Raw genomic sequence first — 55450 nt, 5'->3', positions numbered from 1 at the left:
AAAGCTGGGGGCATCGGCCGACGCGCGCTGGGGGTTCTTGCCCAGCTCCACCATCAGCCGCAGGGAAGCAAAAGCCAGCGAGGTGGCTCCCGTGTCCAGCTCGCCAAAATCGCCTGCCTCGTGCAAAAAACGGCGCGCAAAGCCGAAGGCCTGTTCGTAGAAAGCGATGGTTTTCGGAACGTCTTCGACGTAGAGAATGGTGTAGCCAAATTGCATGAAAACTGCCTTTGCAAAAAATGCGTTGAAATGGCTGGATGCCTCCAGCGAAAGCCACAGCTTAGGCATGCAGCCCGCCTTTGTCTTGAATAAACCCGACAGCAACGACCCCACCCGCCATGCTTGACCTGCTCATCACCCACGCCACCCTGCCCGACGGCCGCCAGAACATGTCGATTGCCGTGCAGGACGGCCGCATCGTCGAAGTGACTGAGGGCCTGCAAGCCCCCGCGCACGAGGCGGTGGATGCGGGCGGCCTGCTGGTCAGCCCGCCGTTTGTGGACGCTCATTTCCACATGGATTCGACCCTGAGCTACGGCCAGCCGCGCGTGAACGAAAGTGGCACTCTGCTCGAAGGCATTGCGCTGTGGGGCGAGCTCAAGCCCACGCTGACGCACGACGCCATCGTGCAGCGCGCGCTGCAGTATTGCGACATGGCCGTGGCCCGGGGCCTGTTGGCCATCCGCAGCCATGTGGACACGAGCCACCCGAGCCTGCTGCCGGTGGAGGCGCTGCTGGATGTAAAGCAGCGCGTGGCGCCCTACCTGGATTTGCAGCTGGTGGCTTTCCCGCAAGACGGCGTGCTGCGCGCGCCCGGAGGGCTGGCCAACCTGAAACGCGCGCTGGACCTGGGTGTGGACGTGGTGGGCGGCATTCCGCACTTCGAGCGCACCATGGCCCAGGGGGCCGAGAGCGTGAAGATCCTTTGCGAACTGGCGGCCGAACGGGGCAAACGCGTGGACATGCACTGCGACGAATCCGACGACCCGCATTCACGCCACGTGGAAACCCTGGCCTTTGAAACCCAGCGCCTGGGCCTGCACGGCCGCGTGACGGGTTCGCACCTCACCTCCATGCACAGCATGGACAACTACTACGTGAGCAAACTCATCCCGCTGATGGCCGAGGCCGACTTGGGCGTGGTGGCCAACCCGCTCATCAATATCACGCTGCAGGGGCGCCACGACACCTACCCCAAGCGCCGGGGCATGACCCGCGTGCCCGAGCTGATGGCCGCAGGCCTGACCGTGGCGTTTGGCCACGACTGCGTGCTGGACCCCTGGTACAGCGGCGGCAGCGCCGACATGCTGGAGGCCGCGCACATGGGCCTGCACGTGGGGCAGATGACCAGCCAGGCCGCGATGCGGCAGTGTTTTGATGCAGTGACGGTGAATCCCGCCAAGCTGCTGGGGCTGGAGGGCTACGGCATCGAGCCGGGCGCGTATGCCGACTTTGTGCTGCTGCACGCGCGCAATCCGGTGGAAGCCATCCGCCTGCGCGCCGCGCGCCTGGGCGTGTGGCGGCGCGGCAAGCGGCTGGCCAGCAGCCCGGCACCCGTGGCGCAACTGCACCTGCCGGGGCGGCCCGACAAAGTGCATTTCACGTCAAATTAGCCTCTCACGCTTATGTATCAAGCGCAAACAGCTACACATTCAATAGCATTTCAAGCGTTCACGCCATGCGCGCAATCGTCCTGCGAAACCGCGCCAGCGCCAGGCTGAACAGCACCGCCCCAATCCCCAGCAGCCACACCAGCGACGGCCACACCACCGCCCAGCCCGCGCCCCGGTAGAGGATGGCCTGGGCCAGCTCGGTGAAGTGCGTGGTGGGCGCCAGGGCCATGCCGTACTGCACCCACAGCGGCATGCTCTCGCGCGGGGTGACGCCGCCGGACAGCATCTGCAGCGGCATCATCACCAGCACCATCAGCAGCCCAAACTGCGGCATGCTGCGCGCCACCGTGGCCATGAAGATGCCCATGGAGGTGGTTGCAAACAGGTGCAGCGTGGCCCCCAGCAGGAACAGCGGCACCGAGCCCTCGATGGGCACACCAATCGCCCAGCGGATCACCGCCGTGAGCGAAATCCACGTAGCCACCAGCACCACCAGCGCCATGGCCCAGACCTTGGCCAGCATGATCTCGCCGGGGGTGACGGGCATCACCAGCAAATGCTCCACCGTGCCGTGCTCGCGCTCGCGGATCAGCGCGGCGCCTGTGAGGATGATGGAGAGCATGGTCACGATGTTGATTAGCTCCATCAGCGAGCCAAACCACGCGGGGTTGAGCGCCGGGTTGAAGCGCGAGCGCACCGTGAGCTCGATGGGCTGGGCGGCCACGGCGCGGTCGCGCTGCACGAACTCGGCCACCTCCAGCTGCACGATCTGCTGCACCGCCCCATTGGCCGCAAACGCCTGCCCCATGCGCGTGGCGTCGATGTTGAGCTGCACCTGCGGCACCCGGCCTGCCAGCACATCGCGCTGGAAATGCGCGGGGATGTGCAGCACCAGCGTGAAGCGGCCTGCGTCCAGGCCCGGGTCCACCTCGCGCATGCCGATCATGGCGGGGCGCGTGAACTGGGGCGCGTAGAACGCCGTGGCGATGCGCTGGGACAGCGCCGAATCGTCCTCGTCCACGATGGCAATGGGCACGTGGTACAGCGTCTCGGGCTGCGCCATGCCCGCCGAGTACACCGCCAGCGTGGTGGTGTAGACGATGAGGAATAACATGGCTGGATCGCGCCACAGGCTCCATAGCTCCTTGATGCCCAGGCGGAAAATATTGGACCAGCGGCCACGCAGCGCCATGTCAGGTCTCCTGCTTTTTGAGGAGCGCAATCGCAGCGCCAACGATAACCGGCACTGCCACCAGCATGGGCCAGAACTCGGCCTGCAAATCCTGCAGGCCCAGCGCCTTGTTGAACACGCCCCGGCTGATGGTGAACATGTGGCTGGCCGGGTAGGCCTCGCCCACCCAGCGCGCAAAGCCCGTCATGGACGACACCGGGTTGATGAGCCCCGCAAACTGCACGGCAGGAATGATGGTGCCCACCATGGCAAAGAACATCGCCGCAATCTGGCTGCGCGTGACGGTGGAGGCCAAAAGGCCCATGCCCGTGGAGCACAGGCTGAACACCACGGCGGCCAATGTCAACGTGGCAAAACTTCCCGTCATCGGCACGCCAAACACCGTCACCGCCGCCAGGCACATCAGGCCAAAATTAAACAGCGCCAGCAGCACATACGGCAGCTGTTTGCCCAGCATGAATTCAGTGCGCGTGGTGGGCGTGACATACAGGTTGATGATGGAGCCCAGCTCCTTCTCGCGCACCACGGCCAGGGCCGTGAGCATGGCGGGCAGCATCAGCAGCAGCAGCGGGATCACGGCGGGCACCATGGACGGCAGGCTGCGCACGTCGGGGTTGTAGCGGTAGCGCGGCTCCACCTCCAGCAGGCCCCGGGGCACCACGCCCGTGCGGCTGCGGCTTTGCTCCACCAGCCACTGCTGGTGCAGGCCCTGGGCGTAGCCGATGACGGTTTCGGCGCGCTGCGGCATGGCGCCGTCCACCCACGCGCCAATCTGCACCGGCTGGCCGCGTGCCACATCGCGCGCAAAGCCGGGCGGGATCTCCAGCGCCAGCGATATTTCGGCGGAGCGCATGCGTGCGTCCAGCTCAGCATAGGTGGTGATGGGCGGCTGTTCGGTGAAATAGCGCGAGCCCGCCAGGTTCAGCGTGTAGGCGCGGCTCAGCGCGGTCTGGTCACGGTCCAGCACGGCAAAGCGCAGGTTCTCCACGTCCATGCTGATGCCGTAGCCCATCACGAACATCAGGATCAGCGAGCCCAGCAACGCCATGGCGCCGCGCACCGGGTCGCGGCGCAGCTCCAGTGCCTCGCGCCACTGGGTGCTGTGGATGCGGGCCAGGCTTTGGCGCAGGCGGGTGGGCCAGGGGGGAGTGTTGGGCGCGGACACCGGCAATAGCGCAGCGGGGCCCGAAGCCGCCACGGGTACAGGGGCCTGGGCCGTGCCCGCAGCATCTTCCAGGTAGCCGATGAAGGCTTCTTCCAGCGTGGCGGCGCCGCGCTTTGCCACGATCTCCTGCGGCGCAGCGCTTTCCAGCACGCGCCCTGCGTGCATCAGCGAGATGCGGTCACAGCGCTCGGCCTCGTTCATGAAGTGGGTGGAGATGAAGATGGTGACCTTGTCGCGCCGCGCCAGCTCCACCATCAGGCGCCAGAAGTGGTCGCGCGCCATCGGGTCCACGCCCGAGGTGGGCTCGTCCAGGATCAGCAGCTCGGGCTGGTGCACCATGGCCACGGCCAGCGAAAGGCGCTGGCGCATGCCCAGGGGCAGCTTCATGGGCAGTGCGCTGCGGGCGGCCTGCAGGTCAAAGCGCTCCAGCATGGCCTCCACCCGCGCGGGCACCTCGGCCTCTGGCACGTGGAACAGCCGCGCGTGCAGCACTAGGTTCTGCTCGACCGACAGCTCGCTGTACAGCGAAAACGCCTGCGACATGTAGCCCACGCGCCGCCGCGTGGCTATGTCCTTGGGGTCCACCGGTTGGCCAAACAGCCAGGCCTGCCCGTCGCTGGCGGGCAGCAGGCCGGTAAGCATCTTCATGGTGGTGGACTTGCCGCAGCCATTGCTGCCCAAAAAGCCAAAAATCTCGCCGCGCTGGATGCGAAAGCTCACATGGTCCACCGCCACAAAGTCGCCAAACTGCATGGTCAGGTCGCGCGCCTCGATGGCCACGTTTGCTGCGTCGTCTGCCTGCGACCGGTCCAGCGGCGGAATCTGCACCGCCCGGTGGCCCCGGCGCTTGGCCTCGGGCAGCAGGGCCACAAAGGCCTGCTCCAGCGCATCATGCCCGGTGCGGGCCATCAGCTCGGCAGGCGTACCCGTGGCCAGGATGCGCCCTTCGTCCATGGCCACCAGCCATTCAAAACGCTGGGCCTCTTCCATGTAGGCCGTGGCCACGATCACGCTCATGCCCGGCCGCGCGGTGCGGATGCGGCCGATCAAATCCCAGAACTGCGCGCGCGCCAGCGGGTCCACGCCGGTGGTGGGCTCGTCCAGGATGAGCAGGTCGGGGTCGTGGATGAGTGCGCAGCACAGGGCCAGCTTTTGCTTCATGCCGCCCGAGAGCTTGCCCGCAGGCCGCGCCAGAAACGGATACAGCCCCGTGCTGTGCGTGAGTTCGTCAATGCGGCGGCGCCGCTCGGCCGCGTCGTGCCCGAACAGGCGGCCAAAGAACTGCAGGTTCTCTTCCACCGACAGCGTGGGGTACAGGTTCTTGCCCAGGCCCTGCGGCATGTAGGCAATGCGAGGGCACACCCGGCTGCGGTGGCGGTTCTTCGCCATGTCACCGCCCAGCACCTCCACGGTGCCCTGCTGCACCGCGCGTGCACCCGCCACCAGGGCCAGCAGGCTGGATTTGCCCACGCCGTCCGGTCCGATCAGGCCCACCATGCGGCCAGCGGCCAACTCCAAATCGATGTCTGCGAGCGCCACCGTGCGCCCGTAGCGCTGGCCCACGCCACGCAGGCGGGCCACGGGTGCCACGCTGCCGGGGAGGTTCACTGGTCGGCCTTGACCGCGAGGTTGGCGGGCCACTCCACTGCGGGGTCCACCCGCAGCCAGGCCACGCCAGGCAGACCGGTCTTGACCTGCTCCTGGTGGCGCAGCAGCAGCGCCTTGTCGATCTGCGCGCGCACGCGGAACATGAGCTTCTGGCGCTCGCTGGCGGTCTCCACCGTCTTGGGGGTGAACTGCGCGGTGCTGGCCACAAACGACACGGTGGCCGGGATCACAAAGCCCGGTGCGGCATCGAGCACGATGCGCACCTCGCTGCCCAGTGCTACCCGGCCCGCCACGGTCTCAGGCAAAAAGAAGGTCATGTACACGTCGCTCAGGTCCACCAGCTGCAGCACGCGCGCACCTGCGCCCACCACCTCGCCGGGCTGCACCACGCGGAACTGCACCCGGCCGTCGCGCGGGGCCTTGAGTTCGCTGTCGGCCAGCTCCACATCAATGCGCGCCAGCGTGGCCTCCAATGCGCGCACATTGGCCTCGGCACTGGTCACCTGCGTGCGCGACGCGCCAATGCCCGCCTGTGCGGCCTTGGCCTGGGCCTTGGCAGCCGTCACAGCGGCCTGCTGGCTGCGCACCTTGGCGCGGTCATCGTCGAGCAACTGGCTGGAGAAAAAGCCTTCGCGCGCTAGCTGCTCAGAGCGCGGCAGGCGGCGGCGGGCGGTGTCGAGGTCGCTCTCGCGCTGGGCCACCACGGCCAAGGCGGCCTGGTAGTCGCTCTCGCGCTGGGCCACCTGCACCTGGGCACTGCTGATGGCCAGTTGCGCCTGCTGCAGCCGGGCCACGGCCTCTTCGCGCTGGGCCTGCAGGCCGTCGATCTGCATGCGGGCCAGGGGCTGCCCCGCCTTCACAAAATCGCCCTCGGCCACCAAAACATCGAGCACACGCCCCGCCAGCTTGGTGGCCACAGCGATCTCGGTGGCCTCGATGCGGCCGTTGCCGCTCACAAAACCGGGGCCGGGCCCCTTGGCCTGCCAGGGTGCCCAGTGCAACAGCAGCCCTCCTCCCAGCAGCACCACGGCCAGGGCCGCTGCTGTCTTCCAATGCTTGCTCATGGTCCATCCTTGTGGGCACCTGGGCCCATCGGGGGATGGTAGCTTTGCACTCCATGCCACTCCAAGCCGCAGCACACCGTCTCTTGACCTGCATCAATCGCCACCCGAACATCCGGCCTGCACTGCCTGCACTGCCTGCACTGCCTGCGCTCGGCCGATCCTTGAACCGAAATCCATGACAGCCCCCACCACCCCATCCCTTTCAGACACCCTGGCCTGGCTGCTGGGCCGCCCTGTCAGCCCCGAAGACGGACTGCCGGCCGCCGAACTGGCCGCTGCAGGCCATCACCTGGGGTGCCCGGTGCCCCCTGCCCTGCACGCTTACTACGCCGCCGTGGGCAGGCGTGCCGAATTGATGGGCGGTTTTCAGCGGTTCGCAGCGCCGCAGGACTGGAAGTGCGTGGGCGACAGGCTGCTGTTTCTGGAAGAAAACCAGGGCGTGTGCTGGTGGGCCACCGATGCCCAGCAGCGGGTGTGGCAGACCACCGACCTGGACGCTCCCGAATGGCAGGAGGAGAGCGTGGGCCTGGAGGCGTTTCTGCACACCATCGCCTACTACCAGATGGCCCAAGGCGGCTACCCGTTCTGCGGCATGCACGCTTGCAATGGGTTCTCAACGCCTGAGGAGCTGGCCGCACTGCTTGGTGCCATGCAGGCGCAGGCCGTGGTGGATATGGCGGGGCTGCGCATCTTTACCGTGGGGCCGCAGGCGGTGGTGTGGTACTTGCATTCCGAGGGGGCGCTTGCAGAGCCGGGCCTGTTCCTGAGTGCCCTGGACGCTGATCGCTTTGACGCGCTGTGCGCTCAGTGGGACTTTGACGATCTGGGCTGATATCAGAAGATATGATTAAAAATGGCTCCCGCGCTTACTGAAAAAGCGCTAGCAGCTATATTATTTATAGCAAAAACCTCTATCAGGGTTGAATTCCGCAGCCCACGCAGCACGGCTGCATCAGCCTTCACTCAGCCGCGTACATCAAACGCCGACAGGTGATTGGCCAGGTGCATGGCGTGTGCCTGCTCGTACTGCGCCTTGCTCAACGCCCCGTAGGCGAAGTGCGGGTGGAACGGCCCTGCGTGGACGGCGAAGTCCTGCACAGCCTTGCGCAGCCGGGCCAGGGCCGCCGAAGCGTCGGGCGTGGACGCATCCAGCGCAGGCGCACCCGGGATCGGCTCCGCCAGGTTGTGGCTCATGCGGCCACGCAGGGCAAACACATTGAAAGCCGCCGCGCCCAGCGTGCTCTGGAACAGCGCCGACCTGGGGGCAGGAAAGCCTTGCAGCGAGAACTCGATGCTCTGCGCGCAGTGCTCCAGCGTTTGGGACCAGTTCCAGGCCGTGGCGGGCGCAAGCGCCTGGACCGCGGCGCCCGCAAGGCGCTCTACCTCTTGCATGGCGCCCGCCAGGGTGCCAAAGACCAGTTGCCGGTCATTGCCGGGCCGGTAAAGCAGGTAACCCGCCCCAGCGGCCGCGGCCCCTCCCAGGACGGCCAGCCCCGTGCCCGATTTCAGGAACGCCCTGCGCGGTGCAGCGGGTGCGGAGGGCGACGCATCGGACGCGGCGCCCGGGTTGCTGACGTTGGGATTCACTGCCATGGGGTTGTGGTCTGGTGTGGGTGGGCCGAGGGGTATTCGCCATTTTGCGGCAGGCGAATACTGCGGCAGCACCACGAAGGTCGGGCAGCCGACACAGGCAGCGTTTCGCGTTTCCCGGCTGCCGGGCGGGTGGGCAACGCCAGAAACCACGGCTGGTTGCACCCGCACGGGGCGCCGCCGCACCGCACCCGGTGCATGGCGGTTCAGGCAGCGGTCGCCACCGGGGCTGCCGGGGCACCGCCAGGCTGTTCCGACACCTCCACCCGATTGCGGCCACGTTCCTTGGCCAGGTACATGGCCTCGTCGGCCCTCTTCAGCGCAGCCCCGGCCGAGTCGGCATGGGCGCACAGCGTGACGCCCACGCTCACGGTCAGGGGGATAGGCCGCTGGCCAGTGACCGCAGGCTGGGTTTCGACCAGCGCGCGCAGGCGTTCGGCCACTGCCAGGGCGCCGCCAGCGCTCGCATTGGGCAGGAAGATGGCGAACTCCTCGCCCCCCAGGCGCCCCATCACATCTTCCTTGCGCAGGCAGCGGTGGGCCAGCATCACAAAATGGCGCAGCACATCGTCACCCGCCCCGTGGCCCCAGGTGTCGTTGATGTTCTTGAAGTGGTCGAGGTCCATCACCAGCACGGGCACATCCGTCTTGGTGCGCTGGGCAGCACTGATGGCCTTGTCCAGCAGCGTGAGAAACGCACGGCGGTTGAATACGTTGGTCAGCGGGTCCACCTCGGCCAGGTGCCGCAGCTCGCTGGTAATGAACTCGTTGGCCAGGATCAGCGCGCCAAAGCCCAGCAGCACCACCGCCACAATGGACTCCAGCACCACAAACTGCGAGACCCGCGACGCGAGCGAGGCATCCGGCAGGCCCCCGGGCGCCACCGCGCCCAGCTTGAACAAGACGGGCCGCAGCAACAAGAACAGCCCGTGCAGGCCCACGACCATTGCAAACAGGTAGCGCGCGGGCACGCGGCGCGCACCACCGTCGGCCAGGGTGTGTGCCGTGAGCAAGAAGCAGACGCCCGCGCCCAGGCCCGCAAAAACAAACCGCATGCCCAGGTGGGGCTGTACCACGGTGAAATACACCGACGAGGCCACTACCACCCCGATGCCCACAACGGCATAGATGTGCGAAAACGGCCGACGCCCCATGTACATGCGGCTCGCCATCAGGCATAGGTAGGCGGCCAGCGACACCGCGCTCTGCGAGATCACCACCGCCACCACCTGAGGAACCCAGTCCCGCACCAGCAGGCTGACGCTGAACACCGACCCCAGCAGGAATGACAGCACCCACAGGCGCAGGCCGGGGATGTTCTTGTTGAATGACCACACGGCATACAGCACCGTGGTGACCAGCGCGGTCAGAAGCGCTGCGAGGAGGATGAGTGTGGGGCTGTGCACTGGAAGGACGGGCTGACGGGCGGCTGGAATGTTAACCGGGCCGCCGCAAGGCACTGTCCTGCCCGGCGAGGCTGCTTGACCTGTGTAAAGCTGCCCCTTGGCGCAAATGCCGCAAATGGAACAGACCGGTGCAGCAATCCAGCGGCATCGACGCCAGACAAGGGCCAGAAACCCGCCCCCGGCAACGGGCGCGCAACGCTGCGATCACCATGCGCCGCGCCCCCGGTGGCAGCTACCCCACCACATTGCACTCCCGGCGCAGCAGCGCCAGGGCATCGTGCATCTGGTAGTCCATGTCGCTGAGCAAGGTCTTTTCCGCGTCCTGCACAAAGCTGTTCCACAGCGCGGTGTAGTCCTGCTGGTGCACGCCGGGCGCGTGGGTGCGGATGAATTCGGTGGCCAGTGCGGGCTGCAGACCGGACTTGCGCGCCTTGCGCACCAGGCTGGCGGCGGTCTTTTCGGTCAGCAGGGTTTTCTTGGGCACGCCCGCAGCCAGGCACAGGAACAGTGTGAGCAGCGAATGCTCGTCGTCATTGCCCTGCACCGTTTTCGTCCAGGTCTTGCTGGCGGGCAGCGGGGGTTCTCCACCCTCTTCCAGCGCATCCAGGCTGCGGTGGAAGTTGTCCACCTCCGCCAAGGGGTCGTCCAGCAAAAAGTAGCGCGCGCGGAAGGCGCCGCTGGGGCGCAGCAGAGTGCGCACGGGTGTGGCCGCGTCGAGCAGCTTGGGCAGGTCGGCCAGCACACCGGCGCAATGCGCCTGCACCACCTCGCGCAGTTCGGCAGGCAAGCCGGGGGGCAGGCGCAGTTGTGCGGGGGGCGCCAGCTTCTTCTTGCGCTGTGCCAGCAGCACTTTTTCAAATGTGGCGGCGTTGGGCCATTCGCCGAGGTCCATGGCCTTGGGCGCCAGGGCCACGATGAGCAGGCCGGCGCGGATGACGGCTTCTGCGTCGGCGCCCGCAGCCTCCAGCTCGTCGGGGTCCAGATCAAATTGCTCGGCCAGCCACTGTGCCGCATGGATGGCCTGGGCCATTTGCGTGCGGCGTGCCAGCTCGGCCCGGTAGTCGGCATGGCTGCGCAGCGACCACACGGCCAGCAGCGGGGTTTCGGCATCGGCATAGCCGGCCATGCCAAAGTTGCTGCTCTCGGGCATGGCAATCAGCCGCTTGAGCATGTCCGAGCCCCCTTTGGAGCGCGACAGCAGCGAATGGTCGCGCAGCGAGATGGCGGCCTCGTGCAGGTCGCCCCCGGTCGTGTCCAGCAGGTACAGGCTGATGAGGTTGACCATGCGGTCGCGCGCCTTCTCCAGCTCGGGGCGCAGAAACTCGCTGCCAAAGTAGCGCGCAATCTGCACCATGCCCTTGGGCGCGTCGGTGTTGATGGCCGCTAGTTTCTCGGCACCCAGCACGCCATGCTGAACACCATACGCCAGCGCCTTTTCAAAGAACGGGCGGGCGTCGTGGAGCTGAAGCGCGTTGGCGGCTGCAATCTCGTCAGTCGTTGAAGAAGGCGTGTTGGGCACAGTCATATCAGTATCTATCGCGCTTCGCAGTGCTCGTGGGCCATGAAACTGGCACGCTCCAGGCCAGAACCGCCGCGCAAGGGCTGCCCCGCCGCGCTGGCGGTGTCCCCCTTCCCGAATTGCGCAGCAATTGGAGAGAAGGCGGAAGGCGCGAAGCGCCACAGGGAGTTGTCATCTAAATCGCGGATTCTTCGTCAGAGGTGCGGGCTGCCGGCGTGGCCTTGCCGCGATCGGTTTCGCTGGTCTCGAACTTGCCATCGTCTTCCTCGGCGGGCTCATCACCCTCTTCCAGGCCCAGGTCAAAGGCGCGGGCCTTGGCGCGCAACACCAGCAGCGTTTCGATGAACAGGTCGCGGCACTCGTAGCGCAGCAGCCAGGCCATTTGCATCCAGTCACGGTCGGCGACCTCGTCCAGGTCGATGCGGGGCTGCACATAGCCAGAGGCCAGCAATTCGTCGTCGGTCAGCGTGACGCCGTAGTCTTCGACCGCGTCAAATGTGCCGGTGCGGGCAAAGGCTTCGATGCGGCTCCACTTTTCGGCAAAGTAGTTGGCCAGTGCCTCGGCGCCGCCTTCCAGGTTGCCGATGGCAGTGAGGAACTCCACCGGGTCGGCATCGTCACGAAAGATGACGGCGTTGACCATGTTGCGCAGGTGGGTGTGCGTGAGGTCCTTGTATTGCTTCTCCAGCACCATGGCCCGGGCAAATTGTTCCGGCGTGACCAGCAGGTTGACCACCGAAGCCTTGGAGTCGTCGTACTCGCGCATCACGGCCAGGATGTCCTTGGGCGCCAGCTGGTCCAGCACCACCATGAGCGCACCATCCCCATCGGTATCGGCCAGTTCGGCCAGCGCCGATTCAGCGCCCACGATGTCGCCCGCCGCGATGAGGCTGGTGGTTTTGGTGATGAGGGCGAGATGGGTGTTGTTGCTCATGCGAAATTCCTTTTCATTGGTCCGTTGCGCCAAGCGCGCCGCGCTGGCGGCGTCCCCCTGGGGGGAAGGCGCGAAGCGACACAGGGGGGCATCATCCCCTGGGCTAGTCCTTCCGGTCAAAGCCCACGTCCGACAGCCAGTTGGAACTGGCCTCTTCGCGGCTGCGGCTGTTCTTCGGATCAGCGGCGTCATCGGCGCTCAGCGCGTCGTAGTCGTCATCATGCTCTGCGGCGTCTTCACCGTCCTCCGCATCGCCGTCACCATCGCCATCGGCATGCGAGGCCGCCTGGGGCGCCAGACGGGCGTGCTGCTGCAGGTATTCCAGCCCGGCAGCCACGGCCATGAAGCGGGCGCCCTGCGGTTCGCGCAGCACGGTCTGCGCCAGGCTGGTAGCCCAGGGCTCCAGCGTGATGGCATGCGTGAGGCTGTGCCAGTCGGGCAATTCGTCCACCGGCAAACCCAGCAGGTGTTCCACCGCGGCAGGTTTGGAGAACCGAAAGCCGCGATGAAAGACCACCGCCACCATCTCGGGCGCCGGCTCCATCATCTGCACCAGAAAGGCAATCTCGTTGCGCTTTTCGGCCAACCGCTTGCGCAAGACGTCCTTGCCTTCGGAGTCGGACAGCAGGTCATCCAGCTCGGCCTGGTAGGCGGAGCGCAGGTCATAAAAGTAAGGGGAAAGTTTCACGGAGTGGGCGTCAAAATGCGCGTGGAATAGGCTTGCCAGATCTCTTGGGCGGTCTGCAGCGGGTCGTCCAGCAGGTTGCGGCGGCGGTTGTCGTCGTAGGCCTGCCGGGCGGTGTCGTCCGACAAAACCTCGTAGGCCTTTTGCACCGCCTGGAAGCGCTGCGCGGCGTCGGGGGCGTCGTTGCGGTCCGGGTGATAGAACGACGCCTTCTGCCGGAAGGCCTTCTTGATGTCGGCCAGCGATGCGTTGGCCGCCAGCCCAAGGGCGGCGTAGTGGTCTGCGTTCATGGAAGATTGGATGGAGCGGGGACGGGGCGGAACCGGCACTGCGCGCGGAACCAGCAAACCACCGCCATCAGCCGCCCAGGCTCACAAAAACGTTCTGCACGTCGTCGTTGGAATCGATGGCAGCCAGGAAGTTCTCCACCTCTTCGAGCTGTTCGGCCGTCAGGTTGGCGGGGTTCACGGGGTTCTTGGGCTTGTAGCCCAGCTTGACCGACAGCACATTGAAACCATGGGCGGGCAGCGCACGGCTCACCAGGTCAAGGTCGGTGGGGTCGGTCCAGAAGGTGGTGGTGCCTTCTTCGTCGCCCGCTTCAAAGTCTTGTGCACCTGCCTCGATGGCGGCCAGCTCGGGGTCTGCGCCGGGCGTGGCGGGTTCGGCCTCGATCATGCCGACGTGGTTGAAGTCCCAGGCCACCGAGCCGGACGTGCCCAGTTGCCCCTTGCGGAACAGCACGCGCATTTCAGGTGCCGTGCGGTTCACGTTGTCGGTCAGGCATTCGACCATCACCGCGACCTGGTGGGGTGCAAAGCCTTCGTAGATCACACGTTCGTAGTTGACGGCGTCAGCGCCCGTGCCGGAGCCCTTCTTGATGGCGCGCTCCAGCGTGTCCTTGGGCATCGAGGCCTTGCGGGCCTGCTCCACCACCAGGCGCAGGCGGGAGTTGCCGGCCGGGTCAGCGCCGCCGCGTGCGGCCACGGTGATTTCCTTGACCAGCTTGCCAAACAGCTTGCCCTTGGCATCCGCCACCTGTGCCTTGCCTTTTGCTTTCCACTGCGCGCCCATGGTGATGTCTTTCTTGGAGTTGTGGCGCGCCAGGGCGCCTGTCGATAGGTATATGGGGAGGCCCATCCAGGCACCGAAAGCCCCGAAAAAGGCCTTTGCACAGGTTTGAACCGAACCCTATAGGGTACCACTGACCGAGCCGTTGCCCTGCCGCCACGCTCAAGCCAGCGCCAGACCTGGGGGCGGGTAACCTCGCCACCATGCATGCACTCCGCTCCTCCATCCTTCAGGATCACTGATGCTCAACACCTTGTGGCTGGGCTTTTTCCTGACCGCTGCCGTGGCAGCCCTGGCGCAATGGCTGGTGGGCGGCAATGCGCAGATCTTTGCCGCCATGGTCGAGGCGCTGTTTGCCATGGCCAAGCTGTCGGTCGAGGTGATGGTGCTGTTGTTTGGCACGCTCACGCTGTGGCTGGGTTTCTTGCGCATTGCCGAGAAGGCGGGCATCGTGGACGCACTGGCGCGCTGGCTGGCGCCGCTGTTTCGGCGGCTGATGCCCGGGGTTCCCAGCGGCCACCCGGCCCTGGGCCTCATGACGCTGAACTTTGCGGCCAACGCCCTGGGACTGGACAACGCAGCCACCCCCATGGGCTTGAAGGCGATGAAAGCCCTGCAGGAGCTGAACCCAGAGCCCGACACCGCCACCAACGCGCAGATCCTGTTCCTGGTGCTTAACGCCTCCTCGCTCACGCTGCTGCCGGTGACGATCTTCATGTACCGCATGCAGCAGGGCGCACCCGACCCTACCCTGGTGTTCCTGCCGATCCTGCTGGCCACATCGGCTTCCACGCTGGTGGGGCTGCTCAGCGTGGCGGTGGTGCAGCGCTTGCCTTTGTGGAGCCCCGTGGTGCTGGCCTATCTGCTGCCTGTGGCCCTGGTGCTGGGCGGCTTCATGGCGCTGCTAACCACCTTGAGCGCCACCGCGCTGGCCCAGTTGTCGTCCTTGCTGGGCAACCTCACGCTGTTTGCGCTGATCGTGCTGTTTGTGGCCATCGGCGCGTGGCGCAAGGTGGCCGTGTACGAAGCGTTCATCGAAGGCGCGCGCGAAGGCTTCGATGTGGCCAAGGGCCTGCTGCCTTACCTGGTGGCCATGCTGTGTGCCGTGGGAGTGTTTCGCGCATCGGGGGCGCTGGGTTATGTGTTGGACGGCATCCGCTGGTGCGTGCAGATGCTGGGCGCGGACACCCGGTTCGTCGATGCGCTGCCCACCGCGCTGGTCAAGCCGTTTTCCGGCAGCGCCGCGCGCGCCATGCTCATCGAGACCATGCAGACCCAGGGGGTGGACAGTTTCGCCGCGCTGGCAGCGGCCACCATCCAGGGCAGCACCGAAACCACCTTCTACGTGCTGGCGGTGTACTTCGGCGCGGTGGGCATCCAGCGCACACGGCACACCGTCAGTTGCGCCCTGCTGGCCGAACTGGCCGGTGTGGTGGCGGCCATTGCAGTGTGTTACCAGTTCTTCGGATAGAACGCAGAGAGAATATTGTTAAAAAATGGCCCTATCGCCTTTCCAATAACAATTTACAGCTATTATTAATATAGCAATTTTATTTCCAGCCCGCAGGGATCATCCCAGCGCCGTATCCAGCAGCATCATGATCACAAAGCCCAGCATGAGGCCGCCTGTGGCCCAGGCCTCATGTCCTTTGCGGTGGGATTCTGGAATGATCTCGTGGCTGATCACGAACAACATGGCGCCCGCCGCAAAACCCAGTCCCCACGGCAACAGGCTCGCGCTGTAGCCAACCACGGCCGCACCCAGCACCGCGCCCACGGGCTCGACCAGGCCCGACGCCATGCCCAGCCCCACGGCCAAGGCCCGCCGGTAACCCGCCGCCAGCAGAGCCACCGCCACCACCAGGCCTTCCGGCACGTCCTGAATGGCAATGCCCGTGGCCAGGGCACTGGCGTGCAGGTTGTCACCGCCCGCATAAGCCACACCAATGGCGAGCCCTTCTGGCAGGTTGTGCAGGCCGATCGCAAACACAAAAAGCCATGTCCGCCGCAAGGTGCGCGCGGTATGTCCTCCTTCCACGCCTTTGATGAAATGCTCGTGCGGCAGCCAACGCTCCATCAGCAGCAGCACCAGCGCCCCGAGCAAAATGGAGGCGCCCACGGCGCCACCCGCAGCCCAGGGCCCCGCTCCGGCAGCCCGCGCGGCGGCGATGCCTGGAATGATCAGGGAGAACGCACACGCGGCCAGCATGACGCCCGCACCAAAGCCAAACAGCGCATCCTGCATGCGCTCAGGCAGCCGCTGCGACAGCAGCACCGGCAGCGTACCGAGGGCCGTGGCCAGCGCCGCCGCCACGCCACCCAGCAGTGCGGCAAAAACCAGGGGTTGTCCCGCTATCCACTGCCACACTTGCGCGGTGGCAACCACCAGCCCCGCAAGCACGATGGCCAGCCCCACCCACTGCCGACCCTGAAGATGGGGCATCCCTTGGCGCCGGGATACCAGCGCACGCGACCCAGGCACGTCGTCGGTAGAGCTGGAGGGAGGGAAAGGGTGCATGACGGGCTCCGGTAGAGCCTTTTGCGGTGGACGAAGGTAGCGTACTCAGGCAATCAAATGATAACAATTCTCATTTAAAACCACCACCCCGCTTTTGCCTGTGTCGCCCAGCCCACAGTCCGTTACCCCGGAGAAACCACTGGCCCCTTCCTGAGGCAACACAGCGCCCATTGGTGGTTTCCACCATGCGGGTTGCAGGTCTGGTACCTATGCTCGGCAACATCGGCATACCGGCGGCTTCACGATGGTGCCCCGGTCCTGCCTCCCCTTGTGGCTCCCACAAGTTCCCGGAAAGCGCCCTTCGCCCCATCCCATGACATTGCCCCCCGATCCGATGGCGCCACACGACCCGCAAGAGCGCAGGCACTCAGACGCCCTGCTCCAGCTGTGCAAACGCCTGGAACGCGCCTGGACCCTGTCCGATGTGCTCGACGCCGTGAAACCCATGGGGGAAAGCGTTTTTGACTACCGCCATGTCTGGCTGGCACTGATCGATGACGCCTCGGGGATGCTGGACTTCCTGACCCACACCAGCGGCGGCGAGGAGAGCGCCCTGAGCCGCCAGTTGCAGACCATGAAGATCCCCGTGAAGGGAGATGCGCTGCTCGAGGAAATCATGCAGGCCACGCACGTCGTGGTGGTGGAAGACGCCCGCACCGACCCACGCACCAACAAGGCTGTGGTAGCCGTGCTGCACAACCGCACCATCGTCAATGTGCCGCTGATCATGGCCAACCAGCGCCTGGGCGCACTGGGCATGGGCACCTATGGCGACGAGGAAGGCGTGCGCCCCCCCAAGCCCTGGCAGATTGCGCTGATGCAGGCCACCGCCGGGCATCTGGCCGTGGCACTGGACCGGGTACGCTTCATGACCGCGCAGCGCGAAGCCGAAGAGGCTCTGCTGCAGGAGAAGGAACGCCTGCAGGTCACCCTGCACTCGATCAGCGACGCCGTGGTCACCACCGACGCTGCAGGGCTGGTGCAGTACCTCAACCCCGCCGCCCAGGCGCTGACGGGGTGGTCGCTGACCGCAGCCTGCGGGCGCAGGCACCAGGAGGTCCTGGGCTTGGCCATCGAAGCCGGCGCTGACACTGCGCCCGACCTGGTGGGCCGCGCGCTCGCACAAGGTAGCACCCAGTTGCATGGCAAGCTGCGGTCCACGCCCCAGGCGGGTGCGCCCCTGCTGATGGACCTGTCGGCCTCGCCGCTGCTGCGCCCGGGCGGGCATGCCGATGGCGTGGTGCTGGTGTTTCGCGATGTGACCGAAGCCAGCCGGCTGAGCCGCGAAATGGAGTTCCAGGCCATGCACGACACGCTCACGAGCCTGGGCAACCGCCGTGCATTCGAACACCTGCTGGCCCAGGCCTTCGCCGCCACGCGCGACGCCAGGGCCCACCACTGCGTGTGCTACCTCGATCTCGACAACTTCAAGGTGATCAACGACACCTGCGGCCATGCCGCAGGCGACGAGCTGCTGCGGCAGGTGGCGCGCCTGTTCCTGGCCCACCTGCAGCCCCAGGACCTGCTGTGCCGATTGGGGGGCGACGAGTTCGGCATCCTGCTGTGGCAACAGGATCTGCAGCAGGCCCTGCAGTTGGCCGAGCGCATGCAGCAGGGCCTGGCCGCTTTCCGTTTTGGTTGGCGCGACCATGTGTTCAGCGTGAGTGTCAGCATTGGGGCGGTGATGCTCGACGCCGCCACCGAAAGCGTGGGCGCCTTGCTGCAGGCGGCAGACAGCGCGTGCTACGTGGCCAAGGATGGGGGGCCGCAACCGCATCCATGTCTATGCCGAGAACGACCCTGCTCTGGCGCAGCGCTATGGCGTCATGGAATGGGTCAGCCGCATAGAGCATGCGCTGCAGCACGACCGGTTTGAGCTGTTTGGCCAGCCCATCACCCGCCTGGGCCCGGCACATGGCAGCCAGCCCCATGGCCTGCATTGCGAGATCCTGCTGCGCATGCGCACCGCCGACGGCCAACTGGTCTCGCCGGGCGAATTCATGCCCGCAGTGGAGCGCTACCACCTGGCGGCCCGGGTGGACCGATGGGTCATCAAGAACGCCCTGGCCTGGATGGCAGAGCACCAGGATCGCGTGGAGCTGTGCTGCATCAACCTGTCAGGCCAGTCCGTGGGCGATGCCGCTTTTTTGAGCCAGGTGCTGCAGGCCATGGACCAGACCTCGGTACGCTGCGACCGCCTGTGTTTCGAGATCACCGAAACGGCCGCCATGGGCGACCTGGCGGCGGCCAACCGCTTCTTCCACGCACTGCGCGCCCGGGGCTGCCAGTTCGCCCTGGACGACTTTGGCAGCGGACTGTCGTCGTACGCCTACCTGCGCGAGCTGGCGGTGGACATGCTCAAGATCGACGGGCAGTTCGTGAAGCACATGGCAGATGACCCCGTGAGCTTTGCCATGGTGAAGTCCATTCACGAAATCGGTTGCCTGATGGGCAAAAAGACCGTCGCGGAGTTTGCCGAAAGCCAGGCCATCGTGAACCTGCTGACAGGACTGGGCGTGCACTTTGCCCAGGGATACGCCCTGGGCCGCCCCGCCCCGATTGACGAGCTGCTTCTGGAGACAATGACGCAGTAAGAACTCGCTCAAAGCCTCATGCAGCGCACCAGAACTTTGTGTCGGATGAAAAACTAGTCAAGTGACATCGGTCGCACCCAAACTGAAGCCATTCGGTATAGCTGGAAAACGTGCGCAGGAAGGCCAGCCCCGGCGAGTAGATCCGTACAAAATTTTCTGCGCGGTGCATCACGTGCTCCAGAGCGATTGCCCAAGTCAGGCGCGGGCCTTGCGCGTCTTGGGCTGCGGTGGTTGTGCCTCGATGAAGCTGAGCGCGGATCGCACGATCGCCTCCATTGCCGGGGATGAGGGGTCCTCGCGGTAGCTCACATGAATGGGCAGTGGCCGCAGGACGATGTCGCAGGCCAACGCGCGCAGATCCGGGAACGCCAGCATCCGCTCCACCGCCAGGCGCGGCAGGGTGGCCACACCAAAGCCACCCTGTACCAGCTGCACCATGGCGGAGATCGAGGAAATGGTGTGCACGCAGCGCGGCTCCACCTGCGCCTGGCGCAGCGTGTCCAGCAGGTACACATGGGGCTGGGAGCCACGCTGGAACGTCAGGATGTCGGTACCGGCAAAGTCCTCAGGTGCATAGCGGCGCTTGCGGTGGATCTTGCTGTTGCCGACGAACACCATCTCCATGGGCGTCAGTGCCTGGCTGCGGATACCGTCCGCCGATGCAGGCAGCGCCGCAAACACGGCATCCAGCGTGCCCCGGCGGATCTGGTCGAGCAACACAGGCGTGGACTCGACCGTAAGCTCCAGCTCCAGCAGCGGGTTGTCCTTGCGCAGTTGTTCCACCCAGGGAATGAGCCATGAGTGGAGCACCGACTCAATCGCACCCAGGCGGATCGACACTTCCAGCGGGCCGCCCGAGGCCATCTCGGTCTTGAGCTGGCGCTGCAGTTCCAGCATGCGTTTCGCATACGTGAGAAACCGGGTGCCCGCCACGGTGAGCTTGAAGTGTTTGTCGCGCCGGTCCAGCAGCAGCACACCGAGTTCTTCCTCCAGCGCCGCCACGCGGCTGGACATGGCCGACTGGGTCAGAAAGAGTTTTTCCGCCGCGCGCGTCACGCTCTTAAGGGAGGCAACCCAATAAAAGGCTTCGACAAAACGCAGGTTCATGGTGGTGGTTCTCCGGCCGTGCTGGCACGCTTCAAGCCCTCTGGCTGCGCACCGTGGTGGTGCAACCCACCGAAACCAGCGCAAAAGGCGGAGCCATTCTGCCGTTGATCTGCATGCCCTACAGCCTCAGAACCGCAGAAACAGAACGCGGCGGGTGTTCCTTGATGCCTGAGCGTTGGAATTGGCACCTGATGCAGATACTATTAAATTGATAGCTATTAACGCTTTACAGACAAGCGCCAACGGCCATTTTTAATCAAATTCATCCCACAAAAAGGGGGAGGTCCGCCTTCTTGAGCGTGCGCAGTACAAAACTGGAGCGGCTGTGCCGGATGCCCTTGATCTTGTAGAGCTTCTCACGCAGCAGGCGCTCGTAGTCGCGCGTGTCCTTCACGACGATGCGCAGCAGGTAGTCGTAGTCGCCCGACACCAGGTGCGCCTCGATCACCTCGGGGATGCTGGCCAGCGTTTCGCCGAACTTTTCGAGCGTGTTGTCGGAGTGGCTGTCGAGCGTGACCTGCACCAGCACCGTGTCGGCCAGGTCCAGCGACTGCGGGTTGATGCGCACGGTGTAACCCTGGATCACACCCGCCTCTTCCATCTTCTTGATGCGGCCCCAACAAGGTGACGCGCTCAAGCCCACGGCCTGCCCGATCTCTTGCAGGCTGGCGCGGGCGTTGCCCTGCAGCACAGCGAGAATTTTTCTATCCAGTCGATCCATCAGGTGGATTATTCACTGATTCCTACAAATTCAGAAAATTATTCTGACATTTGACTTTTTCAAAGAGAATTCAGCAAATTCATCTCATCCCTGCAGCGCATACTTCTTCCATCAAGGCGCTCTTACCGGAGTGCACAAACTGACAAGGCCCCGGCTGGTTACCGCCAGCACGGGGCCCTTGGCATTCAGGGGGCGAAAGCCAGGCTCACTGGCGGCACGCCTTTGCCCCCCCACTACCAGCCCTTCCGAAAATACGGTCGGCCTCACCACGGAACACATCTCCACGCAGTTAATAAGCACGCTTACCAGCACAAACCCGGATGCCTGTGCCATGTTGCAGCGCCATAATTTTGCGAGCACGCGGCCACTAGGTGCTGCGGCGTCCGCTGCATCCGGCGCGGACACCCACAATCACAGGAGACACCATGCAACTGCACCCCCTCGTCGCCACTCTGGGACTGGCCCTTGGCTTCTGCGCCTCCGCGACCGCACAGACCACCACGTTGAAGATTGGCTACGCCACGACACCGGAATCCCACTACGGCGTGGGCGCCAAGGTGTTCTGTGATGAAGTCGAAAAGGGCACTCAGGGGCGCTACAAGTGCCAGCATTTCCCCAATTCGGCCCTGGGCGGAGAACGCGAGCAGATCGAAGCCATCCAGCTGGGCACGCAGGACCTGGTGAACACGTCCACTGGCCCGGTCGGCAACTTCGTTCCTGAAGTCAAGATCGTCGACATTCCCTTCCTCTTTCGCGACTACGACCACGCCCGCAAGGTGATGGACGGACCGATCGGCCAGGACATCCTGACCAAGTTCCCCAGCAAGGGCATCATTGCGCTGGCCTGGACGGAAAACGGTTTTCGCCACATGACGAACAGCAAGCGCGACATCGTCAAGCCAGCGGATGCGGCCGGCCTGAAGATGCGCACGATGGAAAACAAGGTGCACATGGATGGTTACCGCACCTTCGGCATCCTGCCCACGCCCATGGCATTCCCTGAGCTGTTCGGCGCCCTGCAGCAAGGCACTGTGGACGGCCAGGAAAACCCGATTCCTGTGATCCTCTCCTCCAAGTTCTCACAGGTGCAGAAACATCTGTCGCTCACCGGCCACGTGTATTCGCCCGCGCTGCTGCTGCTTTCGCCCAAGGTCTGGAACAAGCTCAGCGATGCTGACAAGAAGGTCTTCACCGATGCGGCCAAGACGGCTGGTACCGCCCAGCGCAAGAAGGTGAACGATGACGAGAACAACGGCATCGCCATGCTTGAATCTCAAGGCATGAAGGTCACCAAGGTGGTCGATGGCAATGCGTTCCGTGAAGCGCTCAAGCCTGCCTATGTGGGTTACGCCAAAGAGTTTGGCGCGGACAACATCAAGAAGATCCAGGACGTGCGCTGATACGCCCCACGGTCCAGTCCCTCGCCCGCGCGCCCGGCAGCCCCTGCAGCGCCGGGCGTTTTTTCGTTGATTCAGCCCCCTGCCCATGAAAACCCTGGAACGCCTTCTCATTGCCACCAACCGGTGGGCACTGATCCTGCTCCTGGCCGCGATGTCGATCATCATCTTCACCAATGTGGTCATGCGCTACACCACACACAACTCGCTGGAATGGGCCGAGGAAGTGTCCCGGCACATGATGATCTGGCTCACCTTTTTGGGCGCGGGCCCGGTGCTGCGCTACGGCGGCCACATTGCCGTCGAGAACCTTCAGGATGCCCTGCCCCGCGCGGGCGCCATTGCCGTTCGTGCCTTTGTGGCGGCGCTGCTGTTCGCATTTTTCGGTTTCATGGTCTGGTATGGCTGGCTTTACATGCAGCGCACCATGTTCCAGATGACCGCCGTCACGCAGATCCCGTTTGCCTATATCTACAGCGCCATGTTGATCGGCGGGGTGCTGCTGATTGCGCATTTCCTGTTTGTGGTGCGCGGCTACGTGCTGCGGCGCGAGTTCGCTTCTGATGCGCACTTCGACGCGAATGCGAGCGCATCCCTATGAGCGCGTCGATCATTCTCATCGTCTCGGCCTGCCTGTTCCTTGCGATCGGTGTGCCCGTGGCGTTTGCGCTGGGCCTGGCCACAGCGGCCACGCTGATCCTGGCCGAGAGCTACCCGCTCATGGTGCTGCTCAAGGAGACCTTCACCGGCATTGACAGCTTTCCGCTGATGGCCGTCCCGTTCTTCATCCTCGCGGCCGAGCTGATGAGCGGCGGATCGCTGACCGAAGTGCTGCTCAAGTTTGCAGGCCAGTTTGTGGGGCATAAGCGGGGAGGCCTGGGCTACACCAACGTGGTGTCGCTCACTTTTTTCTCGGGCATCTCGGGCTCTGCGCTGGCCGATGCTGCCGGGCCAGGCTCCATGCTGATCCGCATGATGGACAAGGCAGGCTACGACCGCTCGTATGCAGCGGCCCTCACGGCGGCCACGGCCATCGTGGGGCCGATCATCCCGCCGTCAATCATCATGATCATCTATGCGCTGCAGGACGATTCGGTATCGGTGGGTGCGCTGTTCGTGGCGGGCCTGCTGCCGGGTCTGCTCATCGCGGTGGCAATGTGCGTGGTGAACTTCCATGTATCGAAGAAGCGCAACTACAAGGGCGACGGCAAGATGCCCCCGCTGGCCGATATCCTGCAGACCACCTGGAAGGCGCTGCCGGCCATCCTGCTGCCGGTGGTGATCCTGGGCGGCATGCGCGCAGGCTGGTTCACGCCCACCGAGGCGTCGGTGGTGGCGGTGTTCTATGCGCTGTTGTGTGGCAAGTTCGTCTACCGCACGCTGCAGTGGAAGGCGCTGCCCGACATCCTGGCGCGTTCGGCGTTGCTCTCGGCCTCGGTGCTGATCATCATCGGCCTGTCCGCATCTTTCGCCTGGGTGCTGACGATTGAAGGCGTTCCCCAGCAGATGGCCGAATGGCTGATCTCCATGCAGCTGTCGCCCTGGATGTTTCTCATCATCGTGAACATCTTCCTGCTGCTGTTCGGCATCTTTATCGAGCCGCTGCCTGGCGTGATGGTGCTCGCGCCCATCCTCGCACCGGTGGCCTTCAAGCTGGGCATCGACCCGGTGCACTTCGCAATGGTCGTGATCTACAACCTCACGCTGGGCATGATCACCCCGCCGGTGGGCGGCTTGCTGTTCGTCACTTGCAACGTGTCGCGCGTGCCCATGACACAACTGGTGCGCGAACTGGCGCCGTTTCTGTGGGCCCATGGCGTGGTGCTGGTGCTGCTGACCTTCGTGCCCCAGCTGTCCACCTGGCTGCCACACGTGCTCGGTTTCATCAAATAGAGGGTGCCGACGGTACCTGCGGATATACTTGCGCCCGTCAGGAGAGAGCCCTTTGCAACGTTTGCCAAAAGGGCCGCCGAAGGCGCAGGCAGCAGCCGAACGCTCAGGCAAAAGGACTGGCAACCGCCCGCAGTGATGCGGGCGTTCCCTTGCTGGAGAGAGATGGTCCACCGCATCGCGTGATGAGGCCATCCACCGAAGGAGCAAACCGCATGGCCAGCCAGGGCGCTGCGGTGAATCTCTCAGGTAAAGCGGACAGCAGGGCAAATCCCGTGATCACCTTTGTGATCGCGGCCCCTATTTGCCCGGAGTCCGCCATGTCGTCCCCTGCCACGTCCTCGCCCCTGCTCACCACGCCCCTGAACGCCCTGCACATCGAGCTGGGCGCCCGCATGGTGCCGTTTGCCGGCTATTCCATGCCCGTGCAATACCCTGCGGGCCTGATGGCTGAGCACCAGCACACGCGCAGCGCGGCAGGATTGTTCGATGTCTCGCACATGGGCCAGCTGAAACTGGTTGGCCCTGACGCCGCAGCGGCGTTTGAAACCCTGATGCCCGTGGATGTGATCGACCTGTCCGTGGGCAAGCAGCGCTACGGCCTGCTGCTCACCGACGAAGGCACCGTCATTGATGACCTGATGTTCTTCAACAAGGGCAACCACGAGCTCTTCGTCATCGTGAACGGCGCCTGCAAGGTGGGTGACATTGCCCACATCCAGGCGCGCATTGGCCAGCGCTGCAACGTGATCCCCATGCCGAACCATGCGCTGCTGGCGCTGCAGGGCCCGCAGGCTGTCACGGCCCTTGCGCGCCTGGCACCGGGCGTGGAGAAGCTGATTTTCATGACGGGCGGCGATTTCGCCATTGCAGGCTGCGACTGTTTTGTCACCCGCAGCGGCTACACGGGCGAAGACGGCTTCGAGATCTCGGTGCCCGCCGCACAAGCCGACACCCTGGCCCGCGCCCTGCTCGCGCAGCCCGAGGTCAAACCCATCGGACTGGGTGCGCGCAACTCGCTGCGGCTCGAAGCGGGCCTGTGCCTGTACGGCAACGACATCGACACCACCACCACGCCGCCCGAAGCGGCACTCAACTGGGCCATCCAGAAGGTGCGCCGCACGGGAGGCGCACGCGCAGGCGGATTTCCCGGCGCCGACAAGGTGCTGGCGCAGATCGACAACCCCGCCACCCTGCAGCGCAAACGTGTGGGCCTGGTGGCGCTGGAGCGTGTGCCCGTGCGCGAACACACCGAATTGCAAAGCACCGATGGCCAGAAGATCGGCGAAGTGACCAGCGGCCTGCTGGGCCCCACGGTGAACGAGCCCGTGGCCATGGGCTACGTCGCGCCCGCCTTCGCGGCCATGGGCACGCGCGTGAACGCCATCGTGCGTGGCAAGGCTGTGCCGATGGAAGTGCGTGCCATGCCCTTCGTGCCTGCCAACTATTTCCGTGGCTGATTTCGCCGGGCGCAGCGCACAGACCGCGCCTGCGCCCGCTACATTGCAGATTCCTTTCATTTTTCTAGTTGCTTGAGGAGCCTCCCCATGACCGTCAAATTCTCCAAAGACCACGAATGGATCAACGCCGCTGACGCCAATGCAGCTGTGGTCGGCATCACCGTCCACGCGCAAGACGCGCTGGGCGATGTGGTATTTGTGGACCTGCCCGAAGTGGGCAAGACCTTTGCCCAGGGCGACGTCGCCGGCGTGGTGGAGTCCGTGAAGGCCGCCGCCGACGTGTACATGCCCGTCTCTGGCGAAATCACCGAAGTGAACGAAGCCCTGCGTGCCGACCCTTCGCTGGCCAACTCCGACCCGCTCAATGCCGGCTGGTTCTTCAAGGTCAAGCTCAGTGATGCCAGCCAGCTCGATGCGCTGCTGGATGAAGCCACCTACGCCGACTTCGCCAAGAACGCCTGACCCTGATTCCCTCTTCGAGACTGCCCCACCATGTTGATGCAATCCGCCTTGCCGCTTGGCGAGCTTGAAAACGCCACCGAATTCCTGCCCCGCCACATCGGCATCGACGCGGCCGATGAAGCACACATGCTGTCGGTGATTGGCGAGGCCTCGCGCCGCGCACTCATCGAAAGCATCGTGCCGCGCTCCATCGCACGCAGCACCGCGATGGACCTGCCCCTGCCAATCACGGAAGCGGCGGCGCTGGCCGAGCTCAAGGCGATTGCATCGAAGAACCAGGTCTTGAAGAGCTTCATCGGCCAGGGCTACTACGGCACCCACACTCCGGGCGTCATCCTGCGCAACATCCTCGAGAACCCGGCCTGGTACACGGCCTACACGCCCTACCAGGCCGAGATCTCGCAAGGCCGCATGGAGGCGCTGGTCAACTTCCAGACCATGGTGTGCGACCTGACCGGCATGCCGATTGCCAATGCATCGATGCTGGACGAGGCCACCGCCGCCGCCGAGGCCATGACACTGGCCAAGCGCTCGGTCAAGAGCAAAAGCAATGTGTTTGTGGTGGCCGGGGACGCCCACCCGCAAACCATCGAAGTGATCCAGACCCGCGCCAAGCCCCTGGGCATCGACGTGGTGCTGGCCAATTCCGCCGCCGAATGGGATGCCGCGCTGAATGGCGAGTATTTCGCCGTGCTGGCCCAGTACCCCGCCACCAGCGGCCGCATTGACGACCTGCGCGCCGATGTGGAGAAGGCCCACGCCAAACAGGCCGCCTTCATTGCAGCGGCCGACCTGCTGGCCCTCATGCTGATCACCGCACCCGGCGAATGGGGCGCCGACATTGTGGTGGGCACCACGCAGCGATTTGGCATGCCCATGGGCGCCGGTGGCCCGCACGCCGCCTACATGGCCTGCCGCGACGAGTTCAAGCGCAGCCTGCCCGGCCGCCTGGTGGGTGTGAGCGTGGATGTGCATGGCAAGCCCGCCTACCGCCTGGCCCTGCAGACGCGCGAACAGCACATCCGCCGCGAAAAGGCCACGTCCAACATCTGCACTGCGCAGGTGCTGCCCGCCGTGATTGCCAGCATGTACGCCGTCTACCACGGACCCCAAGGCCTCAAGCGCATTGCACAGCGTGTGGCCAGCTACACCGCCATCCTGGCCAAGGGGCTCACCCAGCTGGGCGCGCCGGTGCGCCCCCAGGCTTGCTTCGACACGTTGTCGCTCAAAACCGATGGCGCTACCAAATCCATAGCTACTCGCGCAATACAGATGGGCGCCAACCTGCGAATTTACTTCGAAAACTACCTGTGCATCTCGTTGGACGAGACCACCACGCGCGCCGACATCGAGTTGCTGTGGAAGGTTTTCGCCAAAGATGGCCAGGCGCTGCCCACTTTTGACGCATTCGAAAAAGGCGTGGAGCCATTGATTCCCGCCGAGCTGCGCCGCACCAGCAGCTACCTTACGCACCCGGTGTTCAACACCCACCATTCCGAGACCGGCATGCTGCGCTACATCCGCCAGCTGTCCGACAAGGATCTGGCGCTGGACCGCAGCATGATTCCGCTGGGCAGTTGCACCATGAAGCTCAACGCCACGAGCGAGATGATCCCCATCACCTGGCCCGAATTTGCCAACGTGCACCCGTTTGCTCCCGCCGACCAGCTACAGGGCTACCAGGAACTGGACGAACAGCTGCGCGCCTGGCTGTGCCAGGCCACGGGCTACGCCGGCATCAGCCTGCAACCCAACGCCGGCAGCCAGGGTGAATACGCAGGCCTGCTGGCCATCAAGGCCTACCACGAGGCCCAGGGCCACGGCCACCGCAACATCTGCCTGATCCCCAGCAGCGCACACGGTACCAACCCGGCCAGCGCGCAAATGGTGGGCATGCAGGTGGTGGTGACCGCCTGCGACGCCAACGGCAATGTGGACATGGCCGACCTGCAAGCCAAATGCGAACAGCACAGCGCCAACCTGGCCGCCGTGATGATCACCTACCCCAGCACACACGGCGTGTTCGAGACCCAGGTCAAGGAGCTGTGCGCCCTGGTGCACCAGCATGGTGGCCGGGTGTACGTGGACGGTGCCAACATGAATGCCCTGGTGGGCGTGGCAGCCCCCGGGGAGTTCGGCGGCGACGTGAGCCACCTGAACCTGCACAAGACCTTCTGCATCCCCCACGGCGGTGGCGGTCCCGGCGTGGGCCCCGTGTGCGTGGTGGCCGATCTGGTGCCCTACCTGCCAGGCCATGCCACGGCCGGAGTGTCCGGCGGCGTGGGCGCCGTCTCGGCCGCGCCTCTGGGCAATGCCGCCGTGCTGCCCATCAGCTGGATGTACTGCCGCATGATGGGTGCCGAGGGCCTACAGGCCGCGACCGAAACCGCCATCCTGAGTGCCAACTACATCAGCGCGCGCCTCAAGGACCACTACCCCACGCTGTACGCCAGTGCCAACGGCCATGTGGCGCACGAGTGCATCCTGGACTTGCGCGGCCTCAAGGACACCAGCGGCGTGATGGCCGAGGATGTCGCAAAGCGTCTGATCGACTATGGCTTCCACGCGCCCACGCTGAGCTTCCCCGTGCCCAACACGCTGATGGTGGAACCCACCGAAAGCGAGACGCTGTTCGAGATCGACCGCTTCATCGACGCGATGATCGCCATCCGCGAGGAGATCCGTCAGATCGAGGCGGGCGCCTGGCCGCAGGACAACAACCCGCTCAAGAATGCGCCGCATACAGCCGAGAGCCTGCTGGGCAACGAATGGGCGCGCCCCTACGCCCGCGAAGCCGCAGCCTACCCCGTGGCAGCCCTGCGCAGCAACAAGTACTGGTCGCCCGTGGGCCGCGTGGACAACGTGTGGGGTGACCGCAATTTGAGCTGCAGCTGCATCCCGGTGAGCGACTACGCCTGACCCGCAACGGCTCGGCCTGCAAAGCCTGCATGGAGCCCCGGCTGCATGCAGGCTTTTTCACGGCAAGCCTGTTACCGGCGTGGCCTGGAACCGGACTAAGATCGCGCCTGTTTGAAATTCCATCCTCCAAGGAGAACCCTTTGCGCAACATCCTGTGCGTGCTGCTTGCCAGCCTTGTGATCGCCCCCGTCGCCATGGCACAACAAGCCAAGCCCGTGACCACGGCCAGCGGCCTGGTCTATGAATCGATCAAGGAAGGCACGGGCGATTCGCCCAAGGCCACCGACACCGTCAAGGTGCACTACAAAGGCATGTTTCTGGACGGCAAGGAATTCGACAGTTCCTACAAGCGCGGTGAACCCACCGCGTTCCCGCTCAACGGCGTGATCCCCTGCTGGACCGAAGGCGTGCAGCGCATGAAACCGGGCGGTAAGGCCAAGCTGACCTGCCCACCCTCCATCGCTTACGGCGCCCGGGGTGCGGGCGGCGTGATTCCACCCAATGCCACGCTGAACTTCGAGATCGAGCTGATTTCAGTCGGTCGCTGAAATGAAATCTCCCCCTGAGTCGCCTGCGGCGCCTTCCCCCCAGGGGGACGCAGCCCTCACTGCGGGGCGGCCCTTGCCCGGCTGCCCTGGCCTGAGGAGCGCCAGTTGCATCGTTCAGTGGGAGCGCAAGATGCGTCGTGGAGTCGCTCGTGCTGCTGAAGGTCGGTGATCTTGCGCGGCGTACCGGCCTCACGGTGCGCACGCTGCACCACTATGACGAGATCGGTCTGCTCAAGCCTTCGGGCCGGTCCGAGGCGGGCTATCGCCTGTACAGCCAAGCCGACGTGCAGCGGCTGCACGGCATCCAGACCATGCGCCAGATGGGCCTTGCGCTCAGCGATATCGGCGCACTGCTGGCGGGCGAAGGCATGGCCCCCGAGCGCATCATCGGGCAACAAATCCGCTCGCTGGACCAGCAGATCACGCAGGCCACGGAACTGCGCGGGCGCCTGACCATGCTGCGCGACGGCCTGATGGCCGGTGCCGATCCCGACATGGGCAACTGGCTGGAGGCTCTGGCGCTGATGACGACCTACGGCAAGTACTTCAGCTCGGCCGAACTCAAGCACATCTTTCAGAACTGGAACCTCATCGAGGCCGACTGGCTGGTCGTCAAGGACCTGGTGCGCAGCGCCATGGACCGCCAATTGGCACCCGACACGCCCGAGGTGCAGGCGCTGGCCTACCGCTGGATGGCGCTCATGCTGCACTGGATGAATGGCGACCTCGATCTGCTGGAGCGCTGGGGCCACATGTTCCGCACCGAGCCCACCACGCACGGGCGCAACCACGCCCCGCCGGGCGACATGATCGAGTTCATTGAAACGGCCATCAAGCTGCGCATGGCACTGCTCGAAAAGTACCTGACCCGCGACGACCTGCGGGCGCTGGGCCATGTGCCCTACACCCAATGGGCGGCGCTGGAAGAGGACGTCCAGCAGCTTCTGGGCCGCGCCGTGCCACCCCACCACCCCAACGCGCGGGCCGCTGCACTGCGTTGGAACGCGCTGTTCGACCAGTTGACCCGCGGCAACCCCCCTCTGCGCCAAAAACTGGTCGTGGCCTCTGCCAACGAACCTCTGCTGCAGGCAGGGTCCCCCCTGAGCGCGCCCGTGCGCGCCTATCTGCACGCGGCGCTCGCCCATGCTGCGCCAGTGACAAAACCGACATCCGCCAAAACAACGTTGTCGCCCACACATTGATGAAAAAGTGCTGAAAAGCGCTTGACCCTCACGCAACGTGAGGGCTCACAGTCGGTCCCTATGAATGGATCGACCCGCCCCCCAGAACCCGCCGCCCCGGGCCGACGGCTGCATGCCCTGGACAATTTGCGCGCCACCATGATGTGGCTGGGCATCGTGCTGCACGTCTCGGTCATCTACATGAGCCGGCCGTCCCCCCTGCCCTGGCACGACGAGCAGTCCACATCGGTGGCCGACTTGCTGGTCGCCGTGATCCACGCGTTCCGCATGCCCCTGTTTTTTATCCTGGCCGGATTTTTTGTGTCGGCGCTGGTGCAGCGCCGCGGACTGGCGGGCATGGTGCACAACCGGTTGCGCCGCCTGGGCCTGCCCTTCGTGGTGTTCTGGCCGCCTCTGTTTGTGGTCAGCGCCCTGCTGGGCCTGATGTTCCTGCACCGCATGGCCTATGGCACCTGGGGCGTAGACCGCAGCCTGCTGCCTCAGGGCCCAAACGTGCCCCAAGGCCCCGCCACCATGCATCTGTGGTTCCTGTGGATGCTGCTGTGGCTGGCTGTGTTCACGCCCATGGTGTGGGCGGCGGCAAATGCGCTGCCCAGCGGCGTGCAGAAAGCCCTGGGGCGCACCACGGCCTGGCTGGGCGGTTCGTCGCTTGGCGTGGTGGCGCTGACATTGCCGCTGGCCTGGATCGGCGCCCACTATGACCACGGCATCGTCACGCCCAGCGGGTCCTTTTTGCCGCCGCTGGCGGAATGGCTCCACAACGGGCTGTTCTACGGATTCGGGCTGTGCCTGCATGCACAGCGCAAGGACCTGATGGCGCGCTACGAAAGGCACTGGCCGGTACTGGCGGGCCTGGGGCTCGCGTGTTTCCTGATCACTGCATTCTTGTCGGAAGTGCTGGCCCAGCCTGAGGCTTCGGCCTTCGCGCTGGTACTGCTCACCGGTGCCTTCACCGAGATCCTGGCCGAGCCCGTTTCTGCCACCCGGCATCTGCAGTTCTGGATGGCACTGGCTTACAACGCCGCGTCCTGGTTGTGGAGCTTTGCGCTGATGGGGCTCTTTCTGCGCCACGTCGGCCAGCCTCGCGCCTGGTTGGCCTACCTGGCCGACAGCTCGTACTGGGTGTACCTCGTGCACCTGCCGCTGACGATTGGTTTTGGCGCTCTGCTGTACGGCGTGCCGATCCCCGTCCTGGCCAAGTTGGCTCTCAACGTGCTGGCCACCACGGCCCTGTGCCTGGCCAGCTACCACCTGTGCGTGCGATTCACCGCCGTGAGCCAGTGGCTCAACGGGCGCCGGCACACCCGCAAATCTTTTGGAGACCCTGTTCATGCGACCTGAAACGCCCCATCACCCTTCGCCCCGCCCCCCAACGAGCCCTCCCCAGGATCCGCGCGCCGCGCTGTTCAAGGACCACAACTTTCGCTGGATGACGGTCGGCGCCTTCCTGTCCATGCTGGGGGACCAGTTCACGCTGATTGCACTGCCCTGGCTGGTGCTGCAGATGACAGGCGACACCCTGGTGCTGGGCACCGTGCTGGCCCTCATCAGCATTCCCCGTGCGCTGTTCATCCTGGTAGGGGGAGCGCTGGTGGACCGCCACTCGCCGAAACAGGTACTGATGATCACCAAATACATCAACCTGGTGCTGCTGGCCGTGCTGGCTGGGCTGGTGCTTGCAGGCACCCTGACACTGTGGATGGTGTACGCGCTGTCGCTGGGCATTGGCCTGGCCACGGCCTTCAGCATCCCCGCAGGCACGGCCATGATGCCCCACGTGGTGGCACGCTCGCAATTGCAGGCCGCCAACGGCATCAGCCTAGGCCTGCGGCAGCTGACCATGTTCCTCGGGCCCCTGCTGGCGGGGTTGCTCATTGCACTGTTTGGTGCGGGCGACGCGGCCACAGGAGCCGCCGATGCACCGGCCCACGCCAATGCCACCGGCATTGGCATCGCTTTTGCGCTCGATGCCCTGAGCTTCGCCGTGTCGGCCTGGACGCTGTCGAAGGTGCAGACCCACGCAGCCAACCCAGCCCCTGCAGCAGCACCCCAGGCGGTGCTGGCATCGGTGGCGCAGGGCCTGGTTCACTTCTGGCGCGATGGCGAACTGCGCACCTGCTTTCTCTACTGGAGTGCCATTGCCCTGTTCATCATGGGCCCCATCCACATCGCCATCCCGGTGCTGGCCAGCAGCACGCCCCAGCTGGGCGCGGCCGCTTTCGGCATCATGGTGGGCGCCCATGGCGCGGGCACGCTGCTGGGCATGGTGGTGTCGGGCATGGTGCCGCGGCTGCGCATTGGCAGCCTGGGCATGACCATCCTGGCGTTCGACGCCATCATCGGCGCGCTGTTCATGCCCCTGGGGCTGATCACGGCTGTGTGGCAGGGCGCAGCACTGATGCTGGTCATCGGCCTGCTCGGCGGCTTCATGCAGGTAAGCGTGTTCACCTGGATCCAGCAACGTGTGCCGCCGGCCCTGATTGGCCGGGCAATGAGCCTGTTCATGTTCATCTTCATGGGCCTGGCTCCCATCTCTGCAGCGGTGACGGGCTGGGTGATGAAGAGCGTCACACTCCCTCAGTTGTTTGCAGCCAGTGGCGGCACGCTGGTAGTGCTGGCAGCGCTGGCCTTTGTGCTGACACCCATGCGCCGTGTGAACGACGCACCGAAAGCCGTGCGCTGAAACGCCAAAGCCCGGCCGCACGTTGAACGCGCGGCCGGGCTTCAGATACCGGCAAGACCCGCCGGGGCCTGCCTGCTATCAGGCACTACGGCGGCAGGCAGGCAAAGAAAGGTCTCAGACCTCGGTGATGAACTGCTCGCGAGGGCGGCGCACCTTCTTCAGATTGACCAGCCAGTCGCCTTCATCGGCACGGTAGCCCAGCGGCAGGATCGACACGCTGCGCAGGCCACGGGAGCGCAGGTCCAGGATTTCGTCCAGTGCGTTGGGGTCAAAACCTTCCATGGGGGTGGAGTCCACCTCTTCAAACGCAGCGGCGATCAGTGCGGCGCTCATGCCGATGTAGGCTTGGCGGGCGGCATGCTGGAAATTCACCTCGGCATCGCGCTGGGGGTAGCTCCCGAGCAGCATCTGGCGATAGTTTTCCCAGCCTTCGTTCTTGAAACCGCGTTGGTCATTGGTCAGGTCGAACATCATGTTGATGCGGTCGGCCGTGTAGTTGTCCCATGCGGCGAACACCAGCAGGTGCGAGCCGTCGGTGATCTGCGCCTGGTTCCAGGCGATGGGCTGGATCTTGGCGCGCACAGCGGGGTCCGTCACCACGATGATCTCGAACGGCTGCAGGCCGCTGGAGGTGGGGGCCAGGCGTGCGGCTTCGAGAATACGCTCTACCTTGTCCTGTGGAACCACCTTGGCGGGGTTCATCTTCTTGGCGGCGTACCGCCATTGCAGCTTGTTCAGCAGCGGTTGGGCAAGGGGGGTGTCGATGGGGTTCATGGCAAGAATTCCTGAAGATGGCTGAAAGGTTGATCGGCAAATGGGCAATGGTGGAACTGTAGAGAGCCGTTTCCCCATCGGTAAGCCCCGCCACAGAAAAGGATTGTTCGCAATCGATCAACAATCGCCCCTTGAATGGGGGCCGGGAGCCACCAGCACGCGGGTTCTGCTCCTTTGCCTTGCACAGGCAGGCACCCGCCAGGCCGCATGGGCAAAGACTGCAGGCGTACACTCGTGGCCATGCTTTCTGGCCCACAGCATTGCGCGGCGCGCGCATTTTCCCCGCGCCAAAACCCCTGGCCGCGCCTTTCCCATGAGTGAACCCGACCTGTCGTTTCTGGACCCTGAGGGGCGGCGGCCCGCCCCCGCAGAGCACCCATCCGGTAGTGCCACCCCGCATGCCCGTGCCCCTGGCACCCCGGCCGAAGGCCTCGTGGCCGAGTTACGCGCCTACCAGGCAGAGCTGGAGAGCCAGAACAAGGTCCTGCGCTACAGCCAGACCGTGGCCGAAAGCGCCTACGAACGCTTCGAAACTCTGTTTGCCAGCGTACCGCTGGCCCTCATGGTGGTGGACGAGCACGACATGGTGGTGCAGGCCAACTCGATGGCCCACCGATCTTTCCAGCCCACCGAACGCGACCGCCCGCTCACGGCACTGATGCCCTTTGTGCGCCCGCAGGACGCCCGGCGTGTGCGCGAGGCCTTCGCACTGGCGCAGGACCTGGGCCGCAGCGAGGTCAAGGAGGTCGTTTTTTCCATCAATGCAGACACACCCATCACGGGCGACCTGCACATTGCGCACATCGAGGCCCCGCAAAGCAATGGCCCCCCGCTGCCGCAGTTTCTGTGTGCCGTGATCGACCAGGGCCCGCTGCTGGCCGAGCGCCAGGCGTTGCAGCACAGCGCCATTACCCTGCAGCAGCGCAACGAGCAGATCCGCGCCAGCGAGAAGCGGCTGGAGGCCATCATCAACTCCGCGCTGGACGCCATCATTTGCGTGGACCAGCACCAGCGCATCACCGTGTTCAACCCCACAGCGGCAGCGCTGTTCCAGTGCAGCGCCAGCGACGCGCTCGGCAGCACGCTCGACCGTTTTTTGCCCGACGCGGCGCAGGGGCTGGCGTTTGCGCAGCTCACCACCCAGGCCCTGCTGGGCGAGATGACGGCGCTGACCGCCAGCGGCAAGGAACTGGCCGTGGAGGTGAGCGTGTCGTTCGAGCGCCATGCCGAGGGCGAAACCACCACCGTGTTCGCACGCGACCTGACCGGCCGCAAGAAGGCCGAGGCGCACCGAAGCGAACTGGAAGCCCAGCTGCGCGAGTCGCACAAGATGCAGGCTGTGGGCACCATGGCGGGCGGCATTGCGCACGACTTCAACAACATCCTGGGCGCCATCCTGGGCAACGTCGAACTGGCCAAGGCCGACTGTGCATCGGGCTCACCTGTGCTGGAAAGCCTGATGGAGATCGACAAGGCTGGACGGCGCGCGCGCGACCTGGTGCGCCAGATCCTCACCTTCAGCCGCAACGAACCACCGCAGCGCTCGGCCGTATCGCTGGCAGAGGTAGTGCACGACACCGAACGCCTGCTGCGCGTCACCCTGCCCCCGGCCATCGAGCTGCACATGCAGCTGCAGGCCGGCCTGCCTCCCGTGCTGGCCGACGCCACGCAGGTCGAGCAGGCCCTGCTCAACCTGTGCACCAATGCTGTCCATGCCATTGGCTCCGAGCGCGGCAGCATCCATGTGGAAGCCGCGGCCGTGCAGCCCGACCAGCGCCTGAGCGAACGGCTGGGCCTCGCACCCGTGGACTACGTCGCCCTGACGGTGCGCGACAGTGGTCCGGGCATGGACGCTGCCACGCTGGAACGCATCTTCGAGCCCTTCTTCACCACCAAGCCCGTGGGCCAGGGCACGGGCCTCGGCCTCGCGGTCGTGCACGGCGTGATGCGCACGCACGAAGGCGGTGTGGACGTGCAAAGTGCACCCGGCCAGGGCAGCCGGTTCACGTTGTACTTTCCGGTCGCCCACATCGCCACGCAGAGCATCCTGGATGCGCAGCCCCCCCAAGCCTTGCAGGCCGCACCGGCATCCGCCGCACCCTCGACGCCTGCCACCACCGATGCCCCCGGCAGCGCGCCGCGCAAGAAGCACCATGTGATGTACGTGGACGATGACCAGGCCCTGGTGTTTCTGGTGCAGCGCCTCCTGCGCCGCCGGGGCTATGAGGTCAGCGGCTACACCGATCCGCACGAGGCCACGGCCGCGCTGCGTGCTGCCCCACAGGCCTTTGACCTGCTGGTGACCGACTACAACATGCCCGGCTTCTGTGGAGTGGACCTGGTGCGCGAGGCCCGCCTGATCCGCCCCGACCTGCCCGTGGCCCTGGCCTCGGGCTATGTCACGGCCGAAATCGAGCAAGCCGCGCTGGCTGAAGGCGCACAGGCACTGATCCACAAACCCAACGACGTGGAAGAGCTTTGCGCCACCGTGCAACGCCTGGTGGGTGGCGACAACCATGCCCCGGGCTGAAGCCGATACGGTGGCGGCCCCAAGGGCGTCCGTGGATTCGAGGGTGCCCATGACCCCCACAGTGGCCGAAGGCACGGCAGGCACTGCAAGACACCCGGCCCCAATGGCACTGTATGAGGACGCCGATCTGCTGGTGCTCAACAAACTTTCGGGCCTGCTGTGCGTGCCGGGGCGCGGCCCCGACAAGCAGGACTGCCTGAGTGCCCGCGCCCAGTTGCACTGGCCAGGCGCACTCATCGTTCACCGGCTGGATCAGGCTACTTCGGGTCTCGTGCTGATGGCCCGGCATGCCGACGCACAACGTCGCCTGAGCCTGGCATTCGAGCAGCGGCAGGTCCACAAGCGTTACCTCGCCGTCGTGCAAGGCCTGGTGGCCGAACCACCCGGCATCTGGGCCGACATCCACCTGCCCATCGCCGCCGATTGGGAGCGACGCCCACTGCGGATCATCGATGCGCTGCAAGGGAAGCCCAGCCATACCCGCTGGCGCACCCTGGCGCACAACACTGCGGCCGGAACCACCCGTGTCGAGCTGGAACCCGTCACCGGCCGCACGCACCAACTTCGCGTGCACCTGGCCGCCCTGGGCCACCCGATCCTGGGAGACGCGCTGTATGCCGATGCAGCCACCCAGGCACAGGCCCCGCGCCTGCTGCTGCATGCCGGAGAACTGGCCCTGACCCACCCAGCTACCGGCCAGGCCATGCGGTGGGATCTGGCAGCTGATTTTTGAAGTGCTTTCTGCGGCCTAGCGTTAGATAGACGCCATTTGTTGCTATACATTCAATAGCAAACTCACACTCCGTGTGTTCACGCTTCCATTCCGCAAAGCGCCAAGGCCTTGTTCAGTGGCTTGGCAGCAGGGCCGTCACCGATTGGCTCAACTGCTCCTGCCAGGGCAAGGCGTCCACCACCGTGGACAGCAGCTCGAGGTTCTTCTGCCACCCCGTGTCGTTGCCCGTGGAGTACACCAGCATGACATTGCTGCGAGGCTGGCCCAGCCGCGCCCAGGCGAAAGGCCGCTGCGCGGTCCAGAGGCGGATATGCCAGTCCCAGCCGATGGACACCGCCGGGCGGGAAGCACTTACCCACTCGGTGTAGCCGCTGATGGTGGTTTCGCACCCGCACACTGCCCTTCGGGGCACCACCAGGTCCACATCCACCGCCGACATCAGGTGATGGATGGGCAGGGACAGCAATTCGTCAATCGACAGGCGCAGCAGGCCATCCGGCGAAACCCGCATGGTGTTCACACCCGCCCCCCACCGGTCGCCCCTGTTGCTTCCATCCCTGCACTGACGCAACCCGGCTTGGCGCAAGGGGTTGCAGCGCCAGCAGGCCGCGACATCAGCCCAGCAACCCCAGCATGGCGGCACGGACGGTGGCGGCCGTCTTGTTGGTGGTTTGCAGCTTGGTCACGGCATTCTTGACATGGAAGTTCACGGTGTTTTCCGACACATCCAGCAGCGAGGAGATGTCGGCAGAGGTCTTGCCGTCGGCGGTCCATTTGAGCACCTCGATTTCTCTGGCCGTCAGATGCGGCTGCATCAGTTCGGCCTGGCGGGTCGTAAAGATGCGCGACAGGATCACGTGCGCAATGTGCGCCAGCCAGCGCATCTTCATCTCACTGTGGGCAATCTCTTCGGGTGTCAGGGCCTCGGACGGACGCGCCAGCGTCAGCATGCCACGCACCCCGCCGCCGTCAATGCACGATTGCGCCCAACCAAAACGCAATCCGAACGATCGTGCGTCTTCCCAGAAATTCTGGGCCGATGCAAACACATCGTCCGACCAGACCAGCGGGGTCTGCTTGCGGCATCCGTGGAGCACCGTCGGATCGATCTGCACATAGCCCTGTTGCGCATACCGTTCCTGCCAGGCCAAGGGGTAGTTGTTTAACAAAATGGTCTTTGGGTTGGACAAGGGCATGGGTACCCGCAGGCCATAGGCGCAGTACTCAAACCCCAGAGCGTGCGCAGCGAGCTCGATTTTGCAAAAAACCTCTTGCTCTGACTGCGCGCGGTCCATCACCCCCAAAAGATCTTCTTGCCAGCTTGTCATAGGACTCCAACACCGAGCACCACCCCACAGAGACTGACCATCCGCACGCGAATTACGCGCCATCAACCGCCGTTACGTTTTTTTCACATTCTGGCGGCATTGAAGCCCTTTGGCGAGTTGATTTTGACCAGAAAGGCCGACGGAAACACCTACCAGAGTTGGTAGTTACAAATATCTTTCCGTGATTTTCTAATCGACGAAACTCACGAGGGCACCTCCAATGCGCATCACCTCCGGCTGCTCTGCTGAACTGCATCCACCACTGATGACCCGCATGGCCCGGTACCGGCACCGTGTTTTTGTGGAAAAACTGGGCTGGCAACTTCATTGCCGCGATGCCCTGGAGCTGGACCAGTTTGACCGGGACGACACCGTCTACGTCATCGCACAAAACGAAGACGGCGAGGTCATCGGCACCGCCCGGCTGCTGCCCACCACCCGCCCCTACCTGCTGGCCGAGGTGTTCCCGCAACTGCTCAACGGCGCCCCGGCACCGAACGCACCCGAGGTGTGGGAACTGTCCCGCTTTGCCTCGATGGACCTTTCGGGGCCTACGGGCTCCGCGCTTGACCAGTTCTCCTCGCCCCTCACCACCGGCCTGCTGCAGGCGGCCAGCCGCTGCGCCATGGCGCGCGGTGCCCAGCGCATGGTCACCGTCTCACCGCTGGGGGTGGAACGCCTGCTGCGCCGCACGGGTTTTGAATCCTACCGCCTGGGGCCACCGACCGTGGTCCAGGGCCATCCGCTTTTTGCGTGCGCCATCCGGTGCCAGTGAACGCGCTTGCCGCACGCCCCAACCGCCCCCTGGACTGACCATGCCGCTTCCCGCCTCACTCCAACCCTCGGCCAAGGACCCTGCCGCTGCAGCGAAAGGCCTGACGCCCCACGGCCTGCGGGTAGTGATCCCGCACATGGGCCGGGTCACAGCCCCCCTGCGCGAGCAGCTGCTGCAGCAGCGCCCCGTCACGTTATGGCTCACGGGCTTGAGCGGTGCGGGCAAGTCCACCCTGGCCTACGCGCTGGAAGAGCAGCTGCACACCCTCGGGTTCGCCAGTTTCGTGCTGGACGGAGACAACCTTCGGCACCGGCTCAACCGGGACCTGGGCTTTAGCGCGGCCGAACGCTCGGAAAACATCCGGCGCGTGGCCGAAGTCGCCGCCCTCATGAACGACGCCGGGCTGATGGTCTTCACCGCCCTTATCTCGCCCCAGTGCAGCGACCGTGCCATGGCCCGTGCGCTCATCGGGGAGCACCGTTTTCTGGAGGTGCATGTGAGCACCCCGCTGGACGTGTGCGAGGGCCGCGATCCCAAAGGCCTGTACACCATGGCGCGTGCGGGGCGCATTCCGCAGTTCACAGGGGTTTCCGCCCCCTACGAGGCGCCTGAATCGCCCGATTTCAGCATCGACACCGCCCACCTGAGCCTGGCCGACGCCTGCGCGCAGGTGCTCGCGCTCCTGCGCCAGCGCGGGTACATCCGCTAATGCCACCCGACCAGTTTCGCCCCTTTTTGCAAGACCTTTTCCATGTTCACTGATCGCTTCTCAGCCGCAGCCGCGCCCCCCGCCTCCGCACCCGCCGACCGTGGGTTGCAGGCCTACGACCTCTTCAATGGCGACGCCGACGGGCTGTGCGCGCTGCACCAATTGCGCCTGGTAGAGCCCCGCGACAACTTTCTCATCAGCGGCGTGAAGCGGGACATTGCCCTGTTCGACCAGCTGCCCTCCGGGCGGCCGCTGCAGGTGACCGCGCTGGACATCTCGTGGGACCGCAATGCGCAGGGTGTGTGCCGAGTGCTCAACGGAGGCGGCCAGGTGACTTATTTCGACCACCACAGCGCAAAAACCCTCTTTCGCCACCCGCGGCTCACGGCCCACATCGACACAAGCCTCGACGTGTGCACCAGCATCCTGGTGGACCGCCACCTGGGTGGTGTATTGCACCAGTGGGCCATCGTGGCGGCCTACGGCGACAACCTGGACGCCGTCGCCGATCGCATGGCGCGGGAACATGGCTGCACGGCAGGCACGCGCGGGGCGCTGGCGCAGCTGGGTTACCTGCTCAACTACAACGCCTACGGCGAAAGCCGCGAAGACCTGCACTTTTGCCCCGTGCAGCTGTACCGATCACTCCACCGCTTCGAGAGCCCGCTCGATTTCATGGCCAAGGCCTACGAATTCCGACGCCTGCAAGAGGGCCACGCCAGCGACCTGCAGGCCGTGCAGGACCTGGCCCCCTACACCACCAACGACAGGGCCAGCGTGTATGTGCTGCCCGACCGCGCCTGGGCCCGGCGCCTGTGCGGCACCCTGGCCAACCAGCTCGTGGCACGCAACAACGGGCGCTCTGTCGCCGTGCTCACCCCGCGTTCGGACGGCGACTTTCTGGTCAACCTGCGCATTGGCAGCGCCAGCGCCAGCCGTGCAGACATCTTCTGCAGCCGCTACCCGGCGGGTGGCGGGCGGCATGGCGCGGGTGGCATCGACCGCCTGCCCGACAAGGACATGGACCGCTTCATCAACGAGTTCTTTGCGCACCTGGAGGCAGACACACCATGAACCAGCCACCCCACACCCCGCGCCCGCTTCCGCTGCTGATGATTCCGCTGCGGCGCTGCGGCAGCCACGCGCTGCGCCTGCGTCTCAATGCCAGCCCTCAGTTTCATTCGCCCTATCCCCTGCACATCGTGGATTTCATGCCGATGGTGCCGCTGTATGGCGACCTGCGCGACGACAGCGCGTACCGGCAGATGGTCAAGGACGTGGTGGGCCTGCAAGCGGCCAGCATGGTGAAGTGGCCGGGGGTGCACTTCGACGCCGAAGAGATTTTCAGCGCCCTTCAGGGCAAACCCCGCAGCGTGCACCGCATCGTGTGGGAGCTGCTGCTGCGCAGCGCCGAGCTGCACGGGGCCAGCGTGGCCATGGACAAGTCGCTGGACAGCGTCCACTACGCCCACGAACTGATGGAGCTGTTCCCTGACATGCGCTTTCTGAACGTGGTACGCGACCCCCGGGCGCAGGTGGCGTCGATGAACCGCGCGATCATCCATGACTTCGATACCACGCTCAACGCCCAGGCCTGGGTCAAGGCCCACACTGCTGGCCGGGCACTGGCGCTGCGCTACCCGGACCGCGTGCTCACCATCCGCTACGAGGACTTCCTGAGCGACCAGGAGCACACGCTGCGGCGCATCTGCCAGTTCATCGGCATCGAGTTTTTGCCGCAGATGCTGGACATCGCCGCATCGCAGGAGGCACAAGACCTCTCCCGCAGGTCCGCCCTGTGGGAGTCCAACTGCTTTGCCCCCCTGCCGGCCCACAAGGACAAGTTCAAGACCCAGCTGCAGCCGCACGAAATCGAGACCATCGAGAGCCTGGCGTGGGAGTTCATGCAGTACTACGGCTACGAATGCATGACCGATGCCCAGGCCCCCCACCCCACGCCTGTGGTGGTGGCCCAGTGCCAGCAGCAGTCAGAGCGGCACCGCCGCGAGGCGTGGGAGCAGCTGCTGCGCAGCGCGCCACGCGACTACGCAGCCCGCCGCGTGCGGGCGGACTACCTGGCACGCGTGGGCCAGCGCCTGCAAAGCACCAGCTCTCTCGAAACCGGCGCGGCGGCCCTTTCCTGACACGCGCCTGCCTGCCCCACAAGACACCCGGACCGCCCCAGCCACCGGACGCCAGCACCCCTTTCACCCCCACTTCGCCACTGCATCCCCAAGGAGCCGCCATGCGCATCAAAGACCTGAAACTGGGCATTCGACTCGGAGTGGCATTTGGGATGCTGCTGCTGATCACCGTGGTCATCGCCACGCTCGGTGTCTTGAGCGTGACGGCGCTGCAGCGCAGCAATGAACACATCGCCACCTCGGAGCTCAAGCGCCAGGGCCTCATGCGCCAGTGGCAGACCGACATCCAGATGAACTGGCTGCGCACCGAGGCTTTGCTCAAGGCCAACGACGCGCCCTACACCAGCAAGCTCAAGAAGGACATGTCTGCAGTGGTCGAGGTGCAAAGCAAACGCATGCAGGAAGTGAGTGGCTACCTGTTGCCCGGCAAGGAAACACAGCTGTACGACCAGGCCATTGCCGCGCGCGACGCCTACCGCGTCAAGCGCACCGAACTCGTCAAGGCCAAGGAAGCCGGGCAAGACGTGGTCGCGCAGACCGACACCGTGCTGGCCCCCGTCTTCCAGAACTACGCGGCCGTGCTGCAAGAGCTGACCCATACGCTCGATGAAGGCGTGGCCACCACGTTGAAGGAAACCACCCGCAAGGCCGAGACCAGCACCGCCTGGGTGAGCGGCAGCACCGCGCTGGCCATCTTGGTGGGCCTGTTCCTGGCCTGGTGGACCACACGCTCCATCACCGCCCCGGTGCGGCAGGCGGTCCAGGCCACCACGGCCATCGCCGCGGGGGACCTGGCAACCCCCATTCCCCAGGGTGCCAAGGACGAGCCAGGCCAGCTGCTCACAGAGCTGGCCCACATGCGCGACAAGCTGGCCGAAATCGTGGCCAACGTACGGCAAAGCGCCGAAAGCGTCTCTACCGCCAGCGCAGAAATCTCGCAGGGCAACCACGACCTTTCAGCCCGCACCGAACGCCAGGCCAGCGCGCTGGAGCAGACCGCCGCCTCCATGGAGGAACTCGGCTCGACCGTGAAACAGAACTCCGACAGCGCCCAGCAGGCCAACAAACTCGCCCTGAGTGCCAACAATGTGGCCGTGGAGGGCGGCAAAGTGGTGGCCCAGGTGGTGGAGACCATGAAGGGCATCAACGACAGCTCCAAGAGAATCTCCGACATCATCAGCGTGATCGACGGCATCGCCTTCCAGACCAACATCCTGGCCCTGAATGCTGCCGTGGAAGCCGCGCGCGCGGGCGACCAGGGCCGGGGCTTTGCCGTGGTGGCCAGTGAAGTGCGGGGGCTTGCGGGCCGGTCCGCCGAGGCCGCCAAGGAGATCAAGGAACTCATCTCCGCCAGCGTCAACCGTGTCGAGCAAGGCACTGCACTGGTGGACAAGGCGGGGCAGACGATGACAGACGTCGTCCAGTCGATCCGGCGCGTCACGGACATCATGAGCGAGATCAGCGCCGCCAGCGCCGAGCAGAGCGATGGCGTAGGCCAAGTGGGTGAAGCCGTCATGCAGATGGACCAGGCCACCCAGCAGAACGCCGCCCTGGTCGAAGAAATGGCCGCTGCCGCCAGCAGCATGAAGAGTCAGGCCCTTGATCTCGTCAAAGTGGTCTCGGTGTTCCGTCTGGATACGGCAGGCAGCGGAGTCCCCCTGCACGCCGCCGGCCGGGCGCCCTCCCCACACTCCCCACAGGCCCTCAGCGCCATGGCGCCAGTTGCTCGGGTAGGCGGCCCCCGTGCCATAGCAGCAGCCTGATGGCCGCGTGGGCAACATTTTTTGGGTCTTTTAAGGTCCTAGCGCTTGAAGGGTCTCATAGTTTGCTACACAAAACATAGCAAACACACTACCATCCAGCCAAGATGTGCGGCCCCTTAAACCGGCTTCGGCCTCGACATGGCCCACTGCACGGCCAGGATGCTGCCCAGCACCACCAGCATGCCCACCAGCGCCACGCCCGTCATGGCCTGTCCCAGCAGCAACCAGCCCAGCAGCACGGCCGTGACGGGGCTCAGCAGCCCGAGCGATGACACCGCCACCGACGGCAGGCGCGCAATGCCACGAAACCACAGGGCATAGGCCAGCAAGGCCCCCGCCAGGCTCAGGTAGACATAACCGCCCACCTGGGTGGCCGAGAGCGCAGGCAGCGGCGGGTCCACCAGCCAGGCCACCGGTGCCAGCATGATGCCGCCCGCCAGCAGCTGCCAGCCGGTGAACGCCAGCACCGGCAGGTCTGACCGCCAGCGCCGCGACCAGAACGTGCCCGCCGCCATGCACACCGTGCCCACCAGCGCGGCGGCCACGCCCACCATGTCCCACCGCGCGCCCGGCGACAACAGCAGCGCGGCCATGCCCAGCACGCCCAAGGCCCCTGCCGCCAGCGCCAACCCAGGCGGGCGCCGATGGTCCATGCCCCAGACCAGGCCCATCACCACCAGCGGCCCGATGGCGCCCACCACGGCGGCCACCCCACCCGGCAAGCGGTAGGCCGCCACGAACAGCAGGGCCTGAAAGACCCCGATGTTGAGCGCCGACAGCACCATCAGCCGCCACCAGCCCTGCCAGTCGCCCCATGCGGGCCAGCGGCGGCACCACAGCACCAGCAACAGCCCCGCAGGCAGCGTGCGCAGCAACGCGGCGGTGAAGGGCCGGTCGGGCGGCAGCAGCTCGGTGGTGACGATGTAGGTAGAGCCCCAGATGACCGGGCCCACAGCCGTGGTCAGCGCATCGAGCCAGGGGGAAGAACGTGTAGCAGTCATGTAGCGGCCATGCAGAGATCGACTAAAAACCAAAAACCGATTATTTATCTTCAATTCAAGACAAAAACTCTAACATACAATCTCGAATTCAAGATAAATTTACCCTACAAACAATCCATGGCCACCCAACGCCAACCCGACGCCGTGGACGCCATCCTGGCCCAGTGGCACCGCGAGCGCCCCGACCTGGATGTGGGCCCCATGGGCCCCATCGGCCGCATCAAACGCTGTGCCGCGCTGCTGCAGCGGCGGCTCGACGAGACTTTTGCCGAGTTCAACCTGAGCTTCTGGGAGTTCGACATGCTGGCCACGCTGCGCCGCAGTGGCGCCCCCTACTGCCTGGCGCCCACCACGCTGTTTTCGACGCTCATGGTCACCTCCGGCACCATGACACACCGCATGGGCAAGCTCGAGGCCCAGGGCTGGATCACCCGCCTGCCCAACCCCGACGACGCGCGCAGCTCGCTGGTGCAGCTCACGGCCGAGGGACTGGCGCTGATCGACCGCGCGGTCGAGGCGCACGTGGCCAACGAACACCGCATCCTCGCCCCCCTCAAGGCCGCTGACCTGGCGGCGCTGGATGCGCGGCTGGCACTGCTGCTGGCGGCGCTGGAGTCGCCTGCGGATCAGTAGCGGCGCATGGACATGCGTACTGCGCAGTAACATGGCGGGATGCCACAAAATCACCTTTACATCCTCACCGGGGCCTCACGCGGCATGGGCCTGGCCATGGCCCAGCAGCTTTTGAAGAGCGGCAACACCCTGGTCTGCATTGCACGCAGTGCCAATGCCGACCTGACCACCGAGGCCAAGGCGGCAGGTGTCTCCATAGAGCAATGGCAACAAGACCTGTCGCAAGGGGAGCAGGCTGCACACAAGCTGCAGGCCTGGCTCAGCGCTGAGGGTCCGCAGGCATTTGCCAGCGCCACGCTGATCAACAACGCGGGCGTGATACCCCGCATAGCGCCTCTGTCGCACAGCGATGCCGCCGATCTGGCCCATGCCCTGCGCGTGGGCCTGGAAGCGCCCATGCAACTCACCGCCGCTTTTCTGGGCGCCACAGACGCCTGGACGGTGCCACGCAAGGTGCTCAACATCTCCTCCGGCCTGGGCCGCCGCGCCATGGCCTCGCAGGCCGCGTACTGCGCCGCCAAGGCGGGCATGGACCATTTCACGCGCTGCGTGGCGCTGGACGAAGCCCTCAAGCCGCACGGCGCCAAGGTGTGTTCGCTGGCGCCGGGCGTGATCGACACCGACATGCAGGTGCAACTGCGGGGCGCCGCACCCGAAGCGTTTCCGGACCAGCAGAACTTTGCCAACCTCAAGACGGGCGGGCAGCTCACGTCGCCCGCCGACGCCGCCACCCGCGTGCTGGCCTGGCTGGACCGTGCCGATTTCGGTGCGAACCCAGTTGCCGATGTGCGGGACGCGTGAACCAAAGCTCCTATTTTGATAGCTTCCAGCGCTTGATAGACAAGCGGCAGCGGCCCATTTGATTCGAAACCTCTCTGAAAGGACCTCCCCATGACCCGTGAAGTCGTCGTCGTCAGCGCAGTGCGCACCGCCATTGGCACCTTTGGCGGCAGCCTGAAGGACGTGCCCCCCACCGAACTGGGCGCGCTGGTGGTGCGCGAATCGCTTGCGCGTGCCAACGTGGAAGGCAAGGATGTGGGCCACGTGGTGTTCGGCCATGTGGTCAACACCGAACCCAAGGACATGTACCTGTCGCGCGTGGCGGCCATCCACGGCGGCTGCGGCGAAGGCACGCCTGCCTACAACGTCAACCGCCTGTGCGGCTCGGGCCTGCAGGCCATCGTCAACGCCAGCCAGTCCATTTTGCTGGGCGACACCGACGTGGCGATTGGCGCTGGCGCCGAGAACATGAGCCGCGTGCCCTTTGCCAGCCTGAACATGCGCTGGGGCGCCCGCATGGGTGACACCAAGATGGTGGACATGATGATCGGCGCACTGCACGACCCCTTCCACAACATCCACATGGGTGTGACGGCCGAGAACATCGCCGCCAAGTGGGGCATCAGCCGCGAAGACCAGGACAAACTGGCCGTGGAAAGCCACAATAGGGCCGAACGCGCCACGCAGGCCGGCGTGTTCAAGGACCAGATCGTGCCCGTCACGTTGAAGAGCAAGAAGGGCGATGTGCAATACGCCACCGACGAGCACTTCCGCCCCGGCGCCACCATGGACGACCTGGCCAAGCTCAAGCCCGTCTTCCTCAAGGAAAACGGCACGGTGACCGCTGGCAACGCCTCGGGCATCAACGACGCCGCCGCCGCCGTGGTGCTGATGGAAGCCGGTGCCGCCAAGGCCCGTGGCGCCAAGCCCCTGGCGCGCCTGGTGGCCTATGCCCACGCAGGCGTGGACCCCAAGTACATGGGCATTGGCCCGGTGCCAGCCACGCAGCTGGCATTGAAGAAGGCGGGCCTCACCGTCAACGATCTCGACGTGATCGAAGCCAACGAGGCCTTCGCGGCACAGGCCTGCGCCGTGACCAAGGACCTGGGCCTGGACCCGGCAAAGGTCAACCCCAATGGCTCGGGCATCTCGCTGGGCCATCCCATTGGCGCGACCGGCGCGCTCATCACCGTGAAGGCCATCCATGAGCTGCAGCGCATCCAGGGCCGCTATGCGCTGGTGACGATGTGCATTGGCGGCGGCCAGGGCATTGCAGCGATTTTTGAACGTATCTGACCGCACGCAGGGCACGGCGGCATCGCCACCGGCGATGCTGCCATCCTGTATCGGCAAGGTCTGCGCTGCGGAGGATCGGCGATCATCCGCGGCTGGCACCAAGACCAGGGCAGCGCACCCGCGCAGCCGCCCCATCGATTGAACCGACGGAGACATCTCTCACCATGATTCGCACCCTGCTTTCCCTCACCGCACTTGCTTTTGCCGTGGGCACCACCGCGCACGCCCAGACTCCCGCACCGGCTGCGGCCTACCCCACCAAGCCCATCCGACTGATCGTGCCCTTCCCGCCCGGCGGCGGCACCGACATCCTCTCACGCCTGGTGGCCACCAAACTCACCGAAAGCGCCAAGTGGACCGTGGTGGCCGACAACAAGGCCGGCGCGGGCGGCACCATCGGCATCGGCGAGGCCGTTAAGGCAGCACCCACGGGCTATGACCTCGTGATGGGCCAGAAGGACAACCTCGTGATCGGCCCCTGGCTCTACAAGAACCTGCCCTGGGACCCCACCAAGGACCTGACCGCCGTCGCCCACGTGGCCTACACGCCCGTCGTCATCGCCACCAGCGTCAACTCCAAGTACAAGACCCTGGCCGACGTGGTGGCCGCCGCCAAGGCCGCGCCCGGCACCATCACCTATGGCTCGCCCGGCAACGGCACGTCGATCCACCTGGCGGGCGACCTGTTCGAGAAGGCCGCTGGCGTGAAGCTCAGCCACATCCCCTACAAGGGTTCCAACCCCGCGCTCATGGACGCGCTGGCAGGCAACGTGGACCTGCTGGTCTCGTCGCTGCCGTCGGCCATGGGCCAGATCAAGTCCGGCAAGCTGCGCCCCCTGGCCGTGACCTCGGCCAAGCGCAGCTCGTCCCTGCCTGAAGTGCCCACCGTGGCCGAATCGGGCTTCAAGGACTTCGACGTGAGCACCTGGTACGGCGTGTTTGCCCCCGCCGGTACGCCCGCTGCCGTGGTCAATGCTGTGAACGCCGAAATCAACAAGCTGCTGGCCACGCCCGACATGAAGGCCGCCATCCAGGCCCAAGGCGCCGAACCCGAAGCCATGTCGGCGGCACAGCTGGGCACCCTGCTCAAGACCGACTACGCCAAGTGGAAGGGCATCGTGGAAGCCTCGGGCGCAAAGATTGAGTAGCCCCCCCTGAGTCGCCTGCGGCGCCTTCCCCCAAGAGGGACGCACCCGGTGGCCTGGCAGAGCCAGATCCACGGGTGCACTGGCGGGGGTGTGTGCCTGCTCCACGAGCTGTGGAATGTGGGATGCGCGGAGGCGCGGCGTCATCGAGAACTGAAATGAAAAACGGCTCCTTTCGGAGCCGTTTTTCATCGGGATGGCGCTCAGTCCCTCACGACCAGAACCGGGATGTGCACCACGCCCAGCACGCGCTGCGTGACACTGCCCAGCACCAGCTTTTCAAGGCCTCGGCGGCCGTGTGAACCCATCACGATGAGGTCGGCGCCCGTGCTCTCCAGCGCGCGCAGAATGCCGTCGTGCACGGCATGGCCCTCGCCCACCAAGGTGGTCACGTTCACGCCGGCTTCGGCCATGGCTTTGCGCGTGGCTTCCAGGGCTGCATTGGCTTCCGCCGTGGCGGCATTGATGTACTGGGCTTGGCCGTAGGCAAAATCGGCCCCCACGCCGGTGAAGGGATAGGGGTCTACCACGTAGACCGCGGTCACGGCGCTGCCAAAGGTCTTGGCCAGCGCGGCCGCCTTGGACACGGCCAGCATCGAGGTGTTGGAGCCATCGACTGGAACCAGAATGTGCTTGAACATGGTGCTTCTCCTTGGGTTGAACGGTGGACCCGGCTTGTGGCCCGGTTTCTATAACGCCAGTGTGAACGCCCACCATACCGCGCATCTTGATTCGCATCAAATCGGGCGCAGTCAATCACCTACGTTCAGCCCACTGCTGCGGCCTGCCCCACCACATCCGCCCCCTGGAAGTTGCCACGCCGACAGGTCACCACCAGGGTGTCGCGGTACCCGCCTTCGGACACGGGCTGGATGGGGGTGGACTCGTGGATCATGCGGGCATCGTCCAGCAGCAGCAAGGACCAGGGCTCGGTCAGCGTAAAGCGCTGGCCGCTGGGGCCTGCCGCCTCAAACACGCGTGTCTCTCCGCCCTTGACGCCTTCGCGCCCTACCAGGAAGACCGCCACCAGGTCCACGCCATCGCGGTGGGCGCCCTCAGGGGTAGGCCGGCCAATGCCGTCGGTGGTGTCGATGCGGAACTGGTGCGCCTCGATGAACCAGGGCACGGGCGCACCGGGGGGCGCAAACACGGCATCCGACACCCCGGCCAACGCGGCCAGCAGCTGCTGCCACACGGGCTGGGCCACAGTGCCAGGCTCCATGGGCGCAAACCAGCGCTCCATGCCGCCATGCAGCGCGTTGTATTCCACAGGCTGCCAGTGGGCTCGGTGCGATACCTGCTGCAGGCTCCCGCCCTGCGCCACAAAACACGCATGGCGGCGGCGGCGGTAGCGGCCGCCGTCCTTGAGAAAATCGTCCGGCGGCAATGCCGCCCAGTCGCCATTCAAAGCCATCAAAGCCGCAAGATCGCAGCCTACCCAACGGGCTACGTCGGCGGGCGACAACACGGCGTAGCCTGCCTGGCGCAGCTGGCTGGCGACTTCGGAGGGGGCCGTGAACGGGGGAGAAAAAGTGACTTGGGCCATAAGGGCCCGAGCTTAACCGCTGGCGCCAGGGTGCCTGCGGGGATGGCGCCCGCAAAGTGCAGCCGGGCCTGCACCTGCTTTGCACGGCGCCACGCTGTGAGCAGCTGGCCGGCCGGTCCCGCCGTCAGCCAACGCCAGCGATCGATCCCTCAATCGCGGTTGCCGTGGCCCTTGCCGTTGCCATGGCCGCGCCCCCGGTCATGGTCACGGTCGTGTTTGCCACCGTGGCGGTGGTCGTCGTCCCAACGGCGGTCATCGCGGCCGTGGCCACGGTGTGCGGGGCCACGGCGTGGTGGTGGCTCCTGCACAAAGTACACCGGCTGGTTGCAGGCGTTGTAGCGGCCGCAATGTTTGCCCCAGTTCTTGGCGTGGCCTGGCGGCACATACAGGTAGATCGGCGCGCGTGGCACCACCACCGCCGGGCGGTGGATGATGACGGGCTCTGCATAGATCAGCGGTGGTGGTGGTGCATTGCCGATGTTGATGCGGCCATACACGCCGGGCGCCAGTTCGCCCCCCACGGTGGCATTGACATACGCCTGGGCGTGGGCCCCACCGGCCGCAGCCAGCAGCAGCGCGGCCATCGCGCCAGACAAGAGAAGACGGATTGAGAGCATCGTGGTCATGGTGGTGTTTTTCATCGGGAACTCCTTGTTTTTGCCGCCCCTACCGGCCACAAGGTGGACGGTTGCGGGGACAGGCCCTGGTTTGTCGCAAGGCCTGCCACACCCTACTCCGCCTGGCGTGCAAAAGATGTCAGCGAATGGCGACAAAAACCACACGCCCCAACGTCGGGGGCATCACATTTTACAAGCCAAAATGGCCGCCACCGCCTATCGATAAAGCGCCTCATGCAATCAAAATGATAGCAAACACCCCATCCACCTGACCACTGCGGGCTTCACCCCCCTGTGTCGGCCAAGGCGTCCTGCAGCGCGCTGGCAGGCCCCGGCCGTCCAAACAGGTAGCCCTGCCACATGTGGCAGCCCAGGCTGGCCAGCATGTCGCGCTGTTCGAAGGTTTCCACGCCTTCGGCAATCACGCCCAGGTCCAGGCTCTGGGCCAGGGTGACGATGGTACGGGCAATGCTGGCGTCATTGGCGTTGGTGAGCAGATCGCGCACAAAGCTCTGGTCGATCTTGAGCTGGTCGAGCGGAAGGCGCTTGAGGTAGCTCAAGGACGAATAACCGGTGCCGAAATCGTCGAGCGAAAACCCCAGGCCCAGTGCCCGCAGCGTGGTCATGCGCTCGATCGTCTCCTCCACGTCGTCGAGCAGCAGGGTCTCGGTCAGCTCCAGCTTCAGGCGCTGGGGGTTGGCACCCGTTTCTTCGAGCATCCCCAGAACCTCGTCCACAAAATGCGGGTGGCGGAACTGGCGCGCACTCACATTGACGGCCACGGTCCAGTGCGCGGTGTGTGCATCGTTCGCCCACGCCACCAGTTGCAGGCAGGCCGTGCGCAATATCCACGCCCCCAGCGGCACGATGAGGCCCGAAGCCTCAGCCACCGGAATGAATTCGGCAGGCGACACAAGCCCGCGCTGCGGATGCTGCCAGCGCACCAGCGCCTCGGCCCCCACCATGCCGTGGGCCTGGCTGATCTGGGCCTGGTAGTGCAACAGGAACTGGCCGTCGCGCAAGGCCTCACGCATCCCGGACTCCAGCGCCGTGCGCGCCGTGACCGCCGCCTGGGTGCGCGGGTCGAAGAACCGCAGCGTGTTGCGCCCGGCCCCCTTGGCCTGGTACATGGCCATGTCGCCCCGCTTGAGCAGCTCGTCCACCGAGCCCTGCGCATCGGCATACAAGGCCACGCCAATGCTGCACGAGCTGTGGTACGCGTGGCCACTGAGCGGATAGGCTTGGGCCAGCGCCTGCAGCACCGCGCGCCCCACGGCTTCCGCCTGGGTGGCGGCCTCGTTGGCCTGCGGGCTCAGCCCTTCGATCAGCAGCACAAACTCATCGCCCCCCAGCCGCGCCACGGTGTCGCCACTGCGCACGCAGCCGCCCAGGCGGGCGGCCACCTGGCGCAGGAGCTGGTCGCCAACCTCATGGCCCTGCGTGTCGTTCAGATCCTTGAAGTTGTCGAGATCCACAAACAGCAGCGCCCCACCCGCGCCAGAGCGCTCGGACGCTAGCAGGCCATGCTGCAGGCGGTCGGTCATGAGGCGGCGGTTGGGCAGGCCCGTGAGCGGGTCATAGAACGCGAGCAGGCGGATCTCTTCCTCCGCAGCCTTGCGGTGGGAGATGTCGGTCTGCGTGCCCACATAGTGGGTGACCTCGCCCTGCGGAGAACACACAGCCGTCACCGTGATCCAGGCGGGGTACACCTCGCCGTTCTTGCGCCGGTTCCACACTTCGCCCTGCCAGGCGCCACTGCTTCGCAGTGCACTGTGCATGCCTTCGTAAAACTGCGCATCGTGGCGGCCAGACTGCAGCACACCCGGCGTCTGGCCCACCAGCTCCTCCACGGTGTAGCCGGTGAGGCGCGCATACGACCGGTTGGCCTTCAGGATGCGCTGGTCCGGCCCCGTGACCACCATGCCCTCGAACGACTCGAACACCGACGCCGCGATCCGCAGCGATTCCTCGGCCTTGCGCCGCTCGGTGATGTCGGTGGAGATGCCGCACAGCGCATGGATGCTGCCATCGGGCAGGCGAAGGGGAATCTTGACCGACAGGTAGGCGCGGGTCACGCCATCGGCCAGGTGGGTGTTGACCTCCTCCACTTCCAGCCGCTCGCCATGCTCCAGCACGCGCCGGTCGTTCGCCTGAAGCTGCGCGGCGGTGGGCGGGTCAAAAAAAGCGGCATCGTCCTGCCCGACCACGTCGCTCGCAGGCCGCCCGAACAGCTCCAGGATGTGGCGGTTCGCATACTGGTAGCGGTAGTCCCGCCCCTTGATGTAGATGAAGGCGCCCACGCTGTCCAGGATGGCGGCCAACTTCTGCTCGCTGGCCTGAAGGTGGCGTGTGCGCTCCCGCACCTTGCGCTGCAGGACCACGGCCAGGAGCGCGGCCAGCAGCCCGAACAGCGCCAGCCCCGCAACGCCCCACCACACCAGGGGCGAGATGTGCAAACCCGGCTCCTGCCCACCCCAGCGGCGCAGGACGTCGGTGTATTGCGCGTCCGCGCCGCTGCGCCAGTCCTGCACCGACCGGTCGATGGCCTCCAGCACATCGGCATTGCGCCCGCGGCCCGTGGCAAAGTACAAGGAGGCGGGCTGAAACACGATGCCCGAATCCGCCAGCCCGAACCGGGCTGCATGGAAGTTGCCGAACAGGTGGTTGGCAATCACCGCGTCAGCATCGCCATTTTGTACAAATGCGAAGGCCTCGGCCAACGTGGATGCGTCAATCAGCAGCACCGCGATGCCAAAACTGTCCATCATGCTCAGGAAGGTTGCGCGCTGCACCGAGCCCTTGAGCACCGCCACGCGCTTGCCCGTCAGATCGAACATCGACTGGATGGAACTGCCACGCGCGCGGTAGACCTGCGACCAGCTGTGCAGCACCGGCGAGGCATGGAAGTCGTAAAGCCCCTCGCGCTCGCGGGTGCGGGCCACATCGGGCATCAGGTCGAGCTGCCCGGCCGCCAGGGCATCCAGGCAGTCCTGCCAATCGCAGGGGACGTAGCGCAACGTCCACTGCTCACGGGTCGCAACCAGCTGCAGCAGGTCCACAAAGATGCCCGCGGGCTTGCCGTCGGCATCCACAAACACCTTGGGCTCGTTGGAGTACACCCCCACACGCAGTTCGCGCGGAGCCGCCAGCGCAAAGGCGCAGGCCCACAGCAAAGGCAACACCACGGCCCATCGCAACCAGCCGACACGGGGACGACCCAACCGGTACACGCATGGACTCACAGCTTGGCCCTGACCAAATAAAGCCCATGGTAACGAAAGCTTGCAAAAACATCCAAATGCAATCTGCGTTCGTCGGGCTTGGAGTAGCATGTGCCCACCCACCGCTTCGCCCAGGAGACAGCGATGCCCCACGAACGCCGCCACTTTGTCCGCGTCGGCTTTGACGCACCGGCCCTGCTGACCACGTCGACCGATGCATTCAGCGTGCATGTGCTGGACCTGTCCCTCAAAGGCGCCCTGCTCATGGCGCCGGCCCAGGCGAACCTGGAGGCCGGCATGCTGTGCCAGCTCACCATCCCCCTGGCCGAAACTGGCAACCACATCGCCATGTCCACCGAAGTCGCGCATGTCGAAGGCCTGCACACCGGCCTGTTGTGCCGCGGCATTGACCTGGACAGCGTGACCCACCTGCGCCGCCTGATCGAGTTGCAATTGGGCGACCCCGCCTTGCTGGAGCGGGATCTGGGCGAGCTGACGCTGGCTACGCCATCCCACTGACCCGGGGCATGGAAAAAAGGGCTACCGATGGTAGCCCCTGACTCCGATTCCCGGCCTGGCCACACGCCAATGGGCCACAGCGGCTGCTGCCACTGCCACTGCTACTACTGAGCCTCCAGTGTTAGCGCCAGTGCAATCGTGATCAGCAGTGCCAGTCGAACATTGACCAGGGGCTAGAGCTGGTTCCATTTGAAGCCAGCTGTGGATAACTATAGGGTGGATGCTTCGGTAGGTCCTCCTTTCTTTGAAGTCGTGGTCAGTATGGCCGAGCCATCAGGCGAGGCCCTTTCCTCCGCGGTCTCGCTAACCTGGGCCGCTGCTGCCTTCTTGGTCTGCTCACGGGCCTTGATGCGCCCCTTGGCTTCGTGCGTGCTGTGGCGGAAGCGGTAGGACTCGTTGCCCGTCTCGATGATGTGGCAGTGATGGGTCAAGCGATCCAGCAACGCAGTGGTCATCTTGGCATCGCCGAACACCGTGGACCACTCCGCGAACGTCAGGTTGGTGGTGATCATCACGCTGGTGTGCTCGTACAGCTTGGACAGCAGGTGGAACAACAAGGCGCCACCGGCCTGGCTGAAGGGTAGGTAGCCCAAC

At 65.3% G+C, this 55450-nt stretch carries 51 protein-coding genes and 2 riboswitches (1 of these 53 cut by a window edge); of the genes, 28 read left to right on the top strand and 23 right to left on the bottom strand.

Annotated elements, in window-relative coordinates:
• Positions 1 to 216, bottom strand: the 5' portion of a protein-coding gene (locus ARADN35_RS0102715) for a VOC family protein (RefSeq protein WP_029413028.1). Its footprint begins 177 nt before the window's first position; 216 of the gene's 393 nt are visible here — the first part of the coding sequence; it begins with the start codon at positions 214 to 216; its stop codon lies off the left edge, out of view.
• On the opposite strand from ARADN35_RS0102715, the gene ARADN35_RS28660 reads away from it, so the two are divergent.
• Both ARADN35_RS28660 and ARADN35_RS0102710 read left to right on the top strand, forming a co-directional pair.
• A complete protein-coding gene (locus tag ARADN35_RS28660) occupies positions 215 to 343 on the top strand; it encodes a hypothetical protein (protein ID WP_255509300.1) in 129 nt (42 codons plus the stop codon). The two genes, ARADN35_RS0102715 and ARADN35_RS28660, sit on opposite strands and share 2 nt — an antisense overlap.
• Entirely contained in the window at positions 336 to 1610 is a 1275-nt protein-coding gene (locus ARADN35_RS0102710; RefSeq protein WP_010458714.1) for an amidohydrolase family protein, read from the top strand. Before ARADN35_RS28660 ends, ARADN35_RS0102710 begins: the two co-directional genes overlap by 8 nt.
• 58 nt (positions 1611 to 1668) lie before the next feature.
• Here the strand turns inward: ARADN35_RS0102710 and ARADN35_RS0102705 are convergent, their stop codons facing one another.
• From ARADN35_RS0102705 to ARADN35_RS0102695, 3 genes are read right to left on the bottom strand one after another with little or no spacing between them, the layout of a single operon-like run.
• On the bottom strand, positions 1669 to 2802 hold the full coding sequence (locus ARADN35_RS0102705; protein WP_010458712.1) for an ABC transporter permease: 1134 nt from the start codon (positions 2800 to 2802) through the stop codon (positions 1669 to 1671).
• Position 2803: 1 nt separating this feature from the next.
• Positions 2804 to 5575: a ribosome-associated ATPase/putative transporter RbbA gene (gene rbbA / locus ARADN35_RS0102700; RefSeq protein ID WP_010458710.1), complete on the bottom strand. Its 2772-nt coding sequence runs from the start codon at positions 5573 to 5575 to the stop codon at positions 2804 to 2806.
• On the bottom strand, positions 5572 to 6639 hold the full coding sequence (locus tag ARADN35_RS0102695; protein WP_010458709.1) for an HlyD family secretion protein: 1068 nt from the start codon (positions 6637 to 6639) through the stop codon (positions 5572 to 5574). Before ARADN35_RS0102695 ends, rbbA begins: the two co-directional genes overlap by 4 nt.
• Before the next feature lie 175 nt (positions 6640 to 6814).
• Here ARADN35_RS0102695 and ARADN35_RS0102690 point away from each other — a divergent pair, with 175 nt between their 5' ends.
• Positions 6815 to 7471, top strand: a complete 657-nt coding sequence (locus ARADN35_RS0102690) for a hypothetical protein (protein WP_010458708.1) — start codon at positions 6815 to 6817, stop codon at positions 7469 to 7471.
• Positions 7472 to 7602: 131 nt separating this feature from the next.
• On the opposite strand, the gene ARADN35_RS25700 is transcribed toward ARADN35_RS0102690, so the two are convergent.
• The 7 genes from ARADN35_RS25700 to ARADN35_RS0102655 form a co-directional block, all read right to left on the bottom strand.
• Positions 7603 to 8232 (bottom strand): DUF1569 domain-containing protein, encoded by a 630-nt coding sequence (locus ARADN35_RS25700; RefSeq protein WP_010458707.1) that lies wholly within the window; start codon positions 8230 to 8232, stop codon positions 7603 to 7605.
• A gap of 203 nt (positions 8233 to 8435) precedes the next feature.
• Positions 8436 to 9635, bottom strand: a complete 1200-nt coding sequence (locus ARADN35_RS0102680; protein WP_010458705.1) for a GGDEF domain-containing protein — start codon at positions 9633 to 9635, stop codon at positions 8436 to 8438.
• A 232-nt stretch (positions 9636 to 9867) separates the two neighbouring features.
• Positions 9868 to 11160: a hypothetical protein gene (locus ARADN35_RS0102675; RefSeq protein WP_010458703.1), complete on the bottom strand. Its 1293-nt coding sequence runs from the start codon at positions 11158 to 11160 to the stop codon at positions 9868 to 9870.
• 169 nt (positions 11161 to 11329) lie between these two features.
• The gene (locus ARADN35_RS0102670) at positions 11330 to 12088 is read right to left on the bottom strand and encodes a hypothetical protein (protein WP_010458701.1); all 759 of its coding nucleotides are present in this window, start codon (positions 12086 to 12088) and stop codon (positions 11330 to 11332) included.
• Positions 12089 to 12191: 103 nt separating this feature from the next.
• Entirely contained in the window at positions 12192 to 12776 is a 585-nt protein-coding gene (locus tag ARADN35_RS0102665) for a hypothetical protein (protein ID WP_010458700.1), read from the bottom strand.
• Positions 12773 to 13063 carry a DnaJ domain-containing protein gene (locus ARADN35_RS0102660; RefSeq protein ID WP_010458698.1) on the bottom strand — a complete coding sequence of 97 codons (291 nt, stop codon included), beginning with the start codon at positions 13061 to 13063 and terminating at the stop codon, positions 12773 to 12775. The genes ARADN35_RS0102665 and ARADN35_RS0102660 overlap by 4 nt, the downstream gene beginning before the upstream one ends.
• Positions 13064 to 13130: 67 nt before the next feature.
• Positions 13131 to 13844 carry a YebC/PmpR family DNA-binding transcriptional regulator gene (locus ARADN35_RS0102655; RefSeq protein WP_010458696.1) on the bottom strand — a complete coding sequence of 238 codons (714 nt, stop codon included), beginning with the start codon at positions 13842 to 13844 and terminating at the stop codon, positions 13131 to 13133.
• 238 nt (positions 13845 to 14082) lie between these two features.
• Here ARADN35_RS0102655 and ARADN35_RS0102650 point away from each other — a divergent pair, with 238 nt between their 5' ends.
• Entirely contained in the window at positions 14083 to 15312 is a 1230-nt protein-coding gene (locus ARADN35_RS0102650; RefSeq protein ID WP_010458695.1) for a nucleoside recognition domain-containing protein, read from the top strand.
• A 99-nt stretch (positions 15313 to 15411) separates the two neighbouring features.
• On the opposite strand, the gene ARADN35_RS0102645 is transcribed toward ARADN35_RS0102650, so the two are convergent.
• Entirely contained in the window at positions 15412 to 16284 is an 873-nt protein-coding gene (locus ARADN35_RS0102645) for a ZIP family metal transporter (protein ID WP_010458693.1), read from the bottom strand.
• A 388-nt stretch (positions 16285 to 16672) separates the two neighbouring features.
• Between ARADN35_RS0102645 and ARADN35_RS28345 the strand changes: the two genes are divergently transcribed.
• Complete coding sequence (locus ARADN35_RS28345) at positions 16673 to 18235, top strand: diguanylate cyclase (protein ID WP_208856806.1); 1563 nt, start codon at positions 16673 to 16675, stop codon at positions 18233 to 18235.
• Entirely contained in the window at positions 18186 to 18953 is a 768-nt protein-coding gene (locus tag ARADN35_RS28340) for an EAL domain-containing protein (protein WP_208856805.1), read from the top strand. Before ARADN35_RS28345 ends, ARADN35_RS28340 begins: the two co-directional genes overlap by 50 nt.
• A gap of 195 nt (positions 18954 to 19148) precedes the next feature.
• On the opposite strand, the gene ARADN35_RS0102635 is transcribed toward ARADN35_RS28340, so the two are convergent.
• Both ARADN35_RS0102635 and ARADN35_RS0102630 read right to left on the bottom strand, forming a co-directional pair.
• A complete protein-coding gene (locus tag ARADN35_RS0102635) occupies positions 19149 to 20060 on the bottom strand; it encodes a LysR family transcriptional regulator (RefSeq protein WP_010458690.1) in 912 nt (303 codons plus the stop codon).
• 262 nt (positions 20061 to 20322) lie between these two features.
• Positions 20323 to 20781: an Lrp/AsnC family transcriptional regulator gene (locus tag ARADN35_RS0102630; RefSeq protein WP_010458688.1), complete on the bottom strand. Its 459-nt coding sequence runs from the start codon at positions 20779 to 20781 to the stop codon at positions 20323 to 20325.
• Between the two features lie 425 nt (positions 20782 to 21206).
• Here ARADN35_RS0102630 and ARADN35_RS0102625 point away from each other — a divergent pair, with 425 nt between their 5' ends.
• The 10 genes from ARADN35_RS0102625 to ARADN35_RS0102580 all read left to right on the top strand — a co-directional run bounded on the left by ARADN35_RS0102625 (position 21207) and on the right by ARADN35_RS0102580 (position 33342).
• Entirely contained in the window at positions 21207 to 22181 is a 975-nt protein-coding gene (locus ARADN35_RS0102625) for a TRAP transporter substrate-binding protein (RefSeq protein WP_010458686.1), read from the top strand.
• Between the two features lie 85 nt (positions 22182 to 22266).
• Complete coding sequence (locus ARADN35_RS0102620) at positions 22267 to 22779, top strand: TRAP transporter small permease (protein ID WP_010458684.1); 513 nt, start codon at positions 22267 to 22269, stop codon at positions 22777 to 22779.
• Complete coding sequence (locus tag ARADN35_RS0102615) at positions 22776 to 24071, top strand: TRAP transporter large permease (RefSeq protein WP_010458682.1); 1296 nt, start codon at positions 22776 to 22778, stop codon at positions 24069 to 24071. The genes ARADN35_RS0102620 and ARADN35_RS0102615 overlap by 4 nt, the downstream gene beginning before the upstream one ends.
• Positions 24072 to 24099: 28 nt before the next feature.
• Positions 24100 to 24200: riboswitch (glycine riboswitch) on the top strand.
• Between the two features lie 13 nt (positions 24201 to 24213).
• A riboswitch (glycine riboswitch) is annotated at positions 24214 to 24340 on the top strand.
• 48 nt (positions 24341 to 24388) lie between these two features.
• Positions 24389 to 25528 carry a glycine cleavage system aminomethyltransferase GcvT gene (gene gcvT, locus ARADN35_RS0102610; protein WP_029413020.1) on the top strand — a complete coding sequence of 380 codons (1140 nt, stop codon included), beginning with the start codon at positions 24389 to 24391 and terminating at the stop codon, positions 25526 to 25528.
• Positions 25529 to 25615: 87 nt separating this feature from the next.
• Positions 25616 to 25990, top strand: a complete 375-nt coding sequence (gene gcvH / locus ARADN35_RS0102605; protein WP_010458679.1) for a glycine cleavage system protein GcvH — start codon at positions 25616 to 25618, stop codon at positions 25988 to 25990.
• Positions 25991 to 26020: 30 nt separating this feature from the next.
• Complete coding sequence (gcvP, locus tag ARADN35_RS0102600; RefSeq protein ID WP_010458676.1) at positions 26021 to 28909, top strand: aminomethyl-transferring glycine dehydrogenase; 2889 nt, start codon at positions 26021 to 26023, stop codon at positions 28907 to 28909.
• Positions 28910 to 29103: 194 nt separating this feature from the next.
• Positions 29104 to 29457 carry an FKBP-type peptidyl-prolyl cis-trans isomerase gene (locus ARADN35_RS0102595; RefSeq protein WP_085940313.1) on the top strand — a complete coding sequence of 118 codons (354 nt, stop codon included), beginning with the start codon at positions 29104 to 29106 and terminating at the stop codon, positions 29455 to 29457.
• Positions 29458 to 29606: 149 nt separating this feature from the next.
• The gene (locus ARADN35_RS0102590) at positions 29607 to 30659 is read left to right on the top strand and encodes a MerR family transcriptional regulator (RefSeq protein ID WP_035198158.1); all 1053 of its coding nucleotides are present in this window, start codon (positions 29607 to 29609) and stop codon (positions 30657 to 30659) included.
• A gap of 60 nt (positions 30660 to 30719) precedes the next feature.
• Positions 30720 to 32000, top strand: coding sequence for an acyltransferase family protein (locus ARADN35_RS0102585; protein WP_029413018.1), 1281 nt, complete (start codon positions 30720 to 30722; stop codon positions 31998 to 32000).
• A complete protein-coding gene (locus ARADN35_RS0102580; protein ID WP_050812424.1) occupies positions 31990 to 33342 on the top strand; it encodes an MFS transporter in 1353 nt (450 codons plus the stop codon). The genes ARADN35_RS0102585 and ARADN35_RS0102580 overlap by 11 nt, the downstream gene beginning before the upstream one ends.
• 114 nt (positions 33343 to 33456) lie before the next feature.
• Here ARADN35_RS0102580 and ARADN35_RS0102575 read toward each other — a convergent pair whose 3' ends face one another.
• Complete coding sequence (locus ARADN35_RS0102575) at positions 33457 to 34116, bottom strand: NAD(P)H-dependent oxidoreductase (protein WP_010458668.1); 660 nt, start codon at positions 34114 to 34116, stop codon at positions 33457 to 33459.
• 313 nt (positions 34117 to 34429) lie between these two features.
• Here ARADN35_RS0102575 and ARADN35_RS0102570 point away from each other — a divergent pair, with 313 nt between their 5' ends.
• Together ARADN35_RS0102570 and ARADN35_RS0102565 are read left to right on the top strand one after the other, a co-directional pair.
• Positions 34430 to 36646: a PAS domain-containing hybrid sensor histidine kinase/response regulator gene (locus tag ARADN35_RS0102570; RefSeq protein ID WP_010458667.1), complete on the top strand. Its 2217-nt coding sequence runs from the start codon at positions 34430 to 34432 to the stop codon at positions 36644 to 36646.
• Between the two features lie 49 nt (positions 36647 to 36695).
• Positions 36696 to 37379 carry an RluA family pseudouridine synthase gene (locus ARADN35_RS0102565; RefSeq protein ID WP_029413012.1) on the top strand — a complete coding sequence of 228 codons (684 nt, stop codon included), beginning with the start codon at positions 36696 to 36698 and terminating at the stop codon, positions 37377 to 37379.
• A gap of 112 nt (positions 37380 to 37491) precedes the next feature.
• Here ARADN35_RS0102565 and ARADN35_RS25690 read toward each other — a convergent pair whose 3' ends face one another.
• Complete coding sequence (locus ARADN35_RS25690; protein ID WP_139019156.1) at positions 37492 to 37890, bottom strand: DUF4902 domain-containing protein; 399 nt, start codon at positions 37888 to 37890, stop codon at positions 37492 to 37494.
• A 103-nt stretch (positions 37891 to 37993) separates the two neighbouring features.
• Positions 37994 to 38707 carry an autoinducer binding domain-containing protein gene (locus tag ARADN35_RS0102555; RefSeq protein ID WP_029413009.1) on the bottom strand — a complete coding sequence of 238 codons (714 nt, stop codon included), beginning with the start codon at positions 38705 to 38707 and terminating at the stop codon, positions 37994 to 37996.
• Positions 38708 to 38927: 220 nt separating this feature from the next.
• Between ARADN35_RS0102555 and ARADN35_RS0102550 the strand changes: the two genes are divergently transcribed.
• The 5 genes from ARADN35_RS0102550 (at position 38928) to ARADN35_RS28655 (ending at position 44098) form a co-directional block, all read left to right on the top strand.
• A complete protein-coding gene (locus ARADN35_RS0102550) occupies positions 38928 to 39482 on the top strand; it encodes an acyl-homoserine-lactone synthase (RefSeq protein WP_010458661.1) in 555 nt (184 codons plus the stop codon).
• 40 nt (positions 39483 to 39522) lie between these two features.
• Positions 39523 to 40191 carry an adenylyl-sulfate kinase gene (gene cysC, locus ARADN35_RS0102545; protein ID WP_010458659.1) on the top strand — a complete coding sequence of 223 codons (669 nt, stop codon included), beginning with the start codon at positions 39523 to 39525 and terminating at the stop codon, positions 40189 to 40191.
• A gap of 42 nt (positions 40192 to 40233) precedes the next feature.
• Complete coding sequence (locus ARADN35_RS25685) at positions 40234 to 41265, top strand: hypothetical protein (RefSeq protein WP_010458657.1); 1032 nt, start codon at positions 40234 to 40236, stop codon at positions 41263 to 41265.
• Entirely contained in the window at positions 41262 to 42335 is a 1074-nt protein-coding gene (locus ARADN35_RS25680) for a sulfotransferase family protein (protein WP_010458655.1), read from the top strand. Before ARADN35_RS25685 ends, ARADN35_RS25680 begins: the two co-directional genes overlap by 4 nt.
• Positions 42336 to 42436: 101 nt before the next feature.
• Positions 42437 to 44098 (top strand): methyl-accepting chemotaxis protein, encoded by a 1662-nt coding sequence (locus ARADN35_RS28655; protein WP_010458653.1) that lies wholly within the window; start codon positions 42437 to 42439, stop codon positions 44096 to 44098.
• A gap of 116 nt (positions 44099 to 44214) precedes the next feature.
• On the opposite strand, the gene ARADN35_RS0102525 is transcribed toward ARADN35_RS28655, so the two are convergent.
• Positions 44215 to 45099 carry an EamA family transporter gene (locus tag ARADN35_RS0102525; RefSeq protein WP_010458650.1) on the bottom strand — a complete coding sequence of 295 codons (885 nt, stop codon included), beginning with the start codon at positions 45097 to 45099 and terminating at the stop codon, positions 44215 to 44217.
• A 117-nt stretch (positions 45100 to 45216) separates the two neighbouring features.
• Here ARADN35_RS0102525 and ARADN35_RS0102520 point away from each other — a divergent pair, with 117 nt between their 5' ends.
• The 4 genes from ARADN35_RS0102520 (at position 45217) to ARADN35_RS0102505 (ending at position 48956) form a co-directional block, all read left to right on the top strand.
• Positions 45217 to 45732, top strand: coding sequence for a MarR family winged helix-turn-helix transcriptional regulator (locus tag ARADN35_RS0102520; RefSeq protein WP_010458648.1), 516 nt, complete (start codon positions 45217 to 45219; stop codon positions 45730 to 45732).
• 39 nt (positions 45733 to 45771) lie between these two features.
• Positions 45772 to 46533, top strand: a complete 762-nt coding sequence (locus ARADN35_RS0102515; RefSeq protein ID WP_010458647.1) for an SDR family NAD(P)-dependent oxidoreductase — start codon at positions 45772 to 45774, stop codon at positions 46531 to 46533.
• Between the two features lie 90 nt (positions 46534 to 46623).
• Positions 46624 to 47808: a beta-ketothiolase BktB gene (gene bktB / locus ARADN35_RS0102510; protein ID WP_010458645.1), complete on the top strand. Its 1185-nt coding sequence runs from the start codon at positions 46624 to 46626 to the stop codon at positions 47806 to 47808.
• A 164-nt stretch (positions 47809 to 47972) separates the two neighbouring features.
• The gene (locus ARADN35_RS0102505) at positions 47973 to 48956 is read left to right on the top strand and encodes a Bug family tripartite tricarboxylate transporter substrate binding protein (RefSeq protein WP_010458643.1); all 984 of its coding nucleotides are present in this window, start codon (positions 47973 to 47975) and stop codon (positions 48954 to 48956) included.
• A 200-nt stretch (positions 48957 to 49156) separates the two neighbouring features.
• On the opposite strand, the gene ARADN35_RS0102500 is transcribed toward ARADN35_RS0102505, so the two are convergent.
• The 4 genes from ARADN35_RS0102500 to ARADN35_RS28650 all read right to left on the bottom strand — a co-directional run bounded on the left by ARADN35_RS0102500 (position 49157) and on the right by ARADN35_RS28650 (position 54358).
• Positions 49157 to 49594, bottom strand: a complete 438-nt coding sequence (locus tag ARADN35_RS0102500) for a universal stress protein (RefSeq protein ID WP_010458641.1) — start codon at positions 49592 to 49594, stop codon at positions 49157 to 49159.
• A 125-nt stretch (positions 49595 to 49719) separates the two neighbouring features.
• Positions 49720 to 50499, bottom strand: coding sequence for a 2OG-Fe dioxygenase family protein (locus ARADN35_RS0102495; protein ID WP_010458639.1), 780 nt, complete (start codon positions 50497 to 50499; stop codon positions 49720 to 49722).
• 149 nt (positions 50500 to 50648) lie between these two features.
• Entirely contained in the window at positions 50649 to 51140 is a 492-nt protein-coding gene (locus ARADN35_RS0102490; protein ID WP_010458637.1) for a hypothetical protein, read from the bottom strand.
• Positions 51141 to 51400: 260 nt separating this feature from the next.
• A complete protein-coding gene (locus tag ARADN35_RS28650) occupies positions 51401 to 54358 on the bottom strand; it encodes an EAL domain-containing protein (RefSeq protein WP_279626859.1) in 2958 nt (985 codons plus the stop codon).
• Positions 54359 to 54481: 123 nt separating this feature from the next.
• Between ARADN35_RS28650 and ARADN35_RS0102480 the strand changes: the two genes are divergently transcribed.
• The gene (locus ARADN35_RS0102480) at positions 54482 to 54856 is read left to right on the top strand and encodes a PilZ domain-containing protein (protein WP_010458633.1); all 375 of its coding nucleotides are present in this window, start codon (positions 54482 to 54484) and stop codon (positions 54854 to 54856) included.
• 209 nt (positions 54857 to 55065) lie between these two features.
• Here the strand turns inward: ARADN35_RS0102480 and ARADN35_RS25670 are convergent.
• Positions 55066 to 55450 (bottom strand): ATP-binding protein (locus ARADN35_RS25670; protein ID WP_040420257.1); only part of this gene is annotated, 385 nt, incomplete at its 5' end.

The organism is Acidovorax radicis N35, assembly GCF_000204195.1.
GTDB classification, from domain to species: Bacteria; Pseudomonadota; Gammaproteobacteria; order Burkholderiales; family Burkholderiaceae_C; genus Acidovorax; species Acidovorax radicis.
This window is presented reverse-complemented; position numbering and strand designations above follow the sequence as displayed.

What these genes read in the sequence shown, in the direction of transcription:
- ARADN35_RS28655 (WP_010458653.1), top strand. Translation starts at nt 42,437, where the DNA reads ATGCGCATCAAAGACCTGAAACTGGGCATTCGACTCGGAGTGGCATTT.
- ARADN35_RS0102575 (WP_010458668.1), bottom strand. Translation starts at nt 34,116, where the DNA reads ATGAACCCCATCGACACCCCCCTTGCCCAACCGCTGCTGAACAAGCTG.
- ARADN35_RS25700 (WP_010458707.1), bottom strand. Translation starts at nt 8,232, where the DNA reads ATGGCAGTGAATCCCAACGTCAGCAACCCGGGCGCCGCGTCCGATGCG.
- ARADN35_RS0102490 (WP_010458637.1), bottom strand. Translation starts at nt 51,140, where the DNA reads ATGAAAAACACCACCATGACCACGATGCTCTCAATCCGTCTTCTCTTG.
- ARADN35_RS28345 (WP_208856806.1), top strand. Translation starts at nt 16,673, where the DNA reads ATGACATTGCCCCCCGATCCGATGGCGCCACACGACCCGCAAGAGCGC.
- ARADN35_RS0102495 (WP_010458639.1), bottom strand. Translation starts at nt 50,499, where the DNA reads ATGGCCCAAGTCACTTTTTCTCCCCCGTTCACGGCCCCCTCCGAAGTC.
- ARADN35_RS0102675 (WP_010458703.1), bottom strand. Translation starts at nt 11,160, where the DNA reads ATGACTGTGCCCAACACGCCTTCTTCAACGACTGACGAGATTGCAGCC.
- ARADN35_RS0102650 (WP_010458695.1), top strand. Translation starts at nt 14,083, where the DNA reads ATGCTCAACACCTTGTGGCTGGGCTTTTTCCTGACCGCTGCCGTGGCA.
- gcvT (WP_029413020.1), top strand. Translation starts at nt 24,389, where the DNA reads ATGTCGTCCCCTGCCACGTCCTCGCCCCTGCTCACCACGCCCCTGAAC.
- ARADN35_RS0102505 (WP_010458643.1), top strand. Translation starts at nt 47,973, where the DNA reads ATGATTCGCACCCTGCTTTCCCTCACCGCACTTGCTTTTGCCGTGGGC.
- ARADN35_RS0102515 (WP_010458647.1), top strand. Translation starts at nt 45,772, where the DNA reads ATGCCACAAAATCACCTTTACATCCTCACCGGGGCCTCACGCGGCATG.
- ARADN35_RS0102690 (WP_010458708.1), top strand. Translation starts at nt 6,815, where the DNA reads ATGACAGCCCCCACCACCCCATCCCTTTCAGACACCCTGGCCTGGCTG.
- gcvP (WP_010458676.1), top strand. Translation starts at nt 26,021, where the DNA reads ATGTTGATGCAATCCGCCTTGCCGCTTGGCGAGCTTGAAAACGCCACC.
- ARADN35_RS0102595 (WP_085940313.1), top strand. Translation starts at nt 29,104, where the DNA reads ATGGCACAACAAGCCAAGCCCGTGACCACGGCCAGCGGCCTGGTCTAT.
- ARADN35_RS0102585 (WP_029413018.1), top strand. Translation starts at nt 30,720, where the DNA reads ATGAATGGATCGACCCGCCCCCCAGAACCCGCCGCCCCGGGCCGACGG.
- ARADN35_RS0102705 (WP_010458712.1), bottom strand. Translation starts at nt 2,802, where the DNA reads ATGGCGCTGCGTGGCCGCTGGTCCAATATTTTCCGCCTGGGCATCAAG.
- ARADN35_RS0102625 (WP_010458686.1), top strand. Translation starts at nt 21,207, where the DNA reads ATGCAACTGCACCCCCTCGTCGCCACTCTGGGACTGGCCCTTGGCTTC.
- ARADN35_RS0102710 (WP_010458714.1), top strand. Translation starts at nt 336, where the DNA reads ATGCTTGACCTGCTCATCACCCACGCCACCCTGCCCGACGGCCGCCAG.
- ARADN35_RS0102570 (WP_010458667.1), top strand. Translation starts at nt 34,430, where the DNA reads ATGAGTGAACCCGACCTGTCGTTTCTGGACCCTGAGGGGCGGCGGCCC.
- ARADN35_RS0102565 (WP_029413012.1), top strand. Translation starts at nt 36,696, where the DNA reads ATGACCCCCACAGTGGCCGAAGGCACGGCAGGCACTGCAAGACACCCG.
- ARADN35_RS0102525 (WP_010458650.1), bottom strand. Translation starts at nt 45,099, where the DNA reads ATGACTGCTACACGTTCTTCCCCCTGGCTCGATGCGCTGACCACGGCT.
- ARADN35_RS0102500 (WP_010458641.1), bottom strand. Translation starts at nt 49,594, where the DNA reads ATGTTCAAGCACATTCTGGTTCCAGTCGATGGCTCCAACACCTCGATG.
- ARADN35_RS0102655 (WP_010458696.1), bottom strand. Translation starts at nt 13,844, where the DNA reads ATGGGCGCGCAGTGGAAAGCAAAAGGCAAGGCACAGGTGGCGGATGCC.
- ARADN35_RS0102480 (WP_010458633.1), top strand. Translation starts at nt 54,482, where the DNA reads ATGCCCCACGAACGCCGCCACTTTGTCCGCGTCGGCTTTGACGCACCG.
- ARADN35_RS0102635 (WP_010458690.1), bottom strand. Translation starts at nt 20,060, where the DNA reads ATGAACCTGCGTTTTGTCGAAGCCTTTTATTGGGTTGCCTCCCTTAAG.
- ARADN35_RS25690 (WP_139019156.1), bottom strand. Translation starts at nt 37,890, where the DNA reads ATGCGGGTTTCGCCGGATGGCCTGCTGCGCCTGTCGATTGACGAATTG.
- gcvH (WP_010458679.1), top strand. Translation starts at nt 25,616, where the DNA reads ATGACCGTCAAATTCTCCAAAGACCACGAATGGATCAACGCCGCTGAC.
- ARADN35_RS0102580 (WP_050812424.1), top strand. Translation starts at nt 31,990, where the DNA reads ATGCGACCTGAAACGCCCCATCACCCTTCGCCCCGCCCCCCAACGAGC.
- ARADN35_RS28660 (WP_255509300.1), top strand. Translation starts at nt 215, where the DNA reads ATGAAAACTGCCTTTGCAAAAAATGCGTTGAAATGGCTGGATGCCTCC.
- ARADN35_RS0102660 (WP_010458698.1), bottom strand. Translation starts at nt 13,063, where the DNA reads ATGAACGCAGACCACTACGCCGCCCTTGGGCTGGCGGCCAACGCATCG.
- cysC (WP_010458659.1), top strand. Translation starts at nt 39,523, where the DNA reads ATGCCGCTTCCCGCCTCACTCCAACCCTCGGCCAAGGACCCTGCCGCT.
- ARADN35_RS25685 (WP_010458657.1), top strand. Translation starts at nt 40,234, where the DNA reads ATGTTCACTGATCGCTTCTCAGCCGCAGCCGCGCCCCCCGCCTCCGCA.
- ARADN35_RS0102620 (WP_010458684.1), top strand. Translation starts at nt 22,267, where the DNA reads ATGAAAACCCTGGAACGCCTTCTCATTGCCACCAACCGGTGGGCACTG.
- ARADN35_RS0102695 (WP_010458709.1), bottom strand. Translation starts at nt 6,639, where the DNA reads ATGAGCAAGCATTGGAAGACAGCAGCGGCCCTGGCCGTGGTGCTGCTG.
- ARADN35_RS0102520 (WP_010458648.1), top strand. Translation starts at nt 45,217, where the DNA reads ATGGCCACCCAACGCCAACCCGACGCCGTGGACGCCATCCTGGCCCAG.
- ARADN35_RS0102555 (WP_029413009.1), bottom strand. Translation starts at nt 38,707, where the DNA reads ATGACAAGCTGGCAAGAAGATCTTTTGGGGGTGATGGACCGCGCGCAG.
- ARADN35_RS0102550 (WP_010458661.1), top strand. Translation starts at nt 38,928, where the DNA reads ATGCGCATCACCTCCGGCTGCTCTGCTGAACTGCATCCACCACTGATG.
- ARADN35_RS0102630 (WP_010458688.1), bottom strand. Translation starts at nt 20,781, where the DNA reads ATGGATCGACTGGATAGAAAAATTCTCGCTGTGCTGCAGGGCAACGCC.
- bktB (WP_010458645.1), top strand. Translation starts at nt 46,624, where the DNA reads ATGACCCGTGAAGTCGTCGTCGTCAGCGCAGTGCGCACCGCCATTGGC.
- ARADN35_RS25680 (WP_010458655.1), top strand. Translation starts at nt 41,262, where the DNA reads ATGAACCAGCCACCCCACACCCCGCGCCCGCTTCCGCTGCTGATGATT.
- ARADN35_RS28340 (WP_208856805.1), top strand. Translation starts at nt 18,186, where the DNA reads ATGGAATGGGTCAGCCGCATAGAGCATGCGCTGCAGCACGACCGGTTT.
- ARADN35_RS0102645 (WP_010458693.1), bottom strand. Translation starts at nt 16,284, where the DNA reads ATGCCCCATCTTCAGGGTCGGCAGTGGGTGGGGCTGGCCATCGTGCTT.
- ARADN35_RS0102670 (WP_010458701.1), bottom strand. Translation starts at nt 12,088, where the DNA reads ATGAGCAACAACACCCATCTCGCCCTCATCACCAAAACCACCAGCCTC.
- ARADN35_RS0102615 (WP_010458682.1), top strand. Translation starts at nt 22,776, where the DNA reads ATGAGCGCGTCGATCATTCTCATCGTCTCGGCCTGCCTGTTCCTTGCG.